This is a genomic window from Micromonospora sp. CPCC 205539, from assembly GCF_036906815.1.
GTDB lineage: Bacteria > Actinomycetota > Actinomycetes > Mycobacteriales > Micromonosporaceae > Micromonospora.
The window spans coordinates 1-55,131 of record NZ_JBAKHW010000031.1; the positions used below are offsets into that span (position 1 = coordinate 1).

Genomic DNA, 55,131 nt, shown 5'->3' on the forward strand with positions numbered 1-55,131 from the left:
CTTGCGTCCTCGGCGTCACCGCGGGCCTCGTCGCGCTCGGTCTGCGCCGCCGCGACCTCGGTGGCCGCCTCGGCGCGGGCCTGGGCGAGCTGCCGCTGCACACCCACCGGGGACAGCTCGGCGTGCAGGGCCTCGCTCAGCGTCTCGACGATCTGGTCGAGGCGGTCCACCGCCTCCCAGGTGCGGGCCACCTGACCGGGCAGACCCGGGGCGTTGCGGTGGCGCATCCGGCCGTTGCGCGAGGCGCGCTGGCAGGCGCCGTCGTTGTCGCGGCAGTAGCGAAACGGTCGACCCGCGCCGACCCGCTGCGGCACGGGTTGTCCACAGTGGGCGCAGGGGCGGGTCTCGGTGGGGGTGGGCTGGGCGTCCATCGAGGCCGAAGTCTAGTGCGAGGTCACCTGGCGGCTCGGGCCGCCGGGTCCAGGGTGTAGCGGCGCTGCAGCAGCAGCGCGGCGAGCATCGCCACGGCGGGCAGCAACCCGAAGCCGTAGCGGATCGCCGCCAAGGCCGTGTCCGGCTGGACCGGCGACTCACCGGCCGTCGAGGCCACGAAACCGCCGACGGCCAGGCACAGCGCGTACGCGTACGGGCCGAGGGCCGCGCCGGTGGCCTCGGTGGCCGTCCACACCCCGGTGTAGGTGCCGGCGCCGGTCGTGCCGGCCGCGCCGATCACGTCGGGCAGCATCGAGAACGGCAGCAACTGCATGCCGGCGAACGCGACCCCGAGCACCGCCACCGCGCCGATCAGCACCGGCAGGCCGGCCGGACGGCCCACGGCCAGCACCAGCGAGCCGGCCGCGAAGGCGCCCTGCGCGGCGAGCAACGCCCGCTGCTTGCCGACGCGTCGGGCCAGCGCCAGCCAGGCCGGGGTGACCAGCAGCGCCGGCGCCACGAACGCGGCCACCAGCACCGTGGTGAGGCCGGTGCGGCGCAGCTCGTACTCGGCGTAGTAGGGCACGCCGGCCAGCACCAGGTGGGTGGTGGTGGACATGGCCAGGTAGGAGGCGACGAGCCAGCGGAACTGCCGGTCGCGTAGCGCGGTGCGCAGCGCCCGCCAGCCGCCGTGCGCCGGCGCCGTCGCGGTCACCGCCGCGCTGCGGCGCAGCCGGGCGATGCCGGCGACACCGACGAGCATGGCGGCCAGCATCCCGACGGCGAGGACCACGCCCATCCGCTGGTAGCCGCCGCGGGTCGCGGCGTCGCCGCCGGTGAGCAGCGGGGCCAGCAGGCCGGAGAGCAGGATGCCCAGGGTCAGCACGACCATCCGGAACGCCATCAGCCGGGTGCGCTCGTGGTAGCCGATCCGTAGGTCGGCCGGGGTGGCCAGGTAGGGAACCTGGTAGGCGGCGAAGAGCAGGTTGCCGGCGACGAAGAACACCGCCACCCAGGCGGCGGCTGGCGCGCCGGTCAGCCCCGCGGGCACCGCGAACAGCGCGGCGAAGGCGACCGGCAGGGCGCAGCCGAGCAGCAGCAGCCGGCGGCGGTCGCCCCGGCGGGTCTGCTCCACGTCGCAGCGGTGCCCGACCCACGGGTGCAGCAGCACGTCGGCGACCTTCGGCAGCAGCAGCGCCAGGCCGGCCAGCCAGGGCCCGACGGCCAGCACGTCGGTGAGGAAGTAGAGCAGCAGCAGGCCGGGCACGGTCACCCAGACACCCATGCCGAGCGAGCCGGCGGCGAACCCAGCGAGGGGGCCGCGCGGCAGCGTCGCGTCGGTGGTGGCGGCGGCGGGCCGCCGGTCGAGCCCGGTCATCGCGGCATCCTCTCCAGCCCGCCAATCCAACGGTTGATGGATTCTAGGGGCAGAATGGCGGCCATGACCATGCCGCGACGCCGTCCGGGCCGGCCCCGGCGCGACGAGACCCGGCCGACCCGCGAGGTGGTGCTCACCGTCGCCACCGCGCTGTTCGCCGAGCGCGGCTTCGACGCCGTCGGTCTGCGCGACGTCGCCGCGGCCGCCGGCGTGGACGTCGCCACGGTCGCCCACCACACGGGTACGAAGGCGGCGCTGTACGACGCCTGCTTCGCCCGGGTCTTCGCCGCCGAGCGGGCCGTTCTCACCGAAGCCGCGCAGCAGGCCCGCTCGGCGCTCGACGCGGGGCCGGACGCGGCACGGCGCGCGCTGCACGACCTGGTCGACGTGTTCGTCGACTTCCTGGAGGACCGGCCGGAGACCACCGGGCTGTGGCTGCGTCGCTGGCTCGAACCCCACCGGCACGCCGAGCTCGACCAGCGCTACGCCGAGCCGTTGTACCGGCTGGTGGCGCAGCTGCTCACGGCCGCCGCGGCGACCGGGGCGTTGGTCGAGCCGACCCCGCACATCACCGTGCGGAGCCTGGTCTGGGCGACGCACGGGCACGTGGTGGCGCTCGCCGCGGGCGCGCAGGAGCACCGCGAGTTCCGCTCGTTCGTGCACCGCTTCCTCGACGGCCTGTATCCCACGCCGTCCCCTTGACGAGCCGCGCACTCACGACGATTATCCATCGGACGTTGGATTAGTGGGGGCAGCGATGGGCGCACGACCCAGGGTGGCGGTGATCGGCGCCGGCGCGGCCGGGCTGGCCGCCGTCAAGGCACTGCGCGACGCGGACGTGGCGACGGTCTGCTTCGAGACCGCCGACCAGGTCGGTGGCCTCTGGGTGTACGGGTCGCCCGACTCGCCGGCGTACCGCACGCTGCACCTGAACACCAGCCGTGGGCGTACCCAGTTCGCCGACCACCCGATGCCCAGCGACTGGCCCGACTACCCCGACCACCGCCGCGTCGCCGGCTACCTGGGCGACTACGCCGACCGGTTCGGGCTGCGCGACGCCATCCGTCTGCGCCACACCGTCGAGCGGGTCACCCGGGAACCCTCGGGCGCCTGGACGGTGGTCGCAGCCGGCCCGGACGGCCCGGTCGAGGTCACCGTCGAGGCCGTGGTGGTCGCCAACGGCCACAACCGGGTGCCCCGACTGCCCAGCCCGCCGTACCCCGGCACCAGCACGGCCGAGCAGCTGCACAGCCACGACTACCGCGGCCCCGAGCAGCTCACCGGCCGGCGGGTCCTGGTCGTCGGTGGCGGCAACTCCGCGATGGACATCGCCGTGGACGCCTCCTACGCCGCCACCCGCACCCTGCTGTCGCTGCGCCGGGGCGTCTGGGTCGTGCCGAAGTACCTGCTGGGCCGCCCGTCGGACACGTTGAACGGGGCGATGGCCCGCCGGCTGCCGTGGCGGCTGCGGCAGCGCATCAGCCAGGCGATGCTCACCACCACCGTCGGCAGCCCCGCCCGCTACGGGCTGCCCGCGCCCACCCACGGCTTCCTGCAGGACCACCCGACGCTCTCCGACGGGCTGCTGTCGCGGCTGACCCACGGCGACGTCGAGGCCCGCCCCGGCGTCGCCGCCCTCGACGGCGACCGGGTCGAGTTCACCGACGGCCGCAGCGACTCCGTCGACCTGATCATCTGGTGCACCGGATACCGCGTGGACGTCCCGTTTCTCGACCCGACGCTGCTCAACGGGGGCGCCGACACCCTGCCGCTGTACCGGCACGTGTTCCACCCCGAGGCCCCCGGCCTGACGTTCGTCGGGTTGATGCAGTCCACCGGGTCCGCGTTCCCGCTGGTGGAGGCGCAGGCCAAGCTGATCGCCGCGCACCTCGCCGGCCGGTACACCCTGCCCGACCCGGCGCGGCAGCAGGCGGCCTGCCGGGCCGAACTGCGGGCGGCGACCGCGCGCTGGGGCCAGCGCCGCCCCGCGATGCGGGTGGACTTCGACGCCTACCTGGCCGAGCTGACCCGCGAGCTGACCGCCGGCGCCCGACGCCCACGCTCGGCAAGGCCCGGCGGCAGCGGCGACACCACGCCGGTGGGAGCCGGCCGGTGACCGGGCTGACCGGCCGTCGGGTGCTGGTGACCGGGGCCAGCGGCACCTTCGGCCGACACCTCGGCGCCGCACTGCTCGCGGCCGGCGCTCAGGTGGTGGGGCTGGACCTGCACGCGCGGCCCGACGGCGACCTGCCGGTGCTCGGCTGTGACCTGACCGACCCGGCCGCCGTGCCACCCACGGTGCAGGCCGCCGTCGACCGGCTCGGCGGACTGGACCTGCTGATCAACAACGCCGGGGTCGGTGGCCCCGCCCCGGCCGAGCTGCCGCCCGACGAGGTGGTCCGCCGTCAGCTGGAGGTCAACCTGCTGGCCGCCTGGCGGACCACCGCCGCCGCGCTACCCGCACTGGTCGCCGCGCGGGGACGGGTGATCTTCGTGGCCAGCCGGATGGCGGTGCTGCCCCTGCCGCTCGCCGCCGCGTACGGGGTCAGCAAGCGGGCCCTGGTCGCCTACGCCGACGCGCTGCGCCACGAGGTCGGCACCCACGTCGGGGTGAGCGTGGTCTACCCGAGCATGGTGGCCTCGCCGATCCACGACAGCACCGCCGAGGCCGGCCTGTCGTTGCGGGGCGTGTCCCGGCCGGAGCCGGTCGAGGGAGTGGTCGCGGCGATCCTGCGCGCCGCCACCGCCCGACGCGCGCCCCGGGACGTGGCCACCACCGCGCGCGGGCGCGTCGAGATGGCCGTCGGGCGGCACGCGCCCCGGCTGGCCGACCGGCTGGTACGCCGTACCCTCGCCACCCGGCTCGCCGCCGGTGACCTGGACGCCGCGCCGCTGGCCGCCGGCATGGTCCGCCGGCACCACGACTCCGGCCACTGACCGGGCCACCTCCGCAGCCGGGCCGGTGGCCTGTGACGCGCGCCGGGAATGCCCGACAAACCGGGGGCGCTGTGCCCCGGGAGTGCTCGGATACGGTGGCCAGGGAGGTGCCGACAGGTGACCGAAGCGTGGGAAGCGGCCGTGGAGGCGCAGATCCGGGGTGCCCTGCAACGCGGCGAATTCGACAACCTGTCCGGTATGGGCAAGCCGATCCCCGGCCGTGGCCTGCCGTACGACGAGTCGTGGTGGATCAAGAGCTTCCTGGAGCGGGAGGCGCTGCCCAGCGACCTGCTGCTGCCCACCCCACTGCAGCTGCGCCGCCGGATCGAGCAGGTCCCCCACGAGGTCCGTGACCTGCCCACCGAGCAGTCCGTACGGGACTTCGTCGCCACCCTGAACGCGCAGATCGTCGCCTGGCTGCGCAACCCCGAGGGCCCCCGGGTGGTGGTGCGGCCGGTGAACGCCGACGACGTGGTCCGCCGGTGGCGCGCCGAGCACACCCCGCCCGCCGACCGGACATCCGCCGTACCGGCCGCACCCGCGCCTCGGCGCGCGCGCCGGTCGGCGTGGTCCTGGCTGCCGTGGCGCCGCAACCGGGTGAGCTGACCCGACCTGATCACCGTCCGCTCAGCGGATCGCGAGGATCACCGCGCCGGCGGCAGACTGTGCGGATGCCCATCGAACTGTCGGCACCGGCCACCGTCACCGCGTCGGAACTCGTCCTGCGTCCCTGGCGCGACGACGACCTGGACGCGCTGCTGGAGGCGTACCGGGATCCGGTGCTGCAGCGCTGGACCCGCTACCCGGTGACGACCTCGGCCATCGGCCGGCAGTGGCTGGATCGGGCTCGACGGGACTTCGACCGCGACAGCCGGTTCAGCTTCGCCGTGGTGGAGAACGACGCGGGCGCGGCACGGCTGGTGGCGCAGGTGGTGCTCAAGGGGGTCGCGCCGGGGCGGCCGGCGCCCGAGGTGGGCTACTGGACGGCGGCCTGGGCCCGCGGCAGGGGTGTCGCTCCGCGCGCGGTCACCGCGCTCAGCCGGTGGGCGTTCGACCGCTTCCCCGCTCTGACGCACCTCGACCTGCTGCACCAGGTGGACAACCCGGCGTCCTGCCGGGTGGCGGAGAAGAGCGGCTACCTCTTCCAGGAGGTGCTGCCCGCCCGGCCACCCTTCCCCCTGGACGGCCACCGGCACGCCCTCCTCGCCCCCTGACCACGCCTCAGGCCAGGGCCGCCCGCCAGACCCACGAGGTGCGCCGCGCCCGGCCGGGCAGCTCACCCCTGCCGGTCATCCAGAGCAGCACGTCGGCCGCGACGCCGGTCGGCGCGTCCGGGAACAACCGCCCCAGCACGAGGGCGCTCAACCGCTGCGGCGGCTGCCACGGCACCCCGAGCCCGAGGGTGATGTCGTGGGTGTGCAACAGGGTCTCGGCGACCCCCATCGCCGCGAAGCCGGCCGGGTCGCACGGGCCGAAGTGCCAGGCCCGCGCATCCGGCGGCGCGGCGTCGACCGCGACGGCGAGCAGCCCCGCGCAGGCCCGCACCACCGTGAGCACCTGCGCCGGGCTCGCGGCGGGGGAGACCCGCAGGTCGTACGGCAGGTAGCTGTCGTCGGGACGGCCGGTGACCTGGCCGGCGTACCCGAGCAGGTCGTGCGCGACGTGCGCGGCGGTCGTCCAGCAACTCCAGCTCAGGGTGCCGGCGGGCACCGACCAGTCGCGGTCCCGGTGCGGGTCGAGCACGCGGGTCATCTCCTCGACGGCGTCCCGCACGTCGGTGCCGTTTGTCTGTGGCATCCGACGACCCTGGCAGTGCCCGTCGGCCCGCGCAACGGGAATCGGTCAGGTGCGCGCGGGCGACCACCCGTCGGCGACGAGTCGGGAGGCGTCGCTGCCCTCGCCGCTGAAGAGCACGCCGGTGCGGTCCGCCGCGACGACCCGGTCGACGTAGACGCCACGGCCCTGCCCGGAGCCGTCGGTGCTGCTGCTCCACCGCAGGTGGGTGGCTCCCTCTGGCAGGGTCACCGACGCCTGCCACCACACCCGGTCGCCGTAGCCGGTGACCGTGCCGTCGGAGGTCCAGTGGCGGCCGGCGTCGCGCAGCCGCATGGCCGCCGGCGCCCAGGTCTGCCCACCGTCGACGGAGACCTCGAACCGCGCGCTGTCGAAGCGGGGCTCGGTGTCGTACCAGAGTAGGAAGCTCGCCGCCGCGGTGGCCCGCGCGGGTCGGCGCAGCGGAGCGGTGAGCGTGCTCGTCGCGAGGTCACGCGGATCGGCCCGCCAGGCGCTGGCGGAGCGTGGCCGCACCGGCATCGCCTCGGCGAGGTCCCGCGCGACCGCGCGCCGGGCCACGTTGTTGCTGCCCCAGCCACGGTCGGGGTGCACCCGGTTGCTGAGCAGGACGACGAACGAGTGCGAGAGCGGGTCGATGACGATCGACGTGCCGGTGAAACCGGTGTGCCCGAAGCCCACCGGCGAGGACAGCCCCATCATGTACCAGTGCTTGTTGAGCTCGAAGCCGAGCCCGCGGTCACTCTCCGGGTAGGAAGACTCCAGCGGCGCGTTGTAGTTGACCAGCATCGCGCGCACCGTGGCCGACCGGAGGATCCGTCGACCGTGGTACTCGCCGCCGTTGAGCAGCGACTGACAGAGCACAGCCAGGTCGGCCGCGGTGGAGAACACCCCGGCGTGCCCGGCCACCCCGCCCAGCGACCAGGCGTTCTCGTCGTGCACCTCACCCCAGACCATGCCGCGCCCGGCGTACGGCTGGTACTCGGTCGCCGCGATCCGTGCGCGGCGCTCGGGCCCCGGGTTGTAGCCGGTGTCGGTCATGCCCAGCGGCCCGGTCACGCCGTCACGGACCAGCTCGGCCAGCGGCCGGCCGGTCACGCGTTCCACCAGTACGCCGAGCGCGATCAGCCCGAGGTCGGAGTAGACGTACTGGGAGCCGGGCGTCGCGCCGGCCGCCAGGGGCGTGGCGAGCGCGGCGGCGAACCGCTCGGCCGGCGTCGGGTACCTGCTCCACAGCGCCGTGAACGAGGGGAGGCCCGAGGTGTGGGTGAGCAGCATCCGGACGGTGACCGTCGCCTTGCCGCCGGCGGCGAACTCCGGAACGTACCGGGCGACGGGGGCGTCCAGCTCGACCAGCCCCCGCTCCACCTGCTGCATGGTGACGATCGTGGTGAACAGCTTCGACACCGACGCCAGGTCGAAGATGGTGTCGGGTCGCATGGCGATCTGCTGGTCGGCCGGGAGTTCCACGCCGACCAGGCCGGGCGGTGGCCCGACAGCCGAGTACCGCACCGCGCTGCCCACGGCGGCGTGCTCGACGATCACGCCGTCCTTGGCGGCCAGGACCACCGCGCCCGCGTACGCCGGGTAGCCCGGATGGTCAGGCGTCGGCTGGAGATAGGCGGCGAGGTCGGCGGGGAGGCGGTCCACCTGTTCGGGGAGCAGGCCGACCTGGCGGGCGGTGCCGCGTCGCAGGGTGTCGTGGCGGAAGTGGATGTCGGCGGGGGTGACGGTCGGCGGTCCGGACGGGTGTGTCGCGGCGACCGCGGCGGTGCCGGGCAGCGTCGTGCCCGTCACCGCCAGGGTCAGACCGAGCGCGAGGAAGCGGAGAGGCCTGATCACAACCGGACTCCTCAGTAGAGCAGGTAGGGGCGGCGCTGTCGGTTGAACGCGGCCAGCTCTTCGGCCCAGGCGCCGACGACGTCGTCCACGTCGGCACCGGCGTCGATCTGGGTACGCAGTCGCGGCGAGCCGGTGAGCTTGTCGATCCAGTACGGGCGCACGGTGTCCCACGAGTCACGCCGCCAGGCGAACGCCGGGTACTTGTGCGCCTCCACCAGCATCGCCACACCGGTGCGGATCGGGTCGTACACCTTGCGGTCGACGACCTTGACCTCGACGCCGGCGCACATCTTGTTGAGCAGGTCGGGCTTCTGCCCGGCGGAGGTGGGCGAGAAGTACGCCTCACGGAACTCGACGCCGGGCAGGTCGCGGGCGTTGAGCCGATCACCCCAGTGGTGGTCGAAGTCGGTCGCCAGCCCGCCGATCAGCTCGAACGGGCGGCACGTGCCGCGCCCCTCGGTGATCGACGCGACGCCCTCGAACAGGCCGGTACCCGGGTAGACCAGTGCCGTGTCCGGGGTGGGCATGTTCGGGCTGGGCAGCACCCAGGGCACGTCGGTGTCGGCGGCGAGGTCGTCGCGCTTCCAGTTCCGGCACCGCACGACGTGCAGGTCCACCGGCCGGCCCGCCTCAGCCGGCAGGAACGTGCCGTTGAAGAACCGGGCCAGCTCCCCGACGGTCATCCCGTGCTGCTGGATGATCTCCTTGAGACCCACCCCCGAGGTGTACGGGGAGGTCATCATCGGCCCGTAGGCCCGCCCGCCGATCGGGTTGGGCCGGTCCAACACGACGTAGCGTTTGCCGACCCGGGCGGCGGCGACCATCGAGGTGTACATCGTCCAGATGTAGGTGTAGAAGCGGACCCCGACGTCCTGGATGTCGAAGACCACCGTGTCCACCCCGGCCTCGGTGAACATGCTCTCCCACTTGGCCTGCGTGGCGCCGTACGCGTCGTACACCGGGATGCCGGTGCGCGCGTCGACGCCGGTGCCCTCACTGCCGCCGGCCTGCGCGGAGCCCCGGAAGCCGTGCTCGGGGCCGAACGCCGCGGCCAGTCGGACCTGACCCGAGCCGTGCATCAGGTCGACGAGGTGCCGGTAGGCCGCGTCGACGCCGGTCGGGTTCGAGACGACACCCACCCGCTGACCGTCGAGCACGGCGAACCCGGACGACACCAGCTCGTCCAGGCCGGTGCGGACCCGGCGGCCCCGAGGGCTGGCCGCCGCGGGCAGGGCCCCACCGAGCGCTCCCGCGCCCAGCGCGCCCGTACCGACCAGGAAATTCCTTCGCAGCATCGCGTTGCCTCCTACCAGCTCAAACCGTGGCCGTAGGGGTAGAGCACGGTGCCCGCCCCCTCGGCCGTGGGGATCGTGACGGGCAGCCGTCCACTGGGGGACAGCTCGCCGTGCAGCGCGCGGACGAGGGCGTCCATCGCCGCCCGGGTGTACGAGTAGGTCGCCAGGTAGGTGGTCACCCCCGGCAGGTACGCGATGTCGTAGGGATCGCGGACCGCCACGACGATGACGGGCTTCCCGGTGCCGAGCAGCGCCGCGACCAGGCGCCGCTGGGTGGCGCGGGGGTCGGCGACGGCGGTGTCCCACGCCTTGTTGACCAGCACGACGGTGAGGTCGTGCTCGGCGGCCTGGGCGGCCGTGGAGGCGATGACCGCGTCGGAGGGCAGGGTGGCCGGTCGGGCGGTGGCTCGGGCGCCGCGGGCGGTGAACCCGTCGGCGACCGTCGCGACCGGGGCGAAGGCCGCGCTGTCCCAGCCGGTGACCAGCACCGACCGGTCGGCGCGGGGCAGCGGCAGCAGGTTGGCGTCGTTGCGGACGGCGGTGAGCGTGGGGTCGGTGACCCGGGCGACGGCGGCGAGGTGCGCTGGCGCGCCGACGGTCCGTACCGCCTGATCGACGTCGACCAGCGGTGAGCGGGCCAGCCCCTGGCGGTATTTCAAGCCGAGGATGCGCCGCACCGACTCGTCGATCCGGCGCTCGGTGAGCTCGCCGGAGGCGACGGCCCGCAGCACCGCGTCGCGCGCCAGCGCGAGGTCCGGCGGCATCAGGAGCTGGTCGGCGCCGGCCTTGAGCGCCAGTACGGGCACCCGCTCGTCGCCGTACTTCGCCCGTACGCCGGCCATGTTGAGCGCGTCGGTGACGATGACGCCCCGGAAGCCGAGCTCACCGCGCAGCACTCCGGTGAGGATCGTCGGCGACAACGTCGCGGGGTCGCCGGAGGGGTCGAGCGCGGGGACCACGATGTGCGCGGTCATGATCGATTCGACGCCGGCCCGGATCGCCCGCCGGAACGGTGGCGCGTCGATCCGGTCCCATTCGGCGCGACTGTGGTTGATCACCGGTAGGCCGGTGTGGCTGTCGGTGGCCGTGTCGCCGTGCCCGGGGAAGTGTTTCGCCACGGCGGTCACACCGGCGTTGTCCTGGAAGCCGGTGACCTGCGCGGCGGTGAGGTCACCCACCAGGGTGGGGTCGGCGCCGAAGGACCGGACGCCGATCACCGGGTTGCCCGGGTTGACGTTGACGTCGGCGATCGGCGCGTACGGCTGACGGATGCCGACGGCGCGCAGTTCGCGCCCGGTGACCTCCGCCGCCGTCCGGGCGGCCCGGGGTGACCGGGCGGCTCCCAGCGCCATCGCCCCGGGGAACTGGGCGGCGGGGGAGGGCATCCGCACCACGGTGCCCTGCTCCTGGTCGGTGGAGATGAGCAGGGGCACCCGGCCCTTGGCGTGGTCACCGAGTGCGGCCTGCTGGAGTCCGTTGGAGAGGGTGGCGATCTGGCGAGGACTGTCCAGGTTGTGTGACCAGGAGAAGTAGCAGACGCCGCCGAGGTGGTAGCGCTCGATGACCTCCGCCGGCGTCTCGACGCCGAACGCGGCTCGGTTCGCGGCGCGGTCGGCGGCCGTGGGCTCGGTGGCGTCACCGCCGTAGACGTAGGTGGAGAAGAGCTGGCCGACCTTCTGCTCCAGGCTCATGTGTCGCAGCGTGGAGGCGACCCAACCGCGCTCACCCGGCGAGGGGTGCGCGGTCGGGGCGGAGGCGTGGGCCGGGAGGGGAGCCAGGGTGGCTGCCAGGACGGCCAGCCAGGTGGTCGCGGTCGTGAGTCGGGTCGGCATAGACGCGGCCTCTCAGTCCGGGTGGCTGAAACTTAGCTACGCGTCTAACGACAGTCAAGAAGGTAAGCTACAAATATTGGCCTCGATGCCCCCAGCCCCGCCGCTCAACTCACCGCAGCGCCGAACCACCGGGGCAGGTGGTCGAGCAGATCCTGCTGGTCGTCACCGACCCACGCCACGTGGCCGTCCGGTCGCAGCAGCACCGCGGGCACGTCCAGCTCCGCACTGACGTCGACGACGTGGTCGACCCGGCCCGCCCAGCCCACCACCGAGAGCCGGCCGACCTGGTCGAGCAGTAGCCCGCGCCCGCCGCGCATCAGCTCGTAGAGGCGACCCTGCTTCAGGGGCACGTCCCGCAGCCGCCGACCGAGCAGGCCATGCCCCTCCGCGAAGTGGTCAACTCCTTGCCTTCGCCTTTGCCGACGTCTAAGCGACCGGCCCCAACGCCTCGGCGACGCCACGAATGCCGGCACGGATCATCTCGCCGTACGGATCGTCCGGCAGGCGCTCGACGTGGCGTCGGGCCAGGGTCAGGTGTTCCTCGGCCAGCTCGGTGTTGCCCAGGCGGCGGTGGTCGTCCGCGAGGTTGAGGTGCAGCGACGGCAGGAATCCCTGCACCTGCAGCGAGCGGTGGTACTGCTGGGCACGCTCGTCGGTCAGGTCGGCGACGGCGGCCAGGGCGCGTTCGTCCCAGCCGAGTTCGGCGTCGGTGGATTCCTGAAGGTCCGCCAGGTAGTGGGCGAGGGTGCAGCGGTGGAACGCGTCGCCGGTGGGGCCGATCTGATCCCAGAGCGCGGTGAGCGTCTCCCGGGCCTGCGCGCGCTGTCCTGATCGGCCGAGTTCCACCGCGGCGACGATGCTCGCCATGGTCTCGTCGGGTGGGGTCTGCTCGTTCCGGGTGTCCATGCCGCGAGCCTGCGGCCTCGACCTACCCGAGGGTCAAACCAAGCCGGCGGCAGCGCCGACCTTCGCGCTGGGCCACTCGTTGCATCCGGCAAGCCAGGCGACCGACGGTCCGGGGTTGACTCGAGAAGGGGTGGGGTTCGCCGAAGCTGGCGGCGTTGAAGTGTCACCGCAAGATCGCGACCCGGTTGGCTGTCACCCAGGATCGTGCCGTTCCAGTCCCACACGATGTGTTGCACCTGCGGGCCTACGACACGGATGGTGCTGGCCTCAGTGGTAGTTGTCGATCTCCCCCAGCACCGCGGCCTTACCCGCATCGTCGAGGAACGAGTGCCGCACGGCCTGGCGGGCCAGCTCGGCGACACCGTGCTCGTCCAGACCGAGCAGGTCCGCGGCCACCTGGTACTCCCGATTCAAAGTGGTGGAGAACATGGGCGGGTCGTCGGAGTTGATGGTGACCGGTACACCCGCGGCCACCAACTGCGGCAGCGGATGCTCGGCCAGCGACGGCACCGAGCGGGTACAGGCATTGGAGGTCGGACACACCTCCAAGGCGATGTCATGCTCGCGGAGATGTTCCATCAACTCGGTATCGCGGACGGCGGAGATGCCGTGGCCGATGCGTTCCGCGCCGAGGTGGCGTACGGCGTCCCAGACGGTCTGCGGGCCGGTCGACTCACCGGCGTGCGGGACGCTGTGCAGCCCGGCCGCACGGGCGGCGGCGAAGTGGCCGGCGTACCGCTGCCGGGGGATTCCCGCCTCCGGGCCGCCCAGCCCGAAGCTGACCAACCCCTCCGGCCGCTGCTTGAGCGCCACATCGAGCGTGACGTCGGCGCCCGTCATCGTGGGCTCGCCGGGGATGTCGAAGCACCAGCGCAGTTGGATGTTGTGGTCGCGGGCGGCCCGTAGCCGGGCGTCCTCGACCGCCTCGCAGTACGCCTCGGCCGGGATGCCGCGCACGATCGACGAGTATGGGGTCAGCGTCAGCTCGGCGTACCGCACCGACTGGGCGGCAAGGCTGGCCCCGATGTCGTAGGTGAGCGTGGCCACGTCCTCGGCGTCGCGGATCAGGTCCACCACGGACAGGTACACCTCGACGAAGTGCGCGAAGTCAGTGAACGTGAAGTATTCGGCCAGCAACGCCGGGTCGGCCGGCACGGACGTGGTCCCGGCATGCCGCTCGGCCAGGCGAGCCACGGTCTGCGGTGTTGCCGACCCGACGTGGTGGACGTGCAGTTCCACCTTGGGTAGCCCGGTAATGAAGTCAGTCAGGTCCGTTGCCATGTGTACGACTCCCAGCGCGAGTTGTCCGCTGGGGAGGGCGACCTCCCCGGCCGGGAGGCGCCCTTGGACCGTAGAACGGACCGAGCGTGGCGGATGATCACCCGTCGCAGCGCCTCTCGACCCGCATCGGCACGCTAACAAGCCCGATCGGCGGCCGACAACCCCCTCCGCGACAGGCCGTCAGCGACGCCTCTGCCTCGCTCCGGTCACGCCGAGAGACACAGCACGAAGTCCGGGGCCGCCGATCGCCGCAGTCACCGGCGTCGGGCAGCATCAACCGTCGGTGAACCGAATTCGACGGCGACGGCGATAGCTCTTGTGTGCAGCAAATGAGTGATGACGGGGGCGGGCGTGTCACGGAGCTCAGCAGCGATGTCGAGCTGCTGCGCGCGGTGGCGCGTTCGCAGGTGGATGCCCTGCAACTCCTGCATCGGCGGCACGCCCCGTGGCTGCGCGCCCGGCTGACCCGGCGGTGCGCCGACCCCGACGTCGTCGACGCCGCCATCCAGGACACCTTCGTGGCGGTGTGGCGCGACGCCCACCGGTACTCGGACACGGGCGCTGACGCCGCCGCGTGGATCTGGACCATCGCTATCCGTCGTCTGCTCTCCACGCTGCGGGGGCCGGCTCACCGATGGCTGGGTGGTTCGGGGGTGACCGTGCCCGAGGGGGCCGTGACGACGCCGTCCGCCGAGGAGATGGTGCTGCTCGGGGTCGAGCACGGTGATCTGGGTGCTGCCCTCTCCCGGCTCCCGCCGGAGCTGCGGGCGGTCATCCAGAGCACCGCGATCGACGGGTTGACGGTGCGCGAGGCGGCTCGGCTGCTCGGCGTCCCGGAGGGCACCGCCAAGACCCGTTTGATGCGCGCTCGGGCGCGGCTGCGGGAGTTGCTGACGTGAACGCGGAGGAGGGGCGGATGAGCTGGCACGTGCATCCAGAGTTGCTCGACGAGTACCAGCGAGGTGGGCTCGACGCGGCCCGGGTGATGGCGGTGGAGGTCCACATGACCGCGTGTGGGTCCTGCCGGGCCACTGTTCCTGGCGATACCCGCTGGCTCGACGACAACTTCCACGCCGTACTCGATGTGGTGCAGGCGCCCCGCCGCAGCCTCGCCGAGCGGCTGCTGTGCCTGCTCGGTGTGCCCGAGCACCGGGCGCTCGTCCTGGCGGCCACCCCGGCGCTGCGCCGCTCGTGGCTGGCGGCCACGGCGGTGGTGCTTGCCTTCGCCGTCTCGGCCGCCTATCTGGGCAGGGAAGGGCAGCCCACCCTGCTGTGGTTCCTCATGGTGGCACCGGTGCTGCCGGTGCTCGCCGTGGCGACCGCGTACGGCGCGGTGGTCGACCGCCTGCACGAAATCTCCTCGACGACCCCGATGGCCGGCCCGAGTCTGGTGTTGTGGCGGGCCCTGGCCGTGGTGGGGGTGTCGATGAGTATGGGCGTCGCGGCCGCCATGCTGCTGCCCGACCGCGGCTGGTACGCCGTGGCCTGGCTGCTGCCCGCCTTCCTGCTCTGCCTCGGCTCCCTGGCCATGACCACGGTGATGCCGCTGCAACTCGCCGCCGGCCTGCTCGGCGGCGCCTGGCTGACCGTGGTGACCGTGCTGGCGAACGTGCTGGCCGCGCCCGGTGTCGAGGTCGACGCGGCCGTGCAGCGGCAGATCTTCGGACCCACGGCCCAGGCGGCGTATCTGGTCGCCGGGCTGGCGGCCGCCCTGATCCTGATCATGCGGCGCCGCCGCCTCGAACCGGGAGGTTCCCGTTGACCACCGTACGTATCGCCGGGCTCGGCAAGCACTTCGGCTCCACCGTCGCCTTGGACGGCGTCGATCTGGAGATCGGCACCGGTCTCACCGGCTTCCTCGGCCCCAACGGCGCGGGCAAGACGACCCTGCTGCGCTGCCTGGCCACGGCGCTCGCCCCCGATCGCGGCCGGCTCGACATCCTCGGACACGACCCGGCCCTGGCCACGCAACGGACGGCCCTGCGCCGCCGCCTCGGCTACCTGCCGCAGAACCCCGGCCTCTATCCGAACTTCACCGCCTTCGCCCTGCTCGACTACGTCGCCGTGCTCAAGGAGCTGACCGATCGGCGCGAACGGCACCGGGAGGTGCGCCGGGTGCTGGAAGAGGTCCAGCTGAGCGACCGAGCCGGGACGAAGATCCGCAAGCTGTCCGGCGGGATGCGCCAGCGGGTCGCTCTGGCGCAGGCCCTGTTGGGCAACCCGGACCTCTTGATCCTCGACGAGCCCACCGTGGGGCTCGATCCGGAACAGCGGATGAGCTTCCGGGCCCTGATCTCCCGTCTGGGCGAGAGCCGGACCGTACTGCTGTCCACCCATCAGACGGAGGACGTGGGCGCGCTCTGCGAACGGGTCGTCGTGATGCGGGGTGGGCGGGCGGTCTTCGACGGTACGCCCCTTGCCCTCGCCGGCCTCGCCGTCGACCGGGTCTGGCTGTCCGCGCAGCCGCCGAGCGGATCACGAGCCTACTGGCGTACGGCCGACGGGCGGTACCGGACGCTGGGTGAACGTCCGGACGGGGGAGAGGCGACCGTGCCCTCCATCGAGGACGGCTACCTCACGCTGCTCGGCCCGGTCGCTGTCGGGGCGCCGCGATGAGCGTCACCGTGGCGGCGCGGACCGCCGAACGGTCCGTACCCGCACCACGCGTCGCCACCCTGACCCTCGCGATCACCGAGACGCGGATTCTGGTGCGGAGCGTGACTCTCTGGGCCAGTGCGCTGGTGACGGTGGCGCTGGGCACCGTGTGGGGCTGGACCCGGATGCCGACCTGGGACACCATCGGCGACAACGCCGGCATGGCCGCGGTGGTGCTGGCGGGGGTCCTGCTCGTGCTCGGGCACCTCGCCGTGTCCCGCGATCACCGCAACGGCGTAGTCGAGGCGACCATGGTCCTGCCGGCCGAGCGGGCCCGGCGAACCATCGCGTTGCTGGTGTTCATCCCGGTCGCCGGGCTGCTGGGTGCGCTCGTGCTGGGAGCTCAGCTGGCGTTGCTGCTGCCGGACGTACCGGCCGGCACCTTCGACGGGTGGAACCTGGCACCGGTCGTACTGATCCCGCCGATCGGCGCCGCCCTCGGGGTCGCCGTGGGGCGGTGGCTACCGGCCATCGCGGCAGGTCCGCTGACGGTGGTGACCAGCGCGGTCGCGGTCATCGTGCTGCCGGGTGTTGGCACCGGTGGCAGTGACGTCGGCCGATGGCTGTCACCGGTGCTGCTGCGGCAGAACTGGGCGCCGGGCGCGCCGGAACCCACCGGCTGGCACGCGGCATACCTGTTGGCGCTGTTGGCCGTGGTGGTCGCGGTCGCGGTGGCGCGGTACCGCATGGTGGTGTCGACGGTGGTCGCGGTGGTGGCCGTGGCGCTCGGGGCGGTGGCGGTGCCCCAGCAGATGCGGCACCGAACGGGTAGTTCGAGCCTGCCGATAACCGAGGCGATGATGGACGACTACGTCGGGCCCGCCGTGCTGCGCTGCGAAGAGCATGAGGCCGTGCGGTACTGCGCTCTGCCCGGCTACCAGAGGTGGATCCCGCTGTGGCGGGACGCCGTCGAACCGGTGGCGCGGGCCGTGCCGGCGGGCGTCGCCGGTGTCCTGCCCGTTGTACGGCAGCGCGACACTGCTTACTTCGCGCCGTCGGCTACGGCGCAGACACCGACGGTGGACACCGATCTCGTCTGGGGTCGACACGGAACCTGGGCGGCGCAGTCCCGGCTCGATCTGGTCCAGCGGTACGTGCGGGCCCTCACGGCACTGCCGAAGCCGACCGCGGACGATCCGTACGGTGAGCAGTCGTGTTCGGGTGCGGGTCAGCTGCGTACCGTCGTGGCACTGTGGCTGATCGCGCAGGCCGTACCCGATGGCCGGACGGTGCTCGACGGCAACCAGGCGCGACTTGGCCGGCTCACCGCGGGCCCCGCGGAGATCGCCGCCGCCGTCACGCTCCTCGACCAGCCGCGCGAACGGGTGACAGCGATCCTGGCGGCGCACTGGGACGCCGTCATCTCGGCCGCTCCGGTCGGCGACACCCTCGAACCGCTCGGTGTCCGGGGCCTCGCCGCCGTGGGGGCCGAGCAGGCCACGCCATGTCGGTGAGGGTGCGGTGGCGCCAGACTCTCCTGCTGCTGCGGCCCCTGGTCCGCGCGGTGCCGTGGGGGCCGCCCGCCGTCGCCGCGGTGCTGTCGGGCCTCGCCGTGCTGCCTGCCCTGCTCGACGATCCCGCACCGGGGGTCGGGCTGTGGGGGCTACGGGCGGCGGCAATGCTGTTCGGGGCGGCGGCGAGCTTCGCCCTGGTGGACCGGATGGCCCCGCTGACGATCGTGCCCACGCCGCGCTGGCTGCGCCAGTGGCTACGGCTGATCGTGATTCTGGTGCCGGCGGCGATCGGATGGTTGGCGCTGTACGCGATGGTCCGCGGTGCCGTGGGTGGCGCCGCCCTCGGGTCCGCCGGGGACGTCGTCGTCGAGGCCGCGGTGTGCGGGCTGACCGGCCTCGCCGGGGCCGCGGTCGCAGCCCGGCACCGGCACACGTCGACGGCGGCGCTGGCCGGGCCCGGCACCCAGGCGACCGTCGTGGCGGCGAGCCTCTTCCTCAGCGGCAGGTATTCGCCGTGGCCGGTACCGGGTGAGCCGAACTGGGCCCTGGTGCACCGGTACTGGCTTGCCGTCCTGCCGGTCATCGTGGTGGTGCTGCTCCTGGCGAACCGGGACACCTGGCCGCTGCGGTCCGGACGAACGGCGTCGCCAGTGCCCTGATCCGGCACTGGATCGATCGCGTGGGGCCCGGTTGATGCTGGCAAACTGATCGCATGACAGGTCTGAGCGCCGAACTCGTGGTCGACGGTCGTGACCCGCGGACCCCGGCGCTCGCCCCGAACGGGCGCCTGCTCTGCTACGTCCTCACTCCCATCAGCCGGGCCGGCGACCACCTCGACACCGAACTCTGGCTCGTCGACACCGATGGCGCCGTCGCGTCGCGCCGGGCGAGCACCGACACCGCAACCGAGTCCCGGCCACGCTGGTCGGCCGACTCGGAGACGCTGTTCTTCCTGTCCGACCGCGCCGACCGCGGTATCCCGCAGCTGCACGGCTTCACCGTCGCCTCCGGCGCGTTGACCACGTTGACCAGCTGGCGCGGCGGCGTCATCGACCACCTGCCGCTCACCGACCCCACTGTGGTCGCCCTGCTCGCCGAGGACGAACCCACCGAGCAGGACGCGCGCCGCGCCCGGGACCGCGACGACGCCATTGTCGTCGGCGAGCACGAACCGCATGCCCGGCTGCGCCTGCTCGACCTGCGCACCGGCCGGGTCACCACCCCGAATGTGTTCGGTGACCGGCACGTCGTGGAGCTGCGACAACGTCCCGACGGCGGCCCATTGGCCGTGCTGACCGGGGCCAGCGCCGACAACGACTACGGCCCGCGCACCGGCCAACTGCACCTGTTCGACCCCACGACCGGGGCTGCGGAGGACCTCGGACCGGTCGAGGCCGACGCACGATCGCTGGCGTGGTGGCCGGGCGAGGACGGATGGCACGTCGGTTACATCGCGCTCACCCCGCCGGCTCTGCAGGCCGGTACCGCCGTGTTCGACCTGGCCGTGGACAGTCGCGTCCTGCGCAACCGCACCGCTGGTCTCTCGATGTGCCCCACCGACCTCTGCCAGACCGATGCCGCCCCGCTGGTCGTGGTCGCCGACGGCCTGAACACGATCCTGGCCCGGCTCGACCCCACCGACCTCACGACCCTGTCGCAGCACTCCGGGCGCCTCGACAACCTCACCACGACCCCTGCCCGCGAGAAAATCGCGGTACTGACCGGCAGCCGCTATCAGCCCTCGAACGTACACATCGGACCGCCAACCGGGCCGTTGCGAAGAATCACCAACACCCGCCCGGAACTAAACGGCATCGCACTCGGCACGCAACAACCACTGGCCTACCGCGCCGACGACGGCCTCGACCTGGACGGCCTGCTCGTACTGCCGGCCGGAAGATCCGCATCGGAAGGCCCGTTCCCGCTGGTCACGATCGTGCACGGCGGACCGTACGATCGCTACGCCGATCGGTGCCAGTTGTTCTGGTTCCCCAGCGCACAGTGGCTGGCCGCCGCCGGCTACGCGGTGCTGCTGCCCAACCCGCGCGGCGGCCAGGGCCATGGCCACCAGTTCGCCGCCAGCGTCGCCGGCCGGGTCGGCCAGCAGGAGTGGACCGACATCCTGACCGGCATCGACCTGCTCATCGCCGAGGGCATCGCCGACCCCGACCGGCTGGGCATCGCCGGCTGGAGTCACGGCGGCTTCATGTCCGCCTGGGCCATCGGCCAGACCAACCGCTTCCGCGCCGCGCTGGTCGGCGCCGGCATCGTCGACTGGGGCATGCTCGCCGCGACCGGGGAGAACGGCCAGTTCGAAGCCGCGCTCGGTGGCAGCACCGGCTGGTCCGGCATCGGCCCACACCCGCATGACGCGGTCAGCCCGATCTCCTTCGCCAGCCACATCCGCACTCCAGTGCTCATCCTGCACGGCGCCGAGGACACCAACGTTCCCCTCGGACAGGCCGTGTACCTCCACCGGGCGCTGCGCCACTTCGACGTCGAGCACGAGTTCGTGATCTACCCGAGAGAGGGCCACTCGATCCGGGAACGCAACCACCAACTCGACCTACTGCGCCGGACCCGCGCCTGGTTTGATCGCTGGCTCCGGCCCTGATGTCCATCCACATCCAGCCCTTCCAGGTGCGGGTACCGGAATCCGACCTGCACGATTTGCACACCCGGCTGGCGCGCACCCGCTGGCCCGAGCCAGCGCCGACCCCCGGCTGGTCGCAGGGGGCGCCGCAGGAGGTGGTGCGGGACCTGTGCCGGTACTGGGCCGAGGACTACCAGTGGCGTGCCACCGAAGCGCGGCTCAACGCGGTCCCGCAGTACCTGGTCGACGTGAACGGGTCCCGGCTGCACGTGCTGCACGCCCGCTCCCCACACCCTGGTGCGCTGCCGCTCGTGCTTACCCACGGCTGGCCCGGCTCGGTGCTCGAACTGGTCGACCTCGTCGCGCCATTGACCGACCCACTCAGCCATGACGGTGCCGCCGGGGACGCCTTCGACGTGGTGATCCCCTCCGTGCCGGGGTACGGCTTCAGCGCCAAACCGACAACCAGCGGCTGGGGCGTCCAACGCATCGCCGCCACCTGGGCACAGCTGATGGCCGGCCTCGGCTACACCCGCTACGGCGCGACCGGAAGCGACTGGGGCACCAGCATCTCCAGCATGCTCGGTGCGCTGGACGCCGAACACGTGGCCGGCATCCATCTCGTTCCGCCCCTCGCCGGCCCGGACCCGCAAACGGACGGCGACCTCACCGACGCCGAACAGGAAGCGCTGGCCCGGATGCAAGAACGCGGACGAACCTCGTCGGCGTACTCGGAGATCCACCGCACCGCTCCACAGACCGTCGGCTACGCCCTGCTGGACTCCCCGGCCGGACTGTGCGCCTGGATGGGCGAGAAACTGATCGCCTGGAGCGATCACAGCCTCGGCCAGGCCGACGACCTACCGGGCGCACTGACGCGGGACCAGATCCTCGACCAGGTCACGCTGTACTGGCTGACCGGCACCGCCGCGTCCTCGGCACGGCTCTACGCGGAGAGCATCGACACGGTGTCAGGCTGGATCAGCGGCGCGTCCACCGACACGGTCCACGTGCCCGTCGGTGCGTCCATCTTCCCCGCCGAGGTACCACGACCCTCCCGACGCTGGGCCACCCGGCGTTACCCGGACATCCGCTACTGGATGGAGCATGACCGCGGCGGCCACTTCCCGGCCCTCGAGGTGCCCGAGCTGCTGGTGCGGGACCTGCGTGCCTTCTTCCGCCCGCTCCGGTGACCCGCGCACCCGGCGACGACCGCCGGAGGCTGCGGCCCGCCTGCACCGCACAGGCGGCCATCGGTTTCAGCGCCACCAGCCTCGGCGCGGTACTTGTGCTGCTGGCCCGCGACCTCGACACCGGGCCGGGAAAACTGGCCTGGTTGCCGTCGGCCTTCGGCGCCGGACTGGTCATCGTCGCGGTCGCGGGACCATTCCTACTCCGCGACGGCCCCCGCCTGGCGTTACGCGTCGGAGGCATCGCGCTCGGCGCCGGTGCGGTCCTGCTGGCCGTGACCACCACCAGGACCGTCGCGACAATCGGTGCTCTGTCGCTCGGCTTCGGTGCGGCCGCGCTGGTTTTGGTCACGCCGGCGCTCCTGACCGGCCCAGGAGCCGCTAGGCAGCTCAGCCTGGCCAACGCGGCCGCCAGTACCGCCGCGGTCGCCGCCCCGGCGGTCTTTGCCACGGCCGACCTCCTGACCGGTCGAGGACGCTCGGCACTGCTGGCGCTGGCGCCCCTGACCCTCGTTCTGATCGCCACATCGCCGCCGGCCCGAGGGTCGAACGTCCCATCCGGTGGAAGGCGTCACCATCGGCGGACCAGCGGCAGAACCAGGGAAAACCCCAGGCATAATCGTCGCCGTGCGCTACCTGATCCCTCACCCCGACGCGGTGGCCGAGCTTGGCGATCTCGACATCGCGCTGTACGACGGCACCCAGCCCGTGGCCGAGAACCTGGACGATGTCGAGTTCTTTGCGATCCCGTACGGGATCATTGATCCCGGCCTGTGCGAGCCGATCGCTCGAATGCCCCGGCTCAAAGTGGTGCAGACCGTGACCGCCGGCTACGACCACGTGCTGCCGTTCCTGCGGCCCGGCCTGATCCTGGCCAACGGCCGGGGCGTGCATGACGCGGCCACCGCCGAGTTGGCCTTGACGCTCACCCTGGCCGCCCGGCGCCGGCTGCCGGACTTCGTCCGAGCGGGAGGCGAGGGCCGCTGGGCCTCGGGCTGGTCGGCCGGGCTTGCTGACGCCCGGGTGCTGATCGTCGGGTACGGCTCGATCGGCGCCGCGATCGAGCGCCGGCTGGCGGGGTTCGAGGTGGAGATCAGCCGGGTGGCCCGCAGCGCCCGCCCCGGGGTGCGGCCGATCTCCGAAATCGCGGAAATGTTGCCGCACGCGGATGTCGTTATCCTGGCCACCCCGCTGACCCCCGAGACCGAGGGCTTGGTGAACAAGGATTTCCTCGCCAGGATGGCCGACGGCGCCCTGCTGGTGAACGTGTCGAGGGGCGCGGTGGTGGACACTGACGCGCTGCTCGCCGAACTCGACGCGGGCCGGCTACACGCTGCCCTGGACGTCACCGAACCCGAGCCGCTGCCGGCCGATCACCCGCTGTGGTCTGCGCCGAACGTGCTGATCAGCCCGCACGTCGGTGGCCTGACCGCCGCGTTGGCACCCCGGGCCCGTCGACTGCTGGTCGACCAGGTTCGGCGGTACGCAGCAGGCGAGCCGCTCGCGAACGTCGTTCTCGGGCCTTAGTCACTCCTCGCAGTTCACCGCCGGACCGTCGTCGGACGACACGGTCGAGCCCGACTCCACCGTGGGCGAACGTCCCCGACTCTCAGCGCCGGCCTCCCGCGCCCCTCATCTTCGACGTGATCGTTGCCGGTGCGGGTCCACAGCAGCCGGCACATCCTCCGCACCGCCACCCTGCATGACGCCCACGCGTGGACGGCGAGACCAACCGGGCGGACCGCGCCGGTGACCGTTGGCAACCAGATGGCCGTCCCGTGCAAGACCAAGCTCGTCGGCCAGCTGCGAACGACAGCGACGTATTACTGGATTATCGTTATTGATAATCCAGTAATTTGCTGCCACAAAAGGGGCATACCGTACGCGCACCATAATGACAGTTATGAAGCGTAACGCTTTACGCTGGTGTACTCGCTCGACTTGTTCGAGGCTGTCCTGCCCCGGTGGGGCCTCGGAGTCCCAGTGAGATTGGTGGTGGACCAACTTTCTGCTACCCGGCCCAGTGAATCTGCTTGGTGGCCGGAACGACTAGGGGCGCGGCTTGGGGACCAGGTTTCGACCCTTGGGGACTAACGTTCGGGAAAGCGAGGTGTACGGCTACCGCTCGTACCCGGTGGCGAAGGATCGGCTGCTGGCGTGGGTGGGTGATCAGCGTGGGCGACCGGGGATGGGCCCAAGGCGTTGTTCTACTCGGCGATGGCCCGTTTGCGGGCCGAGCTGGTACTGCTGCCCGGGGTGACGACCCTGCGCGATGACGTGGCCGGCGCCCGGAAGGCAGCCGAGACCCGGCTGTACGCAGCCCTCGCCGGGGTGGTCACCGCGGAACAGGCCGCAGACCTTGACCAGATCCTGCGGGTGCCGGAGGGTCAGCGCCGTTCGCAGCTGGACTTGTGGCGGCGCGGGCCGACCACCCCGACCGGTCGGGGCCTGGTGAAGTCGCTGGACCGGGTGGCGCAGATCGCGGGGCTGCACCTGGGCGCGGTGGACGTGGCCGGCACGGGGGTGCCGACGCGCCGGTTGATCGAGCTGGCCCGGATGGGGTTCGAGGCGAAGGCGCCGAAGCTGGCGGCGTTGAAGCAGCACCGCAAGATCGCGACCCTGTTCGCGACGGTGCGGTGGCTGGAGGTCACCGCGACCGATGACGCCCTGGAACTGTTCGACGTGAACCAGCTCGGCGCCCTCGGCCTCGTGCTGAACTGCGTCACGCTCTGGAATACAGCCCATCTGGACCGGGCGCTGGGCGAACTGCGGGCGCAGGGCTACCCGGTTCTCGACGCCGACGTGGCCCGGCTCTCGGCCTACGCCCGCCGGCACATCAACATCCACGGCCACTACTCGTTTCGGCTGCCGGACCTCGGCGGTGCCTGGCGGCCGCTACGTGATCCCGACCAGCGTGATCCCGATGAGCAGAGCTGATCGGCCCGGCCGCGGCGGCGGACATATCGGGGTCAGTGCACGGTGAGGTGGGCGGGCTCCTTCGCGTCGAAACACAGCGCGTACAGCTCCAGGGGCATGGTCACGTCCGATCGGCGAGGATGTCGGGGCGGCGGGTCCCCAGCCAGGCCAGCAGAGCTTTCGCCTGGGCCCGCTGGAAGCCCCGGACGGCCGGTGCCGCCGGCGGCGGTGGCAGCAGGGAACGGCTGACGAATAGGCCGGCACCAGCGACCAGGAGCGTGTCCAGGTCCTCCCGGTCGACCTCGCGGGTCAGCGGGTGCACGTCGAGCAGTTGTTCGACGTCAACGCCGTGCATCGCGAGGCTCGGGGTCATCAGGACCAGGTCGACCCAGCCGGCGCCGGTGCACGCGTTGGGCCAGTCGACGATCCGGACCCCGTCGGCCGCCAGGATCATGTTGTCCAGCCGCAGGTCCCCGTGGACCAAGGCTGTTCCGTCGGCGGCGTCCGTCCAGCGTTTCTCCCGGGCTGCGAGCACGTCGATCGAGGCGCCGGCGAGTTCCTGGTAGGCGGCGGTGACCGCTGTCCACGAGGCGGCGTCGGCGATGTCGCGCCAGCCGGTGAAGTCCTCGGCGAACTCGTCGACGAGCCGGGGCAGACCCGGCGGTCCAGGCGTCTTCCCCAACGCGGCCACCGCCGTCATCACCGGGTCGAGGTCGGCGATGTCCGGGGTACGACCGTCGACGTGCTCGAACAGCATGACGATCCAGGTCCCGTCGTCCTGCCACCAGAGCAGGCGAGGGCTCGGCGTCTGCGGCGGCAGCGCCTCGGCGATCCGGGCCTCACGCAGATAGTCCCCGGCGACCTCGGACGTGTGCCGGGCGATCGCCTTCACGAAGAACCGGGCGCCCGACTCGCCGGCCACGGTCGACGCCACACCGGGGGTGAACCCGCCGGATGCGCTGGCGATCTCGTGCAGCGGGGTGGCCACGGCCTGCTCGGCGCGGTTCCGGAGGAAGTCCGGGATGTCGGACCAGCGCAGCCGTGTCAGGTTCATGCCGTGGCACGCTACCGCCTTGCTCCCCCCACGGGCACCGCATTTAAGGGTGGAGCAAGGTACGGCGACCTGCGGAAACGCGACCGCTCATCGGCCTCTCGCAGAACTCTCGCAACTGGTCGTTTCTGCGAGAGGCGGCGGGATCCGCAGGGAGTCCGCCACGTCAAGATCACCCTTAGCGCAACTTCCTGAACGTTCGTCCTCAAGGGCCGTTTCGACCGATGCAGTGATCTGCGAGCATCGCGCGATGGAGCGCTTGGATAGTCGGACCGTCTACACCAACGCCTGGATGACCGTCCGGGAGGATCGCGTTCGCCGGCCAGACGGCTCGACTGGCATTTACGGGGTGGTGGAGAAGCCGGACTCCGCGCTGGTCCTGCCCCGCTGGGCTGAGGGCTTCTGGCTGGTCGAGCAGTTCCGCTACCCGGTTGGCCGGCGAGCCTGGGAGTTCCCTCAGGGCAGTTGGGGACACGGGGTCAGGGGTGACGCCTCCGCGCTGGCTCGTCAGGAGTTGGCCGAGGAGACCGGATTGCGTGCGGAGACGGTCACCCATCTGGGGCACCTGTACGAGGCGTACGGCTTCTCCACCCAGGGCTTCGACGTCTACCTGGCCACCGGGTTGACCGAGGGAGAGCCGGACCGCGAGGCGACCGAGCAGGACATGGTGCACCGGTCGTTCACCGACGCGCAGATCCGCGCCATGGTGCTGGCCGGCGACATCGTCGATGCGCCGTCGCTGGCTGCGCTGACCCTCTACACACTGTCTCGTTGACCCCGCCCGCAACCTGCGCGAAAGGTTCTGGCAGGCAAGTGGCCTGGTTGGGGCACTCCATTAGGGTCGGAAGCATGACGCCAGCCCTTACCGCCAGCGCCTTCGACTCGCTGCGCCTCGACGCCGTGCCCGACCAGGAGGCGCTGCGCCGGGCCTACGACCTCCCCAGCGACGCGGCCGTGCGGAAGCAGATGACCGAACTCACCGAGCAGACCCGGCGGTTGATCGGCTGCTCCTCGCTGGTCCTGATCGCCAGCGCGGACGCCGAGGGCAACTGTGACGTCTCCCCGCGCGGCGGCCCCGCCGGGTTCGTCGCCGTCCTGGACGCACGGACAGTGGCGATACCGGACGCGACCGGCAACAAGCGCCTGGACACCCTGCAGAACATCATCGCCACCGGGCGGGCCGGGCTGCTGTTCATCATCCCGGGGCGCACCACGACACTCAGGGTGAACGGCCGGGCCTGCGTCTCCACTCGCCCCGAGCTGCTGACGCAGCTGACCGCCGTCGGGAAGCCACCGGCCAGTGCCCTGGTGCTGGGCATCGAAGAGGTCTACCCGCACTGCCCCAAGTCGCTGCTGCGCGGTGGGGCCTGGAAGCCCGAGCAGTGGCTGCCGGCGGACGCCCAGCCAACCTCGGCCGAGGTGACGCTGGCCCAGCTGCGGATGCCGGAGCTGACGATCGCCGACATCGAGCGGGCGGAGGCGGACTCGCTGAAATACCGGTACGAGTGACGGGCCGCCCGGCGATCGTGCGTGCACTGGCGCTTCGTACTCACTGAGGATCGGATGTCGTCCAACCCGGCAGAGGTTGCGCCGACCGGCGTCTGCGGCGCCAGAGCAGGAGAGCGGCACCGAGGACCACGCCCCCGCCGATGACCGCGCTCACGAGCATCCGCTGCGGGCCGCGATTCGGGCGACCGGCGCTTCGGACGGTCAGGTCGGGCAGCAGGCCGGTGGCGACGTCCAGGTCGTAGATGTGGCAGGTCTGCATACCGAGTTCGCAGGTGGAACCGGTGTCGAAGCGGGACAGTGTCCGGCGGGCTCCGCTGCCGAGGCGCACCTCGGCCAGTGCCACGTGGCCCTCGGCGTCGATGGTCGTGACGACGACGCTGTCCGCGGAGCGCCAGCCGAGCAGTTGCCCGATGTCCGGGACCGGCGGTGGCGGTGGCGTTCCGGCGTCGACGACGGGTAGGAAGGCGACGTCACCGACCTTCCACTGGTACTGGCCGTGGCCGGTGATGCCGCCGGATGGTCCCTCGGCGATCCACGGCACGGTGGCGAGGAACCTACCGTCCGGCGACCAGCCGACGTTGGCGGCCAGCTCGCGGCCAGCCGTCATCGGGACGCTGCCGTACTCGCGGCCGTCAAGGTCGATGAGGTGGACCTTCTGCGCGACCTGCACGGCGAGGTGGCGCCCGTCCGGAGCGAATGAGGCCGTCCACGGCGGTGCGATCGCTGGCACCACGGTGCTGTGTCCGGTGGACAGGTCGAGCAGCCGCAGTGTGCCGGCCTGGGCCACCTCCGGGTCGACGAAGTTGACGGTGCCGAACTCGCCGGAGCGGGTGAGGGGCACGGCGCTGTACGCGACGTGCCGGCCGTCGGAGGACCAGGCCAGCAGGCGTACGCCGACCCGCTCACCGAGGGGAATCGATCGGCGTTCGCCGCTGGTCAGGTCGACGAGGATGAGGTCGTCGGTCATGCCGCGTTCGTCGCCGAGCAGCACGCGGGTGCCGTCCGGGGCGAGCAACGCCGACGGGAGCTTGCGCTCCTCCAGTGCGTCCACGCGCCGGTACGTGTCCCCGTCTGCCCCGACGACCAGCGGCTGGATCATGTTGAGCGTCTCGCCGTTGCCGTACACGTAGAGGGCGATCGCCCGGCCCGGCGGAGCCTTTGCGACGGTGCTGGTGAATATCGAGTAGCCGGCGAAGCGGTCGGGCAGGGTCGGCGTCGTCGCGGGTGCCGCTGTCTGGACGGGAAGCTCGAGGCCGGGAATGGCCACGAGGGCCAGGAGGAGCACGACGGCCGCCACCGCGGCGGTGCCGATCCGATGTCGCCGCACCGTGCGGCGGCCTCGGATGAGTACGGCGTCCAGGTAATCGGGCGGCAGCGGCGGCGGATCGTCCGGCAGGGCGGCGAACAGGTCCCTCATGGCGTGTCCGACCCTCCCGGCACGTAGTTCGGCAGTAGGCGACGCAGCGCGGCGATGGCGTACGAGGTCTGGCTCTTGACGGTGCCGGCGGAGCAGCCCAGCGTGGCGGCGGTCTGCGCGACGTCGAGGTCCTCCCAGTACCGCAGGACCAGCACCGCACGCTGGCCTCGGGACAGCTTCGCGAGCGCGGTCAGCAGGTCGACGCGGTGTTCGGCGCCGGCCAGCGGTGCCGTCGGGAGCTCGATCACGTCGGCTACCGGCCGGACCCGGCGGGTCCAGGACCGCTCCCGCTCGGCCAGGTAGGCGTGGACCAGCATGGCCCGCACGTAGGCGTCGACCGAGTCGGCTGCCGATGCCTTGCGCCAGTGCCGGTACAGCGCGACGAGGCACTCCTGCACCAGGTCGTCAGCCGTCGACCACTGCCCGCACAGTCGGTACGCCAGCCGCCGTAGCGACCGCGTGCGTGCCTGCACGTACTCGACGTACTCTCGTTCACTGCGCAACCCGGCCTCCCCGCAATACTAGGAGTGGCCCGAGGCGCGTTTCGGTTGTGGCCGGTGGTGATCGAAAATGCGGGCGGGAGACCGGGCAGCTACCTGCGGGCGTACGTCGTGCGCGCCAGGGCCACCTCGGCTGCCTGGCGCTCGCGCCAACGGCGCTGACTGTCCCGGTTGCAGGCGCGGCACGTCCGGCGATACCGGCCCGTCGTCTCATCGATCTCGCGTTCGTGCCCGTTGCGACAGGTGGATCCCTGCGTACGTGTGCGGCAGATCTCCGCGTGACTGACCTGCCGCAGATGGGTGGGCTCGATGCAGTCCTTGGCGTCGCACAGGTGGTCGATCTCCAGGTCGGGGTCGTAGCCGCCGACGAAAGCGGCGTAGGCCGCGATGTGTGCCCAGGCCCTGCCGGCGACCTTCTGGTAGACGCCGCGTCGTGTGCCGTAGCCACGGACGATCAGGCAGCCGTCGTCCTGCCGGGCGGACCGTTCGAGCAGGTACCGGCGGAGACTGTCCTCGGTGAAGTGTTGCGACAAACCGTTGACCGCGCCGAGCACGACGCCACTCTAACGGGTCGCCCCTCCGGTACGGTGCGGCGATCGGTGCCCAGCGAGGAGTCGACGTGATCGCACAACGGCTGAGGGTCGCCGCGTACGCGGTGTGCCTGCGAGACGACCACCTGCTGCTCGCCCGCTTCGTCGCACCCGACCGGTCCACGCGCCACTGGACGCTGCCCGGCGGAGGGGTCGAACACGCGGAGGATCCGTTCGATGCCGTGATCCGGGAAGTGGCCGAGGAGACGGGTTACCAGGCGCACGTCGAGCAGTTGCTCGGAGTGAACTCGCGGACGAGGTACGTGGAGCGACCCGGCGAGGACGTCGTCGAGTTACACATGCTGGCCATGTTCTACCGCGCGCGAATCGTCGGCGGCGAGCTTCGACCCGAGACGGGAGGCACGACCGACCTGGCCCAGTGGATCCCCATGGCACAGGTGGTGACCCTGGAGCGCTCCGTCGTCGTCGACATCGGGCTCGAACTGCACCGCCGCGCGCCGTCCACCGGGCACTTGGAGCCGATCCGCATGACCGACCTCCTGCGGCACTGACGCGGCGCGCCGTCAGCTAGGCGTGTTAATCCGCTTCGACCGCGACCTCGCTGAGGACGAGTTCCGCGACGGCGTCGGGACGGTCGAGCGGGACGAGGTGGCCACTGCGCGCCACGAGCGTGCCAGTCAGATCGTCGGCGATCGGTGTCAACTGCCGGTGCAGCAGGTCGCCGACCGTGTTGCCGCCGACGGCGAGGGTGGGCACGGTCAGCCGGCCGGCCGCGGCGACCGCCGCCGCGTTCTGATCCGCCGCTCGGTAGTAGCCGAAGCCGCAGCGCAACGCTTCCTGCCCGGTGTACGCGCGGACGAACGCCTTCCGAATGTCCGGCGGCACGCCCCGACGCTCGTAGGTTCCGGCTGTGAGGAACCAGTCGAGGTAGGCGCCCTCGTGGCCCTCCAGCACTGTCTCGGCCAGTTCTGGGGCCGAGTGGAAGCCGAACCACCAGGGCGGAGTGGCGAATCCGCCGGGAAGTCCCGGCAGCACCGCCTCCATGAGGATCAGGCGGCGGACCCGGGTCGGGTGCAGCGCGCCGAGCAGGAAGGCGGCGGGGACCCCGGCGTCGAGGGCCACCACGTCGGCGCTGTCCACCCCGAGCGCGTCGAGCAGGCCGAGCATGTCGTCGGCACCGGTTGCGGCGTCGAAGCCGTCCACCGTGCGGGCGCTGTCGCCTAGCCCTCGCAGGTCGGGCGCGATGATCCGGCGTTGGCCGGTCAGGAGCGGCAGGACGTTCTGCCACACCTGCCACGTGTGTGGCCAACCATGCATCAGCAGCACCGGCGGCCCGCTGCCGTCCAGCGCCACGTTCAATTCGGTGTCGTTGGTGGGGATTCGTCGTAGGTTCATCTCATCCTCAGCGGTTACCATCGGTTACCTACTCAATGATGGATGGGACCGGATGATCGGACAAGACGGCACTTCAGCGACACCTGGTGAGCTGGAGGTAACCGGGAATCTCTTCAGCCCGGAGTGCCCTACCCGGCAGTTGCTCGACCGGATCGGCGACAAGTGGACGTCGATGCTGATCAAGGTGCTCGCCGAGGTCCACCCGGGTGAGCTTGGGTTTGCCGAACTGCGCCGCCGTACGCCCGGGGTGTCACACAAGATGCTGTCGCAAACCTTGCAGAGCCTGCGTCGCGATGGCCTGGTCACCCGCCGGGTCGAGCCGACCGTTCCTCCACGCGTCTACTACGCGCTCACCGACCTGGGCCTCTCCCTGGACACCCCACTGGCTGGGGTGCGGGCATGGGCCGAGCAGCACATGGCTACCGTCGCCAGGGCCCGTCGCCGTCACGACGAGTGAGACCTTCACCGCCGACCGGCTCCCGACACCGCACCCGCACGTCGCCGTGGTGATCGACTGCCACGGCGGCGTGCGGGTCGGTCGGTGGTCAGCCCTGGCGGCCGAGCCACTCCCGGTACGCGGTGGGTGCGATGAAGGCGTCGCCCTTGGAGATGAGGACGTCCCCGGGAACGGCGGCGAACATGCCGACGCTGTCGTCGGTGGTGACGGTGCGGTGGTCACCGCGGGCGGCGAGCGTGATCTTGCCGAGCTCGACGAGCGGGAAGACGTCGGGGCCGGCGATGTTGCGGATGCCCTGCAGGGGAGTGCCCGCGCTCACCTCGGCGACGGCCTGCGCGACGTCGGCCGCCGCGATCGGCTGCACGGGGGTGGTGGGCAGGCGGACGCCGTTCTCGTCGGAGGTCCAGGAGATGACCGCCTCCATGAACTCGAAGAACTGGGTGGCGCGGACGATCGAGTACGGCAGCGGGCCGGCCTTGAGGATGTCCTCCTGCAGGACCTTGGCACGGTAGTAGTCCAGGGCGGGGACCTCGTCGACACCGACGATGGACAGGATCACCGCGTGGCCGACACCGGCCTGCTGGGCGACCGTCAGCATGTTGTCCATGGTCGTCCGGAAGAAGGCGGGCGAGGCCTCGTCGAAGGTCGGCGAGTTCGTCAGGTTGACCACGACCTCGGCGCCCTTGAGCGCCTCGGGCAGACCGGCGCCGGTGAGGAGGTCCACTCCGGTGGACTGCGAGTGCGGCACCGCCTCGTGGCCGGCCGCCTGAAGAATCTTGACGACCTGCGACCCGATGAGGCCGGTTCCACCCAGCACGGCGATCTTCATGTCCATCACACCTTTCCTGTACGGATGTGGCCCATTCGTCCGACCACACGAGTGCGGTCGTTACTCGGACTCATCTTGTCCGAGTAACTATACTCGGACAGAAGAGGTCCGAGTAACGGGGTGGCTAGGGTGATGCGATGAAGATGTCCGGCGGTGTCGAGTGGGCGCTGCACTGCTGTGTCGTCCTCACCACCAGCAGCAGGCCCGTCCCGGCGGCCAAGCTCGCGGAGCTGCACGACGTCTCCGGCAGCTACCTCGCCAAGCAGCTCCAGTCGCTGGCCCGCGCCGGCCTCATCCACTCCGTCCAGGGCAAGTCCGGCGGCTACGCGCTGACCCGCGCCCCGGAGAGCATCACCCTGCTCGACGTGGTCCACGCTGTCGACGGCCCGGGCCCCGCCTTCGTCTGCACCGAGATCCGCCAGCGCGGCCCGCTGGCGACCCCGGCCGACGCCTGCACCGGGCCCTGCCCGATCGCCCACGCCATGTGGACGGCCGAGACGGCCTGGCGTCAGGCGCTCGCCGCGGTCACCATCGCCGACCTCGCCCGCGACGTCGAAGCCACGTCGGGCCCGGAGGCCCTGGTCGGCGTCCGCACCTGGCTCGTCGGCGAGAGGGACGGCTGACCGGGGATGATGTGCGGGTGCCGCTTCTCGTCGCGCCCGCCCTACCCGCCGGCAGCCTCGGTGCCCGAGCCCAACCCCGTCTCGCCGTACGCCCGGGATTGGCGCTGCGGCCGTGGCGGAGCGCGGACGCCCCGGTCGTCCGGGCTGCCTTCGACTGCCCTGCGATCCAGCGCTGGCATGTCCGCCGCCTCGACGGCGACGACGAGGCGCGGGCGTGGACGGCGCAGTGGGCCGACCGCTGGCGCACCGAGACGGCCGCCAGTTGGGCCATCGTCGACGCCGACGACCAGCCGGTCGGTCAGGTGGGCCTGCGCGGGGTGCTGCTGACCGAGGCGTCCGCTCACCTGTCGTACTGGGTGCTGCCCGCCGCGCGGGGCACGGGGGTCGCCGCCGCGGCGGTCCAGGCGCTGACCCGGTGGAGCTTCAGGCGGGCCGGGTTGCACCGGCTGTCCCTGGAGCACTCGACCGGCAACGCGGCGTCGTGCCGGGTGGCCGCGCGGGCGGGCTTCGCGGTGGAGGGGCTGCTCCGCGCAGCGGTGCGGCACGCCGACGGTTGGCACGACATGCACCTGCACGCCCGGCTGCGCACCGACTGAGGAGCGCCGTCAGCCGGCGTGGCGGACCTCGGTGTCCCAGATCTGCGCCCACGGACGCCGCAGCCCTTGGCACACGAAGATCGGGCCGCCGTTCTCGTCGTTGGCCACCTCGACCCGCTGGTCCACGAGCCCGGCCATCGTGCACCCGTCGAACCAGCTGGCCAGCGGCTCGGCGCGCTGCCAGCCGACGACGATCACCACGTCGGCGTCGGCGGGTGGACGGCCGAAGTCGACCATGCTGTTGTGCCCGGAGTACGCGCGGGGCAGGCCCCGGGCCGGACCGTAGCGGGCCAGCGCACCGGCCTCGCCGTAGTTGCCGGTCAGGATGACCGCCCGCGCGCGCTGGGCCGGAGGTAGCGCGCGGTGGACGGTGGCGACCGAGTCCGCGAATGCGGGCCAGCCGATGGTCTCGCCCGCGTCGTAGTTGACGTCGACCACGAAGCCGGGCAGGCGCTCGGCCGGCAGCACCGGCAGCAACAGCACGACCGTGGGCAGGAGGAACGGCACCGCGCCCAGCGCGAGCAGCCCACGACGAGCCCGGATCGCGCCCCGCGACGCCCAGCCGGCGGTGACCACCGCGCCGGCGGCGGTCAGGACCAAGAGCAGCGGCGCGTCGTAGTAGCCCTTGCCGCCGGCGATCAGGACGATGCCGATCGCCACGAGCCAGGCCACGCCCACCGCCCGGTACGCCCGCCACGCCGGCCGGCGCAGCAGCGCCACCAGACCGGCGAGCCAGATCGGCACGGCGTACGGGCTGATGATGAGGAACTGCAGGGTGAGCGCGTCGAGCCGGCCAGCGTACGAGCTGTCGCCGTCGGCGATCGAGCCGGCCACCGAGAGCTGCGGAAAGCCGTGCGTGGCCTGCCAGATCAGGGTCGGTGCGGCCAGCACGGCGACGATCCCGACGGCGGCGAGCACCCAGCGGTCGCGCAGCAGCCGACGCGGCCCGGCGATGCTCAGCCCGGCGATCAGACCCACGGCCAGCAGCGCGGGCAGCAGCTTGTTGAGCATGCCGACGCCCAGTGCCAGCCCGATGCCGAGTGCCCACCGGCTGTCGCCGGTGCGCAGCAGCCGCACGGCACACAGCGCCGCGACCAGCCAGACCAGCAGGTCGACGGTGGTGGTGCTGAGCAGGTGCCCGCCGGCGAGCACGATGCCGGACAGGGCGGCGAGCACCGCCGCGAAGCTCTGCCCGCCGCGGCCGGCGCCGAACTCCCGGGCGATGGCGGCGACCAGCAGCACCGCGCCGCCGGCCAGCAGCGCCGACGGGGTACGCAGCACGACCAGGTTGCCCGGCGCGATCGTGTCGAGCAGCCGGGCCAGCGCCGGAACCAGCGGACCCTGGTCGACGTAGCCCCAGTCGAGGTGCCGGCCGCAGAGCAGGAAATACAACTCGTCGCGGTGGTAGCCGTAGCGGCCGGCGAGCACCAGCAGCGTCACGCTGACCGCCCCGGCCACCAACCACGGCCCGACCGCCCGGGGGCCGGGTGTCGGCGGCGCCGGTGGAGGCGTCGGGTCGGATCGTTGAGCTCGGTCGGTGGCGAGTTCGCTCACGCGTCCATCATGGCCCGTGACACCGCGTTCCGGGTGCCCGTGCCGCGCCCCGCAGAATGGGGCGATGACGATGCCCTTCCCCGAGCCCACCGATCCCGCCGGTAGCCGTACCGAGGTCTTCGTGCGGTACCTGGACTACTACCGCGAGTCGGTGCTGGCCAAGGTGTCGGCGTTGGCCGAACCGGAGCTGCGCCACAGCCGCCTGCCGTCGGGCTGGACGCCGCTGGAGTTGGTCAAGCACCTGCGCTACGTCGAGCTCCGCTGGATCGAGTGGGGCTTTCAGGGCCGGGCCGTCGCCGAGCCCTGGGGTGACCGTCGCGGGGACCGATGGTACGTCGGCGCCGAGGAGACCCGCTCGGATCTGGTGGCGGCACTGCGCGCGCAGGGCGCACACACCAGCGCGGTGGTGACGACGCACGACCTGACGGACATCGGCGCACCGGGTCCGCGGTGGAACGGCGCCGACCCCGCGTCGCTGGAGCGGGTGCTGTTCCACCTCTTCCAGGAGTACGCCCGCCACCTCGGTCACCTCGACGTCGTGACCGAACTCGCTGGCGGCCCGACCGGCGAGTGAACCCGAGCGGCGCTGGGGCGACCCGCCCGACTCGACGGGCGTACCGGAAAATCGTCTGGCGGCCCGCGTACCGTCGGTGCGAGGCTGACCGGCGTGACAGCGGATGCTCTGGCCGGAGCCCTGGCCGACGACGGACGCCGACGGGTCTTCGCGGCGATCGTGCTGGGCGCGCGAGACGCGGCCCAGATCACCCAACGCACCGGCCTGCCGGCGCGGACGGTGCTGACGGCAACCCGCCGGCTCGCCGACGCGGGCCTGGTGACCGGGCCCGACGGCGGGCTCGCGGCCGACGAGGAGTCGTTGCGCGCGGCGGCGCGGGAGCGTCGGCCGGCCGATGACGCGGCGCCGGGTGACGACCCGGTGCTGCGGACCTTCGTGCGCGACGGCGCGCTGGTGGGAATGCCGGCGCAGCTCACCCGGCGGCGGATGCTGCTCGCGCACATCGCGGAACGGTCGTTCGAGCCGGGGACGCGCTACGCCGAGCAGGCCGTGGACGAGGCGCTCAAGCCGTGGTGCGCGGCCGGCGCATCGGACCACGCGACGCTGCGCCGCTACCTCGTCGACGAGCGGCTGCTCACCCGCGAGCACGGGATCTACCAGCGCGGGTAATTCCGTTGACCACGTGCTGATGATCGAAAAGTGACCACGATCCTCCACCCCAGCTGGGTGACCACCGCCGTCAGTCCCGCACACACCGACGCGGTGCGGCTGCTGCGTGAGTACATGACGGAGATGGTGGACCGGTACCACCGCCGCCCGGCCCGCCCCGGCGAGGTCGACGAGGCGCTGGCCGAGTTGCCCAGCGACGACCTGGCAGCCCCGACCGGCCTGCTCCTGATCGCCCACCACGGCGCGGACCTGGCCGGCTGCGCCGGGCTGCGGTGGCACCCGGACTGGGCCGAGTTGACCCGGGTGTTCGTCCGCCCCGCGCATCGCGGCACCGGTGGTGGTGCGGCACTGCTGGCGGCCGTCGAGCAGCGGGCCCGGGCGGCCGGGTCGGATCGGATCCGGCTGGACACCCGCGACGACCTCGTCGAGGCACGCGCCCTGTACGCGCGGCACGGCTACGTCGAGATCCCGGCGTACTCGCACGGGCCGTACGCGGAGCACTGGTTCGAGAAGCGGCTGAGCTGACCGGTTGACGACGGCCTCCTGTTCCGTTAAATAAGGAAGAGGAACTTGAGTCGCCCCGGCTCAAGACATCACCTTCGGCCAGGAGAACCGAGGAGGCACAACCATGCTGATGCGCACCGACCCCTTCCGCGAGATCGACCGGCTCGCCGAGCAGTTCTTCGGCACCACCGCCCGTCCCGCGATGATGCACCTGGACGCCTACCGCGACGGGGACTACTTCTACGCCGCGTTCGATCTGCCCGGTGTCGACCCGGACACCATCGACTGCACGGTGGAACGCAACGTGCTCACCGTCCGCGCCGAGCGTCGCCGGCCCGCTGGTGACCGCGTCGAGCTGGTCGCCGCCGAGCGTCCGATGGGCACGTTCACCCGGCAGTTGTTCCTGGGCGACACCTTGGACGCCGACAAGCTGGAGGCCGGCTACGACAACGGGGTGCTGACGTTGCGCATCCCGGTCGCCGAGCGGGCCAAGCCCCGCCGGGTGGCCATCAAGGCCAACGGCGACGGGCACCGACAGATCAACGCCTGAGCAGCGGCTCGGGGCGGGCCGGTCGGTCCGCCCCGAGCCCGCGCGGGTAGGCCGGCTGGCCAGGACCACGGTGGTCCCGGCGCGCCTGCACGGGGAATCCAGCCAGAGCTGAGAACCTTTTTCACATGGTGTCCTCCGACGCTCCGGTGCTCGCTCGCGCGACCGCTCCACCGGCTCTGCCCAGCGGGCCCGTCGACGTCACCGAAGCGTGGTTGCGCAACCGCCGCCTGTCCGAGCACACCCGCGACGCGTACCGGCGCGACGTCACCGCCTGGCTCACCTGGTGCGCCGAGCGCGACCTGGATCCGCTACGGGCCAACTTCCTGCACGTCAACGAGTACGCCCGGGCGCTGGAGTCGACACTCGGCGCACGCAGCGGCCGGCCGTTGACCCCGGCGACCGTGGCGCGTCGGCTCTCCGCGCTGTCCAGCTGGTACGACTTCCTCGTCAAGCTCGGCGCGGTGCCGGCCAACCCGGTCTCCGGAGCGGACCGGCCGCGCGTCGACCGCGACCACTCCGCCACGGTGGGCCTCACCCCGGAAGAGGTGGATGCGTTGCTGAGCGCCGCCGACGCGGACACCGGCCCCACGGCCGCCCGCAACCGGGCGGCCATCGCGCTCCTGGCCGACCTGGGTCTGCGAGTCGGGGAGCTGGTCTCGCTGGACCTGGCCGACCTGGGCGCCGAACGCGGGCACCGCAGCGTGCGGTTCGTCGGCAAGGGCGGCAAGCCGCGCCGGCGTGCCCTCACCCCGGGCACCGGGTACGCGGTGGACGCCTACCTGGCCCAGCGGGCCGCGGCCAGCGGCGTGTCGGTGCTGGAGCTCACCGGTCCACTGCTGGTCACCGCCAGCGGCGCCCGCCTGGACCGGCACTCGGTCTTCCGGCTGGTCCGCCGGCTGGCCCGGGCGGCCGGCATCCCGGCCTGGGCGAAGCTCTCGCCACACTCGCTGCGCCACGCCTTCGCCACCACCGCCCGCTCGGAGGGCGTCCCACTCGAGGACGTGCAGGACGCGATGGGGCACGCCGATCCGCGTACCACCCGCCGCTACGACCGGGACCGGCACAACCTCGACCGCGATCCGGCGTACGCGGTGTGGGCGGCTCGGTCGCGCCGCCGCGGCTGAGCGTCGTACCCCCGCCCTACGGTCACCGGATGAGACACGGTCTGGAGATCTCCTGCGGCGGTGCCGCCGTCGCGGTGTCCACCCTGGTCGAGTTGGGCGAGTTGGCCGAACGCGCCGGGTGGGACGGGGTGTTCCTGGAGGACTACCTCATCCACTACGACGGCGACGACCCGCACACCTACGATCCGTGGCTGGTGCTCGCGGCGATCGCCGGCCGGACCAGCCGGGTGCGGCTGGGCACCACGGTCACCGCGCTGCCCCGGCGGCGTCCGGCGAAGCTGGCCCGCGAGGTGCTCACCCTCGACCACCTCAGCGCGGGCCGGGCCGTCGTCGCGGTCGGCGTCGGTGACCCGGGTGACCGGGGCATGGCCGCGTTCGGTGAGCCGACCGAGGCGGCCGTGCGGGCGGCGATGCTCGACGAGGGTCTCGACCTGCTGACCGGGCTGCTCACCGGGGAGCCGGTCCGCCACCTCGGCACGCACTACCGGGCCGACGGGGTGGCGCTGCGACCGGCGCCGGTGCAGTCGCCCCGGGTGCCGGTCTGGGTCGGCGGCAGCACCCAGGCCGGGGCCGTACGCCGCCGGGCGGCCCGCGCCGACGGCATCGTCCCGTACAAGCTCACCGACACCGACGGGTGGTCCGACTTCACCGCCGAGGAGGTCGCCGACCTGGTCGCCGCACTGCCCGCCACCCGCGCCGACGGCCAGCCGTTCGACGTGGCGATCGGCGGGCGGCGGCGCCGACCGGACGAGCGCGCCGAGCGCGCCTACCTCGAAGAAATCGCCGCCGCCGGCGCCACCTGGTGGCTGGAATTCATCCCGGCCGGTGACCCGGCGGCGCAGCGGGCCGCGGTCGCCCGTGGTCCGCTGCGCTGACGTGGCAGCCAGGTCAGGGCGGGGGGAACGGCCGCACCGTCACCCGGGCGATGCCCTCACGGCAGACCAGTCGGGCACCGGCGCTCCGACAGTCGGCCGCTCCCGCCGGGAGCACCCCGCGTACCCGGGGCCCGTCGCGACCCGCCGTCGCGATCAGGTTGCGCTCGCCGTCCGCCGCCGTCCCGAAGAGCACGAGCGGCCCGTTGCCCGCCCGCGAGCCCGCCACCGTGCGCCACCGCGCCCCGGCCGGCCACATCCAGACCAGCGCGCCGGAGCCCGCGTCGAGGGCCCACCGGCCGCGCTCGTCCTGGCCGCACAGCAGGCCCTCGCAGGGCCGCAGCGTCAGCTCACCCCGCTCGACCGGCATCCGCCAGCGCTGCGCCACCGTGGGCAGGTCGTACCCGGTCAGCGCCACGCCGCCGCCGACCGGGTGCCGCAGCACCAGCCGCCCGCCGATGACCTGGGGATTGTCGGGGCTGTAGTCGGCCGGCGGCAGCAACCCCTGCCCGCGGACCGTCCCGTCACGGGCGTCGAGCAGCCGGGTCAGCCCGTCGTCCTGCACCAGCAGCACGCTGCCGGGCAGCACTCTCAGCACGGCCGTGGACGGCACCCGCACCGACCAGCGGGTGGCGCCGCTGGCCGGGTCGACGCCGTGCACCTCGCCCTCGACCCGGCGACCCGGCTCGGAGGCGCTGCGGACCTCGCTCACCCCGACCGCGGCGTCGCCGGCCGCGTACACCCGCTCGGGTCGCCGCCACAGCGGCCGACCGGTACGCACCGACCGCGCGGTGGTCGCGGTCACCCGACGCACCTGGTCGCGTTCGGTGATCAGCAGGAGGTCACCGGCGGCCTCGGCGGACCAGCCGACGGCCGGCGGCACGGCGACCCGCCAGCGTGCCGGGCGACCGGGCGCCGCCACGTCGTAGGCGCTCACCGTCGGTGGATCGGTGCCCGGGTCGACGACCAGCAGCAACGGGCCCGCGCTGAGCAGCGTCGAGCGGTCGGGCAGGGGCGGCCCGACCTGGGCCAGCAGGCGCGCCGGTGCGGTGGCGCCGCCGAGCAGGGTGCACACCACCAGCAGCAACGCCACCCGCCAGCGACGGGACAGCGCCACCGGCGGCGGCCCACGGTCGTCCAGGGGCGCGCCCCGGGTGTCGTCCAGCTCGATCAGCACTTCCACCGTGCCCACCCGTCCGCTCGCGTCGGTCGGTCAGCAGAGCAGGTCCAGGTGGTGGTGGGCGTCCTCGGCGATCTCCTCCTGCCGCAGCCAGCGCCGCGCCCACAGCCGGGCGGCCAGCTCCGCCTGCTCGTCACCCCACGCGGCGTGCTCGACGAGCAGCGCGGCGGTCAGCGCGTACGCGAGACGCAGCGCCAGGCCACGGGCCCCGGCGAGCACCGCCTCCGCGCCCGGGTCGGCCGTGACCGCGCGGACCGTGTCGCGCAGCTGCGCGGTGGCCGTGGCCAGGGTGTCGGCCAGCGCCGGTGACAACGGCCGCGCCAGGTCGACGGCGGCGGCGAGCCGAGCCAGCAGCGGCGCCCCCGCGTCCTCCCGGGTCAACGCGCGCAGCACGTCCAGGGCCAGCACGTTGGTGGTGCCCTCCCAGATCGGCAGCACCTGCGCGTCGCGCAGCAGCCGGGGTACGCCGGTGTCCTCCACGTAGCCGGCCCCGCCGAAGCTCTCCACGTACTCGCTGGCGGAGCTGACGGCGAGCCGCCCCGTGGCCAGCTTCGCCAGCGGGGCGACGACGCGCAGCTCCGCCGCGGCCTGCGGGTCGGCGCCGACCTCCACCCGGCCGAGCAGCGCGAACGCGTGCCCGGCCAGGGCGAACGCGCCAGCCGCGTCGACCGCGAGAGTGCCCAGGGTCGCCCGGTGCAGCGGCGAGGACGCCAACGCGCCGCCGGCGACGTGCCGCACGTCGGCGTACGCCCGGGCGTAGGCCAGTCCACGCCGCATCCCACCGGCCGCCGCGGCGGCGTTGTGCACCCGGGTCACCACGACCAGCGTCATCGCCCGGACCAGGCCGGGCACCGCCGGGTCGCCCAGCGGCAGGGCGTACGCGTCGCGCAGTCCGATCTCGGCCGTGGGCAGCGCGCGGGTGCCGAGCTTGTCCTTGAGCCGGTGCACGACGACACCCGGTGCGGGCGCCCCCGCGGCGGTCCCGTCGGCCAGCGGCGAGTCGGCCGCGTACCGAGGGACCAGGAACGGGGCGAGGACCCGGCTGCCCCGGCCGGCGCCCTCCGGACGGGCCAGCGCCACGGCCATCGCCGCGTCGGCCGCGGAGCAGAACCACTTCTCACCGGTCAGCCGCCACGAACCGTCGGCCGCCGGCCGGCCGATGGTGCTGGAACGGCCCAGGTCGGAGCCGCCCTGCGCCTCGGTCATCCACTGCCCGCTGGTGATCGCGGTACCCGGGTCGGTGGAGATCAGCCGGGGCAGCCACGCGTCGCGCACCCCGGCGTCCACGTCGGGCATGCTGAGCAGCGCCGCCGCCCCGTCGGCCATCGCCACCGGGCAGGAGAACGTGGCCGACTCCGGGCCGTACAGGTGCAGCAGGGCGTGCTGCACGACCCGGGCCGCGGCGCCCCAGGTGCCGCGCGCGTCCGGCAGGTAGGGCAGGGCGACCACCGCGTGCCGGGCCGCGGCGGCGCGTTGCGTCTGCCAGCCGGCGGAGGTGTCGATCCGGTCGACGCGGGCGCCCCACGCGTCGTAGCGGACCAGTGTGGGTGGGTGCGCCTCCGCGTCGGCGTGCGCCGCGCGCAGCGGCCCGGTGACGTCAGCCGCCAGATCGGCGAGCCGACCCTTGGCGGCGGCGTGTCCGGCGGGGCCGAGCTGACGCTCCAGCCAGGACCGCAGCAGGGCGTCACCGGCGTACGGGTCGGCGGGGGGTGGTACCGGCTGCACGAAGCGGCTCATCGATCGGCTCCCTGGCACTGCTCGGGGGTGTGCGCCGACGGTAGACGATCGGCGGGCGCCGCGAACAGGGCACGGGGAGTGCCCAGTTTTCGGCATGTCGTGCTGCGTCGCGGCGGCGTTCTCTACGGTCGGTAGTCGTGGGTGTCGGGCAGCAGTGGAGCCGGCCGGCCCGGCGGCGCCGCCCGATGCGTACCGGGTTGGTCTTCGCCGGGTTCGGTGTGGTGCTGTGCTGCGTCGGGGTGGCCGGGCTGGGCGCCTGGAACCTGCAGACCGTGCGGCAGGCAGCCGGCCCGATCCGGGAGACCGCCGACGGGTTCCTGGGCGAGATGACCGTCGGCGACACCGACGGGGCGTACGAGCGCCTGTGCAAGGACGCGCGCAGCAAGTGGAGCGCGATCGGCTTCACCAGTTGGGTGCGCACCCCGCCGATGGTCACCGATTACGAGATCACCGACGTGTCGGTGAGCACCCGTGGTGGGCGTCCGCACGGCACGGTGACAGTACGGTTGACCCGCGCCGGCGGAACCAGCGAGGAACGTCAACTGCCGGTGGTCCGTGAGGGCGGGGACTGGCGGGTGTGCGGTGACCCGTTCTGAATCACCGGCCATCGAGCCGGCGCATCGCTGGTTGTTGCGTGACCGTCGAGGGGTGGAGCCGACCGCCTCGACCGAACTCTTCTTCGACCTGGTCTTCATCTTCACCATCACCCAGTTGTCGCACTACCTGCTCGCGCACCCGAACTGGCCCGGCGCGGGACGGACCATGTTGTTGCTGGCGATGGTCTGGTTCGTCTGGGTCTACACCGCGTGGTTGACCAACTGGTTGCAGCCGGACCAGACGCCGGTGCGGGCGCTGCTGATCGCGCACATGCTGGGCAGTCTGCTGCTGTCGGCGGCGATCCCGGCGGCGTTCGCGGGCAGCGGCCTGATCTTCGCCGTGGTCTACGCGACCCTGCAGCTGAGCCGCACGGTGTTCGCGTTGTGGGCGACGCGGGGCCACCCGTTGCTGAGCGACGGCTTCCAGAAGACGCTGCCGTGGTTCGTCGGCGCGTCGGTGCTCGCCGTGATCGGCGGGCTGGTGGGCGGGGGCGCCCGGGAGGCCCTGTGGGTGACGGCGCTCGCGGTCGAGGTGATCGGTCTGTCGAGCGGGTACCCGGTGCCCGGGTTGGGCCGTAGCCGCCCCGAGCGGTGGATGGTGGAGGGTGGGCACCTGGCCCAGCGGTGTCAGGCGTTCATCCTCATCGCCCTGGGCGAGTCGGTCCTGGTCACCGGGAGCACCCTCGCGCAGCGCCTGGACCTGATGACGTCCGGGGCGTTCCTGCTGGCCTTCGCCGGTTCGGTGGCGCTGTGGTGGGTGTACTTCGCCCGTTCGGCGTCGGCCGCGCGGGACGTCATCGCCCAGGCCGGTGAGCGCACCGGCGGGCTGAGCAGGGTGGCGTTCAACTACCTGCATCCGGTGATGGTCGCCGGGATCATCGTCACGGCGGCGGGCGACGAGCGGCTGCTGCGCGAGCCGGGCGCGCCGACCAGCACGGTCACCGCGCTGTTCACCCTCGGCGGTCCGGCGCTGTTCCTCGCCGGGCACGCGGCCTTCATGGCGGTGCTGTGGCAGACCCTGCCGACCAGCCGGATCGTGGCGTCGGCGCTCCTGCTGGCGCTCGTACCGGTGGGCGTGAAGCTGGACGCACCGGTGGCGGTCTGCGCGGCGGCGGCGTTGGTGGTGACCGTCGCGGCGATCGTCGCCGACCGGCGGCGACCCCCCGGGCGTTGAGCAGCCACCGTGCCGGACGGGGCACGCCTTCCCGCGATCTTGCACTTGCTGCCTCGACGAAGGGGATACCCCGCGCATATCGGCGACCGAAACTGCAAGATCGGCGCGGCGGCGGCGGGGGGCGGCGGCCGGAGGGCTTTCAGGCGCGGGGGCCGAGGTCGCCCGAGCGGTAGTGCCGCCGGCAGAGCACCTGGTAGCGCACGTCGGCGGTGTCGACGGTGTCGCCGATGACGACCTGCGCGCCCTCGCGGACCACCCGACCGTCGAGCACCCGCGCGTTGAGCAGCCCTTCCCGGCCGCACCAGCAGAGCACCTCGACCTGGATGCGGGCCACCTCGTCGGCCAGCTCGAACAGCCGCTGCGCGGCGGGGAACAGGCAGGACCGGAAGTCGGTGGCCAGGCCGAAGGCGAACACGTCGACGTCGTAGCTGTCGACCAGCTCGGCCATCTGCTCGACGTGTTCGACGGTGTAGAAGCACGCCTCGTCGCAGATCAGGTAGTCGACGCGTTCCCCGTCGGCCCACCGGCCCCGGACCAGGGCCCGCAGGTCCAGGTCGTCGGTGACCTCGATCGCCTCGTGAGCGAGGCCGATGCGGGTGGTGACCTGAGGGCCCAGTGAACGGTCGATCCGGGTGGTGACCAGCCCACGGCGGCCCTGCCGGGCGTGGTTGTAGTTCATCTGCAGCGCCATCGTGGACTTGCCGCAGTCCATCGGCCCCCAGAAGAACTTCAACGCGGCGGCGTGCAGGGGACGCCCGTCGAGCCCGCGCGCCGCCGCGCACCCGGTCGCGCCGTGGTGCGGGCCGGCGAGCGGGTGGGCGAGGCAGGTCGGGGTGGTGGCGTCGTCTGTCACGGTCGGGCAGCCTATCTGATCGACCGGCGCCGATAAGCCTGGTCAGAGCACCTTGGGTGGCGTGTTCCCGGCGGCGAGGATGGCCCGGCGGATCGGCACGGCGGCGAGCAGGAGGAAACCGACCACGAAGAAGATCAGCAGTGAGACCAGGCCCACCCGGTAGGAGGCGGTGAGCTGGAACACCAGGCCGAACGCGAGCGGCCCGAGCCAGCTGGTGCCCTTGTCGCTGATCTCGTAGAAGCCGTAGTACTCACCCTCCTTGCCCGCCGGGATGAGCTGGCTGAACAGCGACCGGCTCAGCGCCTGACTGCCGCCCAGGACGAGGCCGATGGCCGCGCCGAGGATCATGAACGGCAGCGGCGCCTCGGCGGGCAGCCGGAACGCGGCGATGATCACACCGGTCCAGAGGACCAGGCTGAGCAGCACCGTCTTCCAGGCACCGATGCGTCGGGCCAGCGCGCCGAGGCTCAGTGCGCCGCCGAAGGCGAGGAACTGCACCAGCAGGATGGTGACGATCAGGGTGCTCTGCTCCAGCCGCAGCTCCTCGGTGCCGTACTGGCTGGCGAGGGTGATGACGGTCTGGATGCCGTCGTTGTAGACCAGGAACGCGAGCAGGAAGAACAGGGTCAGCGGGTACGCCTTGACCTCCCGCAGGGTGCGTCCGAGCTGCCGGAACCCGTCGGTGAGCACGTTGCCGCCGGCGACCAGCGCCGCGGCGGTAGGGCGTTCGCGCAGCCATCGCAGCGGCACCAGGGTGAACGCGGCCCACCACACACCGGCCGACACGATCGACCAGCGGGCCAGGTCCAGGGTGCGCTGCGGGTTGTCGTCCTCGCTGAACAGGGTGACCGCGACCAGGTTGAACGCCAACAGCAGGCCGCCGCCGAGGTAGCCCAACGCCCAGCCGCGGCTGGAGATGCCGTCACGCTCGTCGGGCCCGCCGAGCTGCGGCAGGAACGAGTTGTACACCACGACGGCCGCGCCGAAGGCGATGTTGGCGACCAGGAACAGCGCCCCACCGAGCAGGTACCGGTCGCCGGTGACGAAGGCCATCAGGATGGTTGCGCCGGCGCCGGTGAACGCGGCGCCGCCCAGCAGCCGCTTTTTGTGGGCCGACCGGTCGGCGATCGCGCCGATCACCGGCAGCACGAACACGGTGAGGAGCACCGAGAGCGAGATCAGGTACGGGAAGTAGGAGCCGGTGGCGACCTTGATGCCCAGCGGGTGCACGTACCCGTCGCAGTCGTCCGCGCCGAGCTGACAGCCGGCGGCCAGCTCGGTGACGGTGGTCAGGAACGGGCCGAGGAAGACCGTGACCACGGTCGTCTGGAAGGCCGAGTTGGCCCAGTCGTAGATGTACCAGCCGCTGCGCTCGCGGCGGGTGCTCGCCGGGGGCGGGGTCTCGTCCACCGTGGAGGTCACGGTCTCGGCCATCGGGGGGTCCTTCGCCGGTCAGGCGGCCCAGTGGCCGCGGCTGCGGTAGACGTCGCGCAGCACGCCGACGTGATCGGTCATGATGCCATCCACACCACGATCGAGTAAGTCGTGCATCTGGCCGGGGTCGTCGATCGTCCAAACGTGCACCTGGAGGCCCAGCCGATGGCAGTAGTCGAGGAAGCGGCGGTCCACCACCGGCACCCGCCCGTAGCGGGGCGGCACCTGCGCGGCGACCACCGACGGGGGTAGCCGCAGGGGGCGGCCGTGCAGCGAGGCCAGCTTCAGCCGGGCCACCCCGCGCATGCCCAGGCTGGTGGCGACCCGCCCGTTGGTGAGCGCGCGCAGCCGGGTCAGCCGGGCGTCGCTGAACGAGGCGAGCAGCACCCGGTCCGCGGCGCCCGCCCTGGTCACGGTGGCCACCGTCGGCTCGACGCCGCCGTCGGCCTTCACGTCGATGTTGAAGCGGACCTGCGGCCAGGCGTCCAGCACCTCGTCGAGCCGGGGTACGACGGCAGCCCCGCCGACCCGTACGGAGGTGAGGTCGGCCCAGCTCATGTCGGCGATGCGCCCCGCCTCACCGGTGACCCGGCGCAGCGTCGCGTCGTGGAAGATCACCGCCACCCCGTCGGCGGTGGCGTGCACGTCGGTCTCCACGTACCGGTAGCCCAGCCCGACGGCACGGGCGAACGCCTCGGTGGTGTTCTCGTCACCCTCGGCGGCGCCGCCGCGGTGGGCGAACGCCAGCGGCGGCGGCGCGTCGAGGTAGGCGGGACGCAGGTGCACGCAGCGCAGTATGCCCTCAGTTGGTGGACGGCGGATGACGGACCACCGGAATTTGGTTGATCTTCAGGCGATCCAACTGCCGGTCATGGTGGCCACCGCCGCGCCGTCGAGGTCGGCGAGCTTGACGCCGACGAACTGGCGGGCCGTGTCCGAGGTCTGCACCCGGACCGGCGGCGCCGGGTCGGTCAGGGTGGCCACCACCACGGCGGCGGCGTCGGCCGAGGACTGCGCGGCCGCGAAGGCCTTCCCGGTGCGGGCCAGGTACGCGCGCAGCGCGGGCCCGTACACGCCGGCTTCGGCGACGGCGGTGTCCCGGTCGACGCCGATGTTGGCGACGAACTCGCTGGCCACCGCGCCCGGCTCGACGAGGGTGACCCGTACGCCGGTGGTGGCGGCGAGCGGGGCGAGGGCCTCGAGGTAGCCCTCGACGGCGAACTTCGCCGCGCAGTACGCCTCGTTGAACGGCTGCCCGACGATCCCACCGACGCTGGAGACGGCGATCAGCCGCCCCCGGCTGGCCCGCAGGTGCGGCAGGGCGGCCCGGCTGACGTGCAGGACGCCGAAGAAGTTGACCTCCATGACCGCCCGGATGTCGTCGACGGTCTCCTGTTCCAGGGTGCCCAGGTGCCCGGCGCCGGCGTTGTTGATGACCGCGTCGAGCCGCCCGTACTCGCTGACCACCGTCTCGACGACGGCGTCGACCGCGGCGGGTTCGGTGACGTCGAGGCGGCGTACGTCGATGAGGTCGGCGACCCCGGCGGCGTCGGCGGCGGCGCGCAGCCGGTCGGAGCGGCCCACGTCGCGCATGGTGGCCACGGTCCGCCAGCCGGCGCGCGCGCAGCCGAGCGCGATCTCCAGGCCGATGCCGGTGGACGTGCCGGTGATCAGCACTGTCTGCTCGCTCATGAGTCTCCCGCTTTCGTGATGGGCCGCTTCGGGCAGAGTCTCATCGTTCGAGTGCACTCGAGGTCAAATTCCAGGTCAGCGTCCCAGGAGCCGCAGCGTCTCGTCCCAGAGGCGGTCGGCGTCCTTCTCGTTCAGGGCGTACGGGAGCACGCCGCTCCTGCCGTCGGTCCGCTCGGCGATGAGGACGGCCTCGTTCGCGTCCTCGAAGTAGCGTCCGGTCACGGCGTCGACCTCGGGGGAGGCGGCCAGCAGGACCGAGGTGGCCGCGCCCTGCTGCGGGGTCTTCCAGCCCGGCGGCACCCGCAGGCGGTGCCCTGCTCGTCCACCGCGCCGACCCAGCGCAGGTGGGTCAGCCTGCGGCGCGGTGGATCAGCCGGAGGGACCGGCGGATCCGGTCGCGAAACTCCTTGCGGGTGGCCGAGGTCGACTTCCAGGTCAGCGCGGCGGAGAAGATCAGCTCCACGATGTCGTCCGCGCTCAACCCACCGTCGAGCAGGCCGGGCGGGGCGAGGTCGTCGATGTGGACGCGTAGAGCCGCTCGAGCCCGGTCCTGGTAGTCGGAGAACATCGTGCCCAGTTGGGGTTCGCTGTTCTCCAGCAACTCGTTGAGGTCGCGGGCCACCTGGGTGTCGATGTACGGGCCCATCAGCGCGTCCAGCCCCGCGACGATCCGTTGGTCGAAACTCACCGTCTGGTCGGCGAGGTGCGCCTCCATGGCCCGCTGGGCGCGGTCCAGGACGTCGTGCATGGTGGCGCGGTACAGCTGCTCCTTGTTGGGGAACAGGAGGTACAGGCCGGGCCGGGAGATGCCGGCGGCCTTGGCGACCGCCTCCATCGACGTCTTCTGGAACCCGTAGCGCCCGAACACCCCCACCGCCGCCGCGAGGACGGCAGCGCGCTTCGGATCCGCGGACTCCATCTCCAGGCTGCTCACGTTAGACAGCTTAGACAGATTCTCGAAGGTTGTCTAACGTGTCAGGGTCAGGTCGGCCGGCGGCGGTGGGTGCGACTGGGGTCGGCCGGGCGGCTCGGATCGACGTGCCGGGGCCGGTCGGGCTCGTCGGGGCGCAACGGCGCGAGGGTGTCGGTGAGCGCGTCGACGATGCGGTCGGTGACCCGGCGGGCGGCGCCGGGGCTACCGGCGGTCACCTCGCCCAGGTCGACGGGCGCGCCGAAGTGCACCCGGATCACCGGGCGGCGCCACAACGCGCGGGCGATGCCGCGCAGCATTCCCCGAGGGGCCCGGTAGGGCAGCACCTCGTGGGCGCCCCACTGGGCGACCGGGACGACCGGCGCCGCGCAGGCCAGGGCGAGTCGGGCCACGCCGGTCTTGCCGCGTTCGGGCCACATGCCGGGGTCCAGGCCGATGCGCCCCTCCGGGTAGATGAGGATCACCGAGCCGCCGGCCACGGCGGTGGCGGCGTCGTCGAGAGCCCGGTGTACGGCGCTGGTGCCCCGGTCGACGCGGATGTGCCCGGCGTGGCGCATGGCGGCGCCGAACAGCGGGACGCGGAACAGCCCCGCGGTCGCCATGATCCGCGGGGCGATGCCGAGGGTCTGGCAGGCGGCGGCCATCACCACCGGGTCGAACGGGCTGATGTGATTGGCGGCCAGCACCAGCGGTCCGCGGCGCAGGTGCGCGGGGACGTCGCCGGTGACCTCGAGGCGGGCCAGCAGGCCGACCAGGCCCCGCATCAGCAGGAGGGCGGCGCGCCAGATCAGCGGCGGCTGCCAGTGCGTGGTGTTCATCAGCGCGCCATCGTCGCACGCGGCGGCGGGGCCACGAGGGCGGGTGGGGGAGCTGGGGTGATCAGAGTCATGGGTCCCGCGCCGATGCGGGCCACACCTCTTTCTACGACGAGCAGTAGTATTTACTACGTCTCGTAGTACAGATGGCTGGGGGTTTCGAGTGGACGCGTTGGATGTCGCCCGCTGGCAGTTCGGTGTCACCACCGTCTACCACTTTCTCTTCGTCCCGCTGACCATCGGCCTGTCCGTGCTGGTGGCCATCCTGCAGACGCTCTGGCACCGCACCGGCAACGAGCGCTACCTCAAGCTCACCAAGTTCTACGGCAAGCTCTTCCTGATCAACTTCGCGATGGGCGTGGTCACCGGCATCGTGCAGGAGTTCCAGTTCGGCATGAACTGGAGCGACTACTCGCGCTTCGTCGGCGACGTCTTCGGAGCCCCCCTCGCCATCGAGGCGCTGGTCGCCTTCTTCCTCGAATCCACCTTCATCGGTCTGTGGATCTTCGGCTGGGACCGGCTGCCCAAGCGCGCGCACCTGGCCAGCATCTGGGCTGCCGCCATCGGCACCAACCTCAGCGCGTACTTCATCCTCGCCGCGAACTCGTTCATGCAGAACCCGGTGGGCTACCGGATCAACCCGGACACCGGCCGCGCCGAGCTGACCGACTTCCCGGCCGTGCTGACCAACAAGGTGGCCCTGATCACCTTCCCGCACACCCTGGCCGGGTCGTTCCTGGTCGCCGGCTCGGTGGTCGTCGCCGTCGGCCTGTGGCACGTGATCCGCAACCGCGACTCCGCCGACGCCGGCGCGTACCGCTTTGCCACGAAGTTCGGCTCCTGGGTGGTCCTGGTCGCCTCCGCCGCCGTGCTGTTCACCGGCGACATCCAAGGCAAGATCATGACCGACGTGCAGCCGATGAAGATGGCCGCCGCCGAGGGCCTCTACACCACCGAGAGCCCCGCCTCGTTCTCCGTGCTGACCGTCGGCAGCCTGGACGGCAGCCGCGAGGTCTTCGCCATCAAGATCCCGTACCTGCTGTCGTACCTGGGCACCGGTGACCCCAAGGGCACCGTGCAGGGCATCAACGACCTCCAGGCCCAGTACGCCACCCAGTACGGCGCCGGCAGCTACACCCCGATCATCCCGGTCACCTACTGGAGCTTCCGCTTCATGATCGCGTTCGGGATGGCCGCCGGCGCGATCGCCCTGCTGGTGCTCTGGAGCCAGCGCAAGGGCCGCACCCCGAGCAGCAAGTGGCTGTTGCGCGCCGGCCTGGCCATGCCCGTGCTCCCGCTGCTGGCCAACTCCTTCGGCTGGATCTTCACCGAGATGGGTCGCCAGCCGTGGATCGTCTTCGGCGAGATGCTCACCCGCAACGGCGTCTCCCGCAGCGTCTCGCTGGCCGAGGTCCTCACCTCGTTCACCGCGTTCACCCTGATCTACGCCACCCTCGCCGTGATCGAGGTCAAACTCCTGCTGCGCTACGCCCGCAGCGGCGTACCCGACGTCACCGAGACACCCCCGACCGACGACACCGACGACGCCGAGCGTCCGCTCGCCTTCGCCTACTGAGCACCGGAGCCTGCCGTGGACCTCACCACCATCTGGTTTCTCCTCGTCGCCGTACTGTTCACCGGCTACTTCATCCTGGAGGGCTTTGACTTCGGCGTCGGCATGCTGCTGCCCGTACTCGGCCGCGACGACCGTGAACGCCGAGTCCTGATCAACACCATCGGCCCGGTCTGGGACGGCAACGAGGTGTGGCTGATCACGGCCGGCGGCGCCATGTTCGCCGCCTTCCCCGAGTGGTACGCCACCCTCTTCTCCGGCTTTTATTTGCCGCTGCTGCTGATCCTGCTGGCCCTGATCGTCCGTGGCGTGGCCTTCGAGTACCGGCACAAGCGCCCCGAGGCGTCCTGGAAGCGCCGCTGGGACGCGGCGATCATCGTCGGCTCGCTGCTGCCGGCGATCCTGTGGGGCGTCGCCTTCGCCAACATCCTGCGCGGCGTGCCGCTGAACGCCGACCACGAGTACGTCGGCGGCCTGCTCGACCTGCTGCACCCGTACGCTCTGCTGGGCGGCGCGACCACCCTCGCGCTGTTCCTCACCCACGGCGCGGTGTTCATCGCGCTGAAGACCACCGGCGACATCCGCCAGCGCGCCAGCGCCCTCGCCGTACGCGTCGGCGTCGGCACCGCCGTGCTCGCGGTGGCGTTCCTGTCCTGGACGTTGAGCATCCGCTCCAGCACGGTCGCCGTCGTGCTCGCCGTCGCCGCGGCCCTCGCCCTGCTCGGTGGCCTCGCCGCCGCCCGGGTACGCCGGGAGGGCTGGGCGTTCACCGGCACCGCCGTGGCGATCGGCCTGGCCGTGGCGACCCTGTTCGCCGCGTTGTTCCCGAACGTGCTGCCCAGCACGCTGGACGCGGCGGGCACGCTGACCGCCACCAACGCCGCCTCCACCCCGTACACCCTGAAGATCATGACGTGGGTGGCGGTGATCTTCACCCCGATCGTGCTGGCCTACCAGGGCTGGACCTACTGGGTGTTCCGCAAGCGCATCGGCGTAGCCAACATCCCCCAGCACTAACCCCCGCTCGCCCCCGCCCCCGTCCCCGCCCTCGTCCGCTCCCGCCGATCTTGCACTTTCGGTCGCCGACATGCACGAAATGCCCGCTATGCCGCGACAAAAAGTGCAAGATCGCGCGCCGGTCCCGTCGATCATGTAGTTGTGGTGCCCGGATTGGCGTCATAGCGGGTGCTTTGTTGCCCACCACAACTCCGTGATCGACGGGGGAGGAGGGCGGGCGGGGGCGGGAGGGAGGAAGAGGCGGGGGCGGGAGGGAGAGCCGGGGGCACGCCGGTTTTTGGCTGGCCGTTAATCGGCGGTTGGGGCGGACGGTGTCCCGCTACGGTGTGCCGATGCCCGCCACCGTGCTCGTACGTGAACTCACCGCCGACGACCTCGACGCCGCCTGGGATCTGGGCCGGTTCGCGTTCGGCTCCGACTCCCAGCGTCCCCCGCAGGCGAGCGTCGAGGCGCCCGGCCGGACCCGTTACGGCGCGTTCGACGACACCGGTCGGCTCGTTGGCAAGGCCGTCGACCTGCACCACGACCAGTGGTGGTCCGGGCGAGCGGTGCCGGCCGCCGACGTGGCCGGAGTAGCCGTCGCGCCGGAGGCCCGGGGCCGGGGCGTGGCACGCGCCATGCTCACCGCCCTCCTGCGGGGCGCCCACGAGCGGGGGGCGGCGATCAGCGCGCTCTACCCGACCGTCGCCGCACCGTACCGGGCCTGCGGGTGGGAGACCGCCGGTGTGCTGCGCACCGTCAATCTGGCCACCGCCGCGCTGCCCCGACACCGGCCCGCCGCGCGTCTGGCCGTCCGCGCCGGCACGCCCGCCGACCTGCCCGCCGTCGCCGCCCTGTACGAGCGGGTCACCCGGCACCGCAACGGCATGCTGACCCGCCGCGGCGAGCTGTTCGACGCCCCCGACCGTGGCCTGCCCGGCGACGGGCTCACCCTCGTCGAGGACGACGGCGACCTGGTCGGCTACGCCACCTGGCGGCGGGGCCTCGGCTACGGGGCCGACTCGGTGCTCACCGTCGACGAGGCCCTGGCCGTCACGGCCGAGGCCGCCCGGGAACTCGTCGGGGTGCTCGGCAGTTGGGCCAGCGTCGCACCGACCCTGCGGCTGTGCCCGCTCGACGGTGACGCGGTCAGCGCCCACCTGCCGCTGGAGTCGGCCCGCGAGCACGAACGGGACCTGTGGATGCACCGGCCGGTCGACGTCGCCCACGCGGTGGGCGCCCGCGGGTGGCCCGCCCACGTCCGGGGCGCCGTCGACTTTCACCTCACCGACCCGCTTGCCGAGTGGAACACCGGCACCTGGCGGTTGGCCGTCGCCGACGGCGCCGCCGAGCTGACCCGGGTCAGCGGCGAGGCAGACCTGCGGCTGGAGGTACGCGGCTTCGCCCTGCTCTACGCCGGAGCCGCGCACGCCCGCTCGGTCGCGCAGGCCGGCCTGCTGCACCACAGCCCGGATGTCGACCCGGCCGCGCTTGACCTTCTGGGCGCCGGAGGGCCGGCGCACCTGCTCGACTACTTCTGACCGACGGCGGGACGCCGCCAACCATTACAGTCTGCCGGTGGAGATCTTGACGCAGATCCGCTCCGACGCCGTCGTGGAGCGACTGCTCTGCCACCCTCATCTTGCGCTGGTGGCCGGTTGGGACGCCGACCGTCCGGCGATCCGGATCTGGGAGTTCGGGGACGGGCAGCTGCGCGAGTTCGCGACCGTCGGCGCGGACTGCGCCGTCTACGGCGACGACGACCGGTTCGAGCGGACACCCTCGGCTACCTGGTTGAAAATCCAGGCCGCTATGAACCAGCTCACCTGAGCGGTTGCTGCACCGGGGCGGTTGCTGCACCGGGGCCGCCGACCTACCCGAAGCCGCCTTTGACGACCTGGCCGGCCGAGGGCTCGTGGTGCCTGCCCCCGACCCGGCCGATCGCCGACACCGCGCGCCTCAGCGGGCCTCGCGCAGCTCCGCCAGCCGTGCCTCGATCTCGGCCAACTCCGCGCGCAGCTTGTCCGCCTGCTGCTCCGCCTCGGCCCGCTCGGTGCCCAGGATCTGCTCCACCGCCTCCTGCACCCCCGGCACGTCGACCAACGCCACCATCTTCAACGCCTCCGCCGGCTTCACGACGTACGGCTTCGCGAGCGCCTTGGCGCCCTGCTGCGCGGCGACGGTCCACTCACCTTCGGCGTACGCCAGGGTGACCGTGAGGCCCGCGGGCCCCTTCGGCTTCACGGCCTTGACCGCCCGCCGCGCCGGCGGCTTCTCCGTCTGCTCCACCTTCGGCTCCTCCTGTCGCTGCGCGGATACCCGCGGCGTGTCCAACACGAACTCCGGCGCGGCCACCACGGGCGGCTCGGGCTCGGGCTCCGGCTTCGGCTCCGGCGCCCGGCGGCCAGCGCCCTTGGGCGCCACCGCCAGATCCGCCGGGGCGAACGGCAACTCGTCGCGGCCGAAACGCACCACCACGAACTCGTCCGACACCTCGGGATCGGTCAGCTCGGTCACCTGACCGACCTGACCGGCGATCTGCCCCGCCGAGGCGGTGAACACCACCCTGGGTCGGCGGCCCGCCGCCAACGCCTCCCGCAGGCTCTGCACCTCGTCAGTGGACAAACCCTGGCCGGCATCCATCAGAACCCTCTTCCGTACACCTGTTTGATTGCTGTCTTGATATCAGCCGGCTGCGACAGCCGCCGCAGGGGGCCGGCGCCCGCTCAGCCGCCCAGCGCCCGCAGTGCCCGATCCGCGTGCTCGTTCATGCTGACCTCGCTGTGGATCACCTCGATGACCCGCCGGTCCGTGCCGATCACGAACGTCATCCGCTTCATGCTCAACGGCCCCAACGGCAGCCGACGCTTCACCCCGAGCTGCTGCGCCACCACGCCGTCCGGGTCGGACAGCAGCGGGTAGTCGAAGCCGTTGAGCCGGGAGAACTCCGCCTGCTTCGCCACCGAGTCCCGGCTGATGCCCACCCGGGTCGC

The 55,131-nt window shown here is 72.4% G+C and carries 58 protein-coding genes, 2 pseudogenes and 1 riboswitch (1 of these 61 only partly in view); of the genes and pseudogenes, 33 read left to right on the top strand and 27 right to left on the bottom strand.

Going from position 1 to position 55,131, the window contains the following annotated elements; all coding sequences use genetic code 11:
- Together V6V47_RS23980 and V6V47_RS23985 are read right to left on the bottom strand one after the other, a co-directional pair.
- Positions 1–371 (bottom strand): annotated as a pseudogene (locus V6V47_RS23980) (hypothetical protein); the annotation flags it as partial.
- A 23-nt stretch (positions 372–394) separates the two neighbouring features.
- Positions 395–1,750 (bottom strand): MFS transporter, encoded by a 1,356-nt coding sequence (locus V6V47_RS23985; RefSeq protein ID WP_334630590.1) that lies wholly within the window; start codon positions 1,748–1,750, stop codon positions 395–397.
- A 63-nt stretch (positions 1,751–1,813) separates the two neighbouring features.
- Between V6V47_RS23985 and V6V47_RS23990 the strand changes: the two genes are divergently transcribed.
- The 5 genes from V6V47_RS23990 (at position 1,814) to V6V47_RS24010 (ending at position 5,901) form a co-directional block, all read left to right on the top strand.
- A complete protein-coding gene (locus tag V6V47_RS23990; protein WP_334630592.1) occupies positions 1,814–2,452 on the top strand; it encodes a TetR/AcrR family transcriptional regulator in 639 nt (212 codons plus the stop codon).
- 55 nt (positions 2,453–2,507) lie between these two features.
- On the top strand, positions 2,508–3,866 hold the full coding sequence (locus V6V47_RS23995; protein WP_334630594.1) for a flavin-containing monooxygenase: 1,359 nt from the start codon (positions 2,508–2,510) through the stop codon (positions 3,864–3,866).
- Complete coding sequence (locus V6V47_RS24000) at positions 3,863–4,687, top strand: SDR family NAD(P)-dependent oxidoreductase (protein ID WP_334630596.1); 825 nt, start codon at positions 3,863–3,865, stop codon at positions 4,685–4,687. Before V6V47_RS23995 ends, V6V47_RS24000 begins: the two co-directional genes overlap by 4 nt.
- A gap of 117 nt (positions 4,688–4,804) precedes the next feature.
- A complete protein-coding gene (locus V6V47_RS24005) occupies positions 4,805–5,293 on the top strand; it encodes a J-domain-containing protein (protein ID WP_334630598.1) in 489 nt (162 codons plus the stop codon).
- 65 nt (positions 5,294–5,358) lie between these two features.
- Positions 5,359–5,901: a GNAT family N-acetyltransferase gene (locus V6V47_RS24010; protein ID WP_334630600.1), complete on the top strand. Its 543-nt coding sequence runs from the start codon at positions 5,359–5,361 to the stop codon at positions 5,899–5,901.
- A gap of 7 nt (positions 5,902–5,908) precedes the next feature.
- On the opposite strand, the gene V6V47_RS24015 is transcribed toward V6V47_RS24010, so the two are convergent.
- The 7 genes and pseudogenes from V6V47_RS24015 to V6V47_RS24045 form a co-directional block, all read right to left on the bottom strand.
- On the bottom strand, positions 5,909–6,484 hold the full coding sequence (locus V6V47_RS24015; protein ID WP_334630602.1) for a maleylpyruvate isomerase N-terminal domain-containing protein: 576 nt from the start codon (positions 6,482–6,484) through the stop codon (positions 5,909–5,911).
- A 45-nt stretch (positions 6,485–6,529) separates the two neighbouring features.
- Positions 6,530–8,320 carry a serine hydrolase gene (locus V6V47_RS24020; RefSeq protein WP_334630604.1) on the bottom strand — a complete coding sequence of 597 codons (1,791 nt, stop codon included), beginning with the start codon at positions 8,318–8,320 and terminating at the stop codon, positions 6,530–6,532.
- A gap of 11 nt (positions 8,321–8,331) precedes the next feature.
- Entirely contained in the window at positions 8,332–9,615 is a 1,284-nt protein-coding gene (locus tag V6V47_RS24025; RefSeq protein WP_334630606.1) for an exo-beta-N-acetylmuramidase NamZ family protein, read from the bottom strand.
- An 11-nt stretch (positions 9,616–9,626) separates the two neighbouring features.
- Entirely contained in the window at positions 9,627–11,447 is a 1,821-nt protein-coding gene (locus V6V47_RS24030) for a glycoside hydrolase family 3 protein (protein WP_334630608.1), read from the bottom strand.
- A 104-nt stretch (positions 11,448–11,551) separates the two neighbouring features.
- Positions 11,552–11,839, bottom strand: a pseudogene (locus V6V47_RS24035) (aromatic-ring hydroxylase C-terminal domain-containing protein); the annotation flags it as partial.
- Between the two features lie 34 nt (positions 11,840–11,873).
- Positions 11,874–12,353, bottom strand: a complete 480-nt coding sequence (locus V6V47_RS24040; protein WP_334630610.1) for a hypothetical protein — start codon at positions 12,351–12,353, stop codon at positions 11,874–11,876.
- Positions 12,354–12,620: 267 nt separating this feature from the next.
- Entirely contained in the window at positions 12,621–13,634 is a 1,014-nt protein-coding gene (locus V6V47_RS24045; RefSeq protein ID WP_334630612.1) for an adenosine deaminase, read from the bottom strand.
- Positions 13,635–13,682: 48 nt separating this feature from the next.
- A riboswitch (S-adenosyl-L-homocysteine riboswitch) is annotated at positions 13,683–13,758 on the bottom strand.
- 205 nt (positions 13,759–13,963) lie between these two features.
- Between V6V47_RS24045 and V6V47_RS24050 the strand changes: the two genes are divergently transcribed.
- From V6V47_RS24050 to V6V47_RS24090, 10 genes are all read left to right on the top strand, one after another.
- Positions 13,964–14,533, top strand: a complete 570-nt coding sequence (locus V6V47_RS24050) for an RNA polymerase sigma factor (protein WP_334630614.1) — start codon at positions 13,964–13,966, stop codon at positions 14,531–14,533.
- 17 nt (positions 14,534–14,550) lie between these two features.
- Positions 14,551–15,396, top strand: a complete 846-nt coding sequence (locus V6V47_RS24055) for a zf-HC2 domain-containing protein (RefSeq protein ID WP_334630616.1) — start codon at positions 14,551–14,553, stop codon at positions 15,394–15,396.
- Complete coding sequence (locus V6V47_RS24060) at positions 15,393–16,250, top strand: ATP-binding cassette domain-containing protein (RefSeq protein WP_334630618.1); 858 nt, start codon at positions 15,393–15,395, stop codon at positions 16,248–16,250. The genes V6V47_RS24055 and V6V47_RS24060 overlap by 4 nt, the downstream gene beginning before the upstream one ends.
- Positions 16,247–17,743 carry a hypothetical protein gene (locus V6V47_RS24065; protein WP_334630619.1) on the top strand — a complete coding sequence of 499 codons (1,497 nt, stop codon included), beginning with the start codon at positions 16,247–16,249 and terminating at the stop codon, positions 17,741–17,743. Before V6V47_RS24060 ends, V6V47_RS24065 begins: the two co-directional genes overlap by 4 nt.
- Complete coding sequence (locus V6V47_RS24070) at positions 17,734–18,402, top strand: hypothetical protein (protein ID WP_334630620.1); 669 nt, start codon at positions 17,734–17,736, stop codon at positions 18,400–18,402. Before V6V47_RS24065 ends, V6V47_RS24070 begins: the two co-directional genes overlap by 10 nt.
- 53 nt (positions 18,403–18,455) lie before the next feature.
- Positions 18,456–20,357, top strand: coding sequence for a S9 family peptidase (locus V6V47_RS24075; RefSeq protein WP_334630621.1), 1,902 nt, complete (start codon positions 18,456–18,458; stop codon positions 20,355–20,357).
- On the top strand, positions 20,357–21,529 hold the full coding sequence (locus V6V47_RS24080) for an epoxide hydrolase family protein (RefSeq protein ID WP_334630622.1): 1,173 nt from the start codon (positions 20,357–20,359) through the stop codon (positions 21,527–21,529). The genes V6V47_RS24075 and V6V47_RS24080 overlap by 1 nt, the downstream gene beginning before the upstream one ends.
- Positions 21,526–22,290, top strand: a complete 765-nt coding sequence (locus tag V6V47_RS32755; protein ID WP_442934295.1) for an MFS transporter — start codon at positions 21,526–21,528, stop codon at positions 22,288–22,290. The genes V6V47_RS24080 and V6V47_RS32755 overlap by 4 nt, the downstream gene beginning before the upstream one ends.
- Positions 22,184–23,053 carry a 2-hydroxyacid dehydrogenase gene (locus V6V47_RS24085; protein WP_442934298.1) on the top strand — a complete coding sequence of 290 codons (870 nt, stop codon included), beginning with the start codon at positions 22,184–22,186 and terminating at the stop codon, positions 23,051–23,053. Before V6V47_RS32755 ends, V6V47_RS24085 begins: the two co-directional genes overlap by 107 nt.
- Before the next feature lie 690 nt (positions 23,054–23,743).
- Positions 23,744–24,463 (top strand): Tn3 family transposase, encoded by a 720-nt coding sequence (locus tag V6V47_RS24090; RefSeq protein WP_334630624.1) that lies wholly within the window; start codon positions 23,744–23,746, stop codon positions 24,461–24,463.
- A 100-nt stretch (positions 24,464–24,563) separates the two neighbouring features.
- Here the strand turns inward: V6V47_RS24090 and V6V47_RS24095 are convergent, their stop codons facing one another.
- The gene (locus V6V47_RS24095) at positions 24,564–25,496 is read right to left on the bottom strand and encodes a phosphotransferase family protein (RefSeq protein ID WP_334630625.1); all 933 of its coding nucleotides are present in this window, start codon (positions 25,494–25,496) and stop codon (positions 24,564–24,566) included.
- A 247-nt stretch (positions 25,497–25,743) separates the two neighbouring features.
- On the opposite strand from V6V47_RS24095, the gene V6V47_RS24100 reads away from it, so the two are divergent.
- Positions 25,744–26,268: an NUDIX hydrolase gene (locus tag V6V47_RS24100; protein WP_334630626.1), complete on the top strand. Its 525-nt coding sequence runs from the start codon at positions 25,744–25,746 to the stop codon at positions 26,266–26,268.
- A gap of 74 nt (positions 26,269–26,342) precedes the next feature.
- Positions 26,343–27,002: an MSMEG_1061 family FMN-dependent PPOX-type flavoprotein gene (locus V6V47_RS24105; protein ID WP_334630627.1), complete on the top strand. Its 660-nt coding sequence runs from the start codon at positions 26,343–26,345 to the stop codon at positions 27,000–27,002.
- A 40-nt stretch (positions 27,003–27,042) separates the two neighbouring features.
- Here the strand turns inward: V6V47_RS24105 and V6V47_RS24110 are convergent, their stop codons facing one another.
- The 3 genes from V6V47_RS24110 to V6V47_RS24120 form a co-directional block, all read right to left on the bottom strand.
- Positions 27,043–28,419: a hypothetical protein gene (locus tag V6V47_RS24110; RefSeq protein WP_334630628.1), complete on the bottom strand. Its 1,377-nt coding sequence runs from the start codon at positions 28,417–28,419 to the stop codon at positions 27,043–27,045.
- Complete coding sequence (locus V6V47_RS24115; RefSeq protein WP_334630629.1) at positions 28,416–28,922, bottom strand: SigE family RNA polymerase sigma factor; 507 nt, start codon at positions 28,920–28,922, stop codon at positions 28,416–28,418. Before V6V47_RS24115 ends, V6V47_RS24110 begins: the two co-directional genes overlap by 4 nt.
- 89 nt (positions 28,923–29,011) lie before the next feature.
- Entirely contained in the window at positions 29,012–29,473 is a 462-nt protein-coding gene (locus V6V47_RS24120; protein ID WP_334630630.1) for an HNH endonuclease, read from the bottom strand.
- Between the two features lie 65 nt (positions 29,474–29,538).
- Here V6V47_RS24120 and V6V47_RS24125 point away from each other — a divergent pair, with 65 nt between their 5' ends.
- The gene (locus V6V47_RS24125; RefSeq protein WP_334630631.1) at positions 29,539–30,021 is read left to right on the top strand and encodes an NUDIX hydrolase; all 483 of its coding nucleotides are present in this window, start codon (positions 29,539–29,541) and stop codon (positions 30,019–30,021) included.
- Positions 30,022–30,046: 25 nt separating this feature from the next.
- Here V6V47_RS24125 and V6V47_RS24130 read toward each other — a convergent pair whose 3' ends face one another.
- The gene (locus V6V47_RS24130; protein ID WP_334630632.1) at positions 30,047–30,865 is read right to left on the bottom strand and encodes an alpha/beta fold hydrolase; all 819 of its coding nucleotides are present in this window, start codon (positions 30,863–30,865) and stop codon (positions 30,047–30,049) included.
- Positions 30,866–30,917: 52 nt separating this feature from the next.
- Between V6V47_RS24130 and V6V47_RS24135 the strand changes: the two genes are divergently transcribed.
- Complete coding sequence (locus tag V6V47_RS24135; protein WP_334630633.1) at positions 30,918–31,322, top strand: winged helix-turn-helix transcriptional regulator; 405 nt, start codon at positions 30,918–30,920, stop codon at positions 31,320–31,322.
- An 88-nt stretch (positions 31,323–31,410) separates the two neighbouring features.
- Here the strand turns inward: V6V47_RS24135 and V6V47_RS24140 are convergent, their stop codons facing one another.
- Complete coding sequence (locus V6V47_RS24140; protein WP_334630634.1) at positions 31,411–32,151, bottom strand: SDR family oxidoreductase; 741 nt, start codon at positions 32,149–32,151, stop codon at positions 31,411–31,413.
- Between the two features lie 137 nt (positions 32,152–32,288).
- Between V6V47_RS24140 and V6V47_RS24145 the strand changes: the two genes are divergently transcribed.
- Together V6V47_RS24145 and V6V47_RS24150 are read left to right on the top strand one after the other, a co-directional pair.
- The gene (locus V6V47_RS24145; protein ID WP_334630635.1) at positions 32,289–32,774 is read left to right on the top strand and encodes an RrF2 family transcriptional regulator; all 486 of its coding nucleotides are present in this window, start codon (positions 32,289–32,291) and stop codon (positions 32,772–32,774) included.
- A gap of 17 nt (positions 32,775–32,791) precedes the next feature.
- Positions 32,792–33,370 carry a GNAT family N-acetyltransferase gene (locus tag V6V47_RS24150; RefSeq protein ID WP_334630636.1) on the top strand — a complete coding sequence of 193 codons (579 nt, stop codon included), beginning with the start codon at positions 32,792–32,794 and terminating at the stop codon, positions 33,368–33,370.
- A 9-nt stretch (positions 33,371–33,379) separates the two neighbouring features.
- On the opposite strand, the gene V6V47_RS24155 is transcribed toward V6V47_RS24150, so the two are convergent.
- On the bottom strand, positions 33,380–34,924 hold the full coding sequence (locus V6V47_RS24155; RefSeq protein ID WP_334630637.1) for an ArnT family glycosyltransferase: 1,545 nt from the start codon (positions 34,922–34,924) through the stop codon (positions 33,380–33,382).
- A 64-nt stretch (positions 34,925–34,988) separates the two neighbouring features.
- Here V6V47_RS24155 and V6V47_RS24160 point away from each other — a divergent pair, with 64 nt between their 5' ends.
- The 6 genes from V6V47_RS24160 to V6V47_RS24185 all read left to right on the top strand — a co-directional run bounded on the left by V6V47_RS24160 (position 34,989) and on the right by V6V47_RS24185 (position 39,160).
- Positions 34,989–35,498 (top strand): mycothiol transferase, encoded by a 510-nt coding sequence (locus V6V47_RS24160; protein WP_334630638.1) that lies wholly within the window; start codon positions 34,989–34,991, stop codon positions 35,496–35,498.
- A 93-nt stretch (positions 35,499–35,591) separates the two neighbouring features.
- Positions 35,592–36,107: a DUF2087 domain-containing protein gene (locus V6V47_RS24165; protein ID WP_334630639.1), complete on the top strand. Its 516-nt coding sequence runs from the start codon at positions 35,592–35,594 to the stop codon at positions 36,105–36,107.
- Between the two features lie 30 nt (positions 36,108–36,137).
- Positions 36,138–36,632 carry a GNAT family N-acetyltransferase gene (locus tag V6V47_RS24170; RefSeq protein WP_334630640.1) on the top strand — a complete coding sequence of 165 codons (495 nt, stop codon included), beginning with the start codon at positions 36,138–36,140 and terminating at the stop codon, positions 36,630–36,632.
- A gap of 103 nt (positions 36,633–36,735) precedes the next feature.
- Complete coding sequence (locus tag V6V47_RS24175) at positions 36,736–37,161, top strand: Hsp20/alpha crystallin family protein (protein WP_334630641.1); 426 nt, start codon at positions 36,736–36,738, stop codon at positions 37,159–37,161.
- Positions 37,162–37,286: 125 nt separating this feature from the next.
- Positions 37,287–38,285: a tyrosine-type recombinase/integrase gene (locus V6V47_RS24180; protein WP_334630642.1), complete on the top strand. Its 999-nt coding sequence runs from the start codon at positions 37,287–37,289 to the stop codon at positions 38,283–38,285.
- A 29-nt stretch (positions 38,286–38,314) separates the two neighbouring features.
- On the top strand, positions 38,315–39,160 hold the full coding sequence (locus V6V47_RS24185; RefSeq protein WP_334630643.1) for an LLM class flavin-dependent oxidoreductase: 846 nt from the start codon (positions 38,315–38,317) through the stop codon (positions 39,158–39,160).
- A gap of 13 nt (positions 39,161–39,173) precedes the next feature.
- Here the strand turns inward: V6V47_RS24185 and V6V47_RS24190 are convergent, their stop codons facing one another.
- Together V6V47_RS24190 and V6V47_RS24195 are read right to left on the bottom strand one after the other, a co-directional pair.
- Entirely contained in the window at positions 39,174–40,340 is a 1,167-nt protein-coding gene (locus V6V47_RS24190) for an outer membrane protein assembly factor BamB family protein (protein ID WP_334630644.1), read from the bottom strand.
- 30 nt (positions 40,341–40,370) lie between these two features.
- Positions 40,371–42,074, bottom strand: a complete 1,704-nt coding sequence (locus V6V47_RS24195; RefSeq protein WP_334630645.1) for an acyl-CoA dehydrogenase family protein — start codon at positions 42,072–42,074, stop codon at positions 40,371–40,373.
- A 137-nt stretch (positions 42,075–42,211) separates the two neighbouring features.
- Between V6V47_RS24195 and V6V47_RS24200 the strand changes: the two genes are divergently transcribed.
- The gene (locus tag V6V47_RS24200) at positions 42,212–42,670 is read left to right on the top strand and encodes an Rv0361 family membrane protein (protein ID WP_442934296.1); all 459 of its coding nucleotides are present in this window, start codon (positions 42,212–42,214) and stop codon (positions 42,668–42,670) included.
- Positions 42,657–43,844 carry a low temperature requirement protein A gene (locus tag V6V47_RS24205; protein WP_334630646.1) on the top strand — a complete coding sequence of 396 codons (1,188 nt, stop codon included), beginning with the start codon at positions 42,657–42,659 and terminating at the stop codon, positions 43,842–43,844. Before V6V47_RS24200 ends, V6V47_RS24205 begins: the two co-directional genes overlap by 14 nt.
- 139 nt (positions 43,845–43,983) lie before the next feature.
- On the opposite strand, the gene V6V47_RS24210 is transcribed toward V6V47_RS24205, so the two are convergent.
- From V6V47_RS24210 to V6V47_RS24240, 7 genes are all read right to left on the bottom strand, one after another.
- Positions 43,984–44,697 carry a thymidine kinase gene (locus tag V6V47_RS24210; protein ID WP_442934297.1) on the bottom strand — a complete coding sequence of 238 codons (714 nt, stop codon included), beginning with the start codon at positions 44,695–44,697 and terminating at the stop codon, positions 43,984–43,986.
- A gap of 42 nt (positions 44,698–44,739) precedes the next feature.
- Positions 44,740–46,131 carry an MFS transporter gene (locus V6V47_RS24215; RefSeq protein ID WP_334630647.1) on the bottom strand — a complete coding sequence of 464 codons (1,392 nt, stop codon included), beginning with the start codon at positions 46,129–46,131 and terminating at the stop codon, positions 44,740–44,742.
- 18 nt (positions 46,132–46,149) lie between these two features.
- Entirely contained in the window at positions 46,150–46,917 is a 768-nt protein-coding gene (locus V6V47_RS24220; RefSeq protein ID WP_334630648.1) for a glycerophosphodiester phosphodiesterase, read from the bottom strand.
- Between the two features lie 63 nt (positions 46,918–46,980).
- Positions 46,981–47,823, bottom strand: coding sequence for an SDR family NAD(P)-dependent oxidoreductase (locus V6V47_RS24225; protein ID WP_334630649.1), 843 nt, complete (start codon positions 47,821–47,823; stop codon positions 46,981–46,983).
- A gap of 75 nt (positions 47,824–47,898) precedes the next feature.
- The gene (locus tag V6V47_RS24230; protein WP_334630650.1) at positions 47,899–48,123 is read right to left on the bottom strand and encodes a hypothetical protein; all 225 of its coding nucleotides are present in this window, start codon (positions 48,121–48,123) and stop codon (positions 47,899–47,901) included.
- A gap of 49 nt (positions 48,124–48,172) precedes the next feature.
- Positions 48,173–48,757 carry a TetR/AcrR family transcriptional regulator gene (locus V6V47_RS24235; protein WP_334630651.1) on the bottom strand — a complete coding sequence of 195 codons (585 nt, stop codon included), beginning with the start codon at positions 48,755–48,757 and terminating at the stop codon, positions 48,173–48,175.
- 47 nt (positions 48,758–48,804) lie between these two features.
- On the bottom strand, positions 48,805–49,572 hold the full coding sequence (locus tag V6V47_RS24240) for a lysophospholipid acyltransferase family protein (protein WP_334630652.1): 768 nt from the start codon (positions 49,570–49,572) through the stop codon (positions 48,805–48,807).
- Between the two features lie 160 nt (positions 49,573–49,732).
- Between V6V47_RS24240 and V6V47_RS24245 the strand changes: the two genes are divergently transcribed.
- The 4 genes from V6V47_RS24245 (at position 49,733) to V6V47_RS24260 (ending at position 53,968) form a co-directional block, all read left to right on the top strand.
- On the top strand, positions 49,733–51,145 hold the full coding sequence (locus V6V47_RS24245) for a cytochrome ubiquinol oxidase subunit I (protein WP_334630653.1): 1,413 nt from the start codon (positions 49,733–49,735) through the stop codon (positions 51,143–51,145).
- 15 nt (positions 51,146–51,160) lie between these two features.
- Positions 51,161–52,159, top strand: coding sequence for a cytochrome d ubiquinol oxidase subunit II (gene cydB / locus V6V47_RS24250; RefSeq protein ID WP_334630654.1), 999 nt, complete (start codon positions 51,161–51,163; stop codon positions 52,157–52,159).
- Positions 52,160–52,491: 332 nt separating this feature from the next.
- Positions 52,492–53,679, top strand: a complete 1,188-nt coding sequence (locus V6V47_RS24255) for a GNAT family N-acetyltransferase (RefSeq protein ID WP_334630655.1) — start codon at positions 52,492–52,494, stop codon at positions 53,677–53,679.
- A gap of 37 nt (positions 53,680–53,716) precedes the next feature.
- Positions 53,717–53,968, top strand: coding sequence for a hypothetical protein (locus V6V47_RS24260; RefSeq protein WP_334630656.1), 252 nt, complete (start codon positions 53,717–53,719; stop codon positions 53,966–53,968).
- Positions 53,969–54,097: 129 nt separating this feature from the next.
- On the opposite strand, the gene V6V47_RS24265 is transcribed toward V6V47_RS24260, so the two are convergent.
- Both V6V47_RS24265 and V6V47_RS24270 read right to left on the bottom strand, forming a co-directional pair.
- Positions 54,098–54,781: a hypothetical protein gene (locus tag V6V47_RS24265; RefSeq protein ID WP_334630657.1), complete on the bottom strand. Its 684-nt coding sequence runs from the start codon at positions 54,779–54,781 to the stop codon at positions 54,098–54,100.
- Positions 54,782–54,864: 83 nt separating this feature from the next.
- A protein-coding gene (locus V6V47_RS24270; protein ID WP_334630658.1) for a peroxiredoxin crosses the window boundary here: on the bottom strand, positions 54,865–55,131 show its 3' portion. The gene runs 195 nt beyond the window's last position; only the last 267 of its 462 coding nucleotides appear in the window; its start codon lies off the right edge, out of view — the gene reads right to left on this strand; it ends in the stop codon at positions 54,865–54,867.

What these genes read in the sequence shown, in the direction of transcription:
- V6V47_RS23985 (WP_334630590.1), bottom strand. Translation starts at nt 1,750, where the DNA reads ATGACCGGGCTCGACCGGCGGCCCGCCGCCGCCACCACCGACGCGACG.
- V6V47_RS23990 (WP_334630592.1), top strand. Translation starts at nt 1,814, where the DNA reads ATGACCATGCCGCGACGCCGTCCGGGCCGGCCCCGGCGCGACGAGACC.
- V6V47_RS23995 (WP_334630594.1), top strand. Translation starts at nt 2,508, where the DNA reads ATGGGCGCACGACCCAGGGTGGCGGTGATCGGCGCCGGCGCGGCCGGG.
- V6V47_RS24010 (WP_334630600.1), top strand. Translation starts at nt 5,359, where the DNA reads ATGCCCATCGAACTGTCGGCACCGGCCACCGTCACCGCGTCGGAACTC.
- V6V47_RS24015 (WP_334630602.1), bottom strand. Translation starts at nt 6,484, where the DNA reads ATGCCACAGACAAACGGCACCGACGTGCGGGACGCCGTCGAGGAGATG.
- V6V47_RS24025 (WP_334630606.1), bottom strand. Translation starts at nt 9,615, where the DNA reads ATGCTGCGAAGGAATTTCCTGGTCGGTACGGGCGCGCTGGGCGCGGGA.
- V6V47_RS24030 (WP_334630608.1), bottom strand. Translation starts at nt 11,447, where the DNA reads ATGCCGACCCGACTCACGACCGCGACCACCTGGCTGGCCGTCCTGGCA.
- V6V47_RS24040 (WP_334630610.1), bottom strand. Translation starts at nt 12,353, where the DNA reads ATGGACACCCGGAACGAGCAGACCCCACCCGACGAGACCATGGCGAGC.
- V6V47_RS24045 (WP_334630612.1), bottom strand. Translation starts at nt 13,634, where the DNA reads ATGGCAACGGACCTGACTGACTTCATTACCGGGCTACCCAAGGTGGAA.
- V6V47_RS24050 (WP_334630614.1), top strand. Translation starts at nt 13,964, where the DNA reads ATGAGTGATGACGGGGGCGGGCGTGTCACGGAGCTCAGCAGCGATGTC.
- V6V47_RS24055 (WP_334630616.1), top strand. Translation starts at nt 14,551, where the DNA reads ATGAGCTGGCACGTGCATCCAGAGTTGCTCGACGAGTACCAGCGAGGT.
- V6V47_RS24065 (WP_334630619.1), top strand. Translation starts at nt 16,247, where the DNA reads ATGAGCGTCACCGTGGCGGCGCGGACCGCCGAACGGTCCGTACCCGCA.
- V6V47_RS24070 (WP_334630620.1), top strand. Translation starts at nt 17,734, where the DNA reads ATGTCGGTGAGGGTGCGGTGGCGCCAGACTCTCCTGCTGCTGCGGCCC.
- V6V47_RS24075 (WP_334630621.1), top strand. Translation starts at nt 18,456, where the DNA reads ATGACAGGTCTGAGCGCCGAACTCGTGGTCGACGGTCGTGACCCGCGG.
- V6V47_RS24080 (WP_334630622.1), top strand. Translation starts at nt 20,357, where the DNA reads ATGTCCATCCACATCCAGCCCTTCCAGGTGCGGGTACCGGAATCCGAC.
- V6V47_RS24090 (WP_334630624.1), top strand. Translation starts at nt 23,744, where the DNA reads ATGGCCCGTTTGCGGGCCGAGCTGGTACTGCTGCCCGGGGTGACGACC.
- V6V47_RS24095 (WP_334630625.1), bottom strand. Translation starts at nt 25,496, where the DNA reads ATGAACCTGACACGGCTGCGCTGGTCCGACATCCCGGACTTCCTCCGG.
- V6V47_RS24100 (WP_334630626.1), top strand. Translation starts at nt 25,744, where the DNA reads ATGGAGCGCTTGGATAGTCGGACCGTCTACACCAACGCCTGGATGACC.
- V6V47_RS24105 (WP_334630627.1), top strand. Translation starts at nt 26,343, where the DNA reads ATGACGCCAGCCCTTACCGCCAGCGCCTTCGACTCGCTGCGCCTCGAC.
- V6V47_RS24110 (WP_334630628.1), bottom strand. Translation starts at nt 28,419, where the DNA reads ATGAGGGACCTGTTCGCCGCCCTGCCGGACGATCCGCCGCCGCTGCCG.
- V6V47_RS24130 (WP_334630632.1), bottom strand. Translation starts at nt 30,865, where the DNA reads ATGAACCTACGACGAATCCCCACCAACGACACCGAATTGAACGTGGCG.
- V6V47_RS24135 (WP_334630633.1), top strand. Translation starts at nt 30,918, where the DNA reads ATGATCGGACAAGACGGCACTTCAGCGACACCTGGTGAGCTGGAGGTA.
- V6V47_RS24140 (WP_334630634.1), bottom strand. Translation starts at nt 32,151, where the DNA reads ATGAAGATCGCCGTGCTGGGTGGAACCGGCCTCATCGGGTCGCAGGTC.
- V6V47_RS24145 (WP_334630635.1), top strand. Translation starts at nt 32,289, where the DNA reads ATGAAGATGTCCGGCGGTGTCGAGTGGGCGCTGCACTGCTGTGTCGTC.
- V6V47_RS24160 (WP_334630638.1), top strand. Translation starts at nt 34,989, where the DNA reads ATGACGATGCCCTTCCCCGAGCCCACCGATCCCGCCGGTAGCCGTACC.
- V6V47_RS24175 (WP_334630641.1), top strand. Translation starts at nt 36,736, where the DNA reads ATGCTGATGCGCACCGACCCCTTCCGCGAGATCGACCGGCTCGCCGAG.
- V6V47_RS24180 (WP_334630642.1), top strand. Translation starts at nt 37,287, where the DNA reads ATGGTGTCCTCCGACGCTCCGGTGCTCGCTCGCGCGACCGCTCCACCG.
- V6V47_RS24185 (WP_334630643.1), top strand. Translation starts at nt 38,315, where the DNA reads ATGAGACACGGTCTGGAGATCTCCTGCGGCGGTGCCGCCGTCGCGGTG.
- V6V47_RS24195 (WP_334630645.1), bottom strand. Translation starts at nt 42,074, where the DNA reads ATGAGCCGCTTCGTGCAGCCGGTACCACCCCCCGCCGACCCGTACGCC.
- V6V47_RS24215 (WP_334630647.1), bottom strand. Translation starts at nt 46,131, where the DNA reads ATGGCCGAGACCGTGACCTCCACGGTGGACGAGACCCCGCCCCCGGCG.
- V6V47_RS24225 (WP_334630649.1), bottom strand. Translation starts at nt 47,823, where the DNA reads ATGAGCGAGCAGACAGTGCTGATCACCGGCACGTCCACCGGCATCGGC.
- V6V47_RS24240 (WP_334630652.1), bottom strand. Translation starts at nt 49,572, where the DNA reads ATGAACACCACGCACTGGCAGCCGCCGCTGATCTGGCGCGCCGCCCTC.
- V6V47_RS24255 (WP_334630655.1), top strand. Translation starts at nt 52,492, where the DNA reads ATGCCCGCCACCGTGCTCGTACGTGAACTCACCGCCGACGACCTCGAC.
- V6V47_RS24265 (WP_334630657.1), bottom strand. Translation starts at nt 54,781, where the DNA reads ATGGATGCCGGCCAGGGTTTGTCCACTGACGAGGTGCAGAGCCTGCGG.